General features: G+C 41.0%; 48 protein-coding genes and 7 pseudogenes (2 of these 55 cut by a window edge). 51 read left to right on the top strand and 4 right to left on the bottom strand.

The annotated features are described in order from the left end of the window. From PTE_RS16110 to PTE_RS16045, 14 genes are all read left to right on the top strand, one after another. Positions 1-1513, top strand: the 3' portion of a protein-coding gene (locus tag PTE_RS16110) for a hypothetical protein (RefSeq protein ID WP_036848746.1). Its footprint begins 1415 nt before the window's first position; only the last 1513 of its 2928 coding nucleotides appear in the window; its start codon lies beyond the left edge, outside the window; it ends in the stop codon at positions 1511-1513. Between the two features lie 55 nt (positions 1514-1568). Beyond that, positions 1569-2753, top strand: coding sequence for a tail fiber protein (locus tag PTE_RS16105; protein WP_036848743.1), 1185 nt, complete (start codon positions 1569-1571; stop codon positions 2751-2753). 63 nt (positions 2754-2816) lie between these two features. Continuing rightward, positions 2817-4376: a contractile injection system tape measure protein gene (locus tag PTE_RS16100; protein WP_036848741.1), complete on the top strand. Its 1560-nt coding sequence runs from the start codon at positions 2817-2819 to the stop codon at positions 4374-4376. Positions 4377-4385: 9 nt separating this feature from the next. Then, a complete protein-coding gene (locus PTE_RS16095; protein WP_036848738.1) occupies positions 4386-6485 on the top strand; it encodes an ATP-binding protein in 2100 nt (699 codons plus the stop codon). 24 nt (positions 6486-6509) lie between these two features. Further along, on the top strand, positions 6510-7412 hold the full coding sequence (locus PTE_RS16090) for a Pvc16 family protein (protein WP_036848735.1): 903 nt from the start codon (positions 6510-6512) through the stop codon (positions 7410-7412). 165 nt (positions 7413-7577) lie between these two features. Then, positions 7578-8522: a hypothetical protein gene (locus PTE_RS22935; RefSeq protein ID WP_051477434.1), complete on the top strand. Its 945-nt coding sequence runs from the start codon at positions 7578-7580 to the stop codon at positions 8520-8522. Between the two features lie 651 nt (positions 8523-9173). Continuing rightward, entirely contained in the window at positions 9174-9455 is a 282-nt protein-coding gene (locus tag PTE_RS16080) for a hypothetical protein (RefSeq protein ID WP_036848733.1), read from the top strand. Between the two features lie 190 nt (positions 9456-9645). After that, positions 9646-10218 carry a DUF4765 family protein gene (locus PTE_RS16075; RefSeq protein WP_036848730.1) on the top strand — a complete coding sequence of 191 codons (573 nt, stop codon included), beginning with the start codon at positions 9646-9648 and terminating at the stop codon, positions 10216-10218. 448 nt (positions 10219-10666) lie between these two features. Next, positions 10667-11467 (top strand): hypothetical protein, encoded by an 801-nt coding sequence (locus PTE_RS16070; protein ID WP_036848727.1) that lies wholly within the window; start codon positions 10667-10669, stop codon positions 11465-11467. 327 nt (positions 11468-11794) lie between these two features. Beyond that, entirely contained in the window at positions 11795-12319 is a 525-nt protein-coding gene (locus PTE_RS16065) for an IS630 family transposase (RefSeq protein ID WP_071992995.1), read from the top strand. Between the two features lie 63 nt (positions 12320-12382). Next, complete coding sequence (locus tag PTE_RS16060; RefSeq protein ID WP_131601526.1) at positions 12383-12673, top strand: hypothetical protein; 291 nt, start codon at positions 12383-12385, stop codon at positions 12671-12673. Next, complete coding sequence (locus PTE_RS16055; protein WP_036848722.1) at positions 12646-13179, top strand: hypothetical protein; 534 nt, start codon at positions 12646-12648, stop codon at positions 13177-13179. Before PTE_RS16060 ends, PTE_RS16055 begins: the two co-directional genes overlap by 28 nt. A gap of 188 nt (positions 13180-13367) precedes the next feature. Continuing rightward, positions 13368-13973: a recombinase family protein gene (locus tag PTE_RS16050; RefSeq protein ID WP_241826193.1), complete on the top strand. Its 606-nt coding sequence runs from the start codon at positions 13368-13370 to the stop codon at positions 13971-13973. Positions 13974-13985: 12 nt separating this feature from the next. Next, complete coding sequence (locus PTE_RS16045; protein WP_036848718.1) at positions 13986-14303, top strand: hypothetical protein; 318 nt, start codon at positions 13986-13988, stop codon at positions 14301-14303. Between the two features lie 183 nt (positions 14304-14486). Here the strand turns inward: PTE_RS16045 and PTE_RS16040 are convergent. Further along, positions 14487-15583 (bottom strand): annotated as a pseudogene (locus PTE_RS16040) (ISAs1 family transposase). Between the two features lie 88 nt (positions 15584-15671). Here PTE_RS16040 and PTE_RS16035 point away from each other — a divergent pair. From PTE_RS16035 to PTE_RS16020, 4 genes and pseudogenes are all read left to right on the top strand, one after another. After that, positions 15672-17568: pseudogene (locus PTE_RS16035) on the top strand (ATP-binding protein); the annotation flags it as partial. 24 nt (positions 17569-17592) lie between these two features. After that, complete coding sequence (locus PTE_RS16030; protein WP_036848715.1) at positions 17593-18495, top strand: Pvc16 family protein; 903 nt, start codon at positions 17593-17595, stop codon at positions 18493-18495. 189 nt (positions 18496-18684) lie between these two features. After that, positions 18685-19698 carry a hypothetical protein gene (locus tag PTE_RS16025; protein ID WP_036848712.1) on the top strand — a complete coding sequence of 338 codons (1014 nt, stop codon included), beginning with the start codon at positions 18685-18687 and terminating at the stop codon, positions 19696-19698. Positions 19699-19771: 73 nt separating this feature from the next. Further along, entirely contained in the window at positions 19772-20746 is a 975-nt protein-coding gene (locus PTE_RS16020; RefSeq protein ID WP_036848710.1) for a hypothetical protein, read from the top strand. A gap of 176 nt (positions 20747-20922) precedes the next feature. On the opposite strand, the pseudogene PTE_RS22930 reads toward PTE_RS16020, so the two are convergent. Next, positions 20923-22531: pseudogene (locus PTE_RS22930) on the bottom strand (IS1634 family transposase). 125 nt (positions 22532-22656) lie between these two features. On the opposite strand from PTE_RS22930, the gene PTE_RS15990 reads away from it, so the two are divergent. Further along, positions 22657-23010: a hypothetical protein gene (locus PTE_RS15990; RefSeq protein WP_051477433.1), complete on the top strand. Its 354-nt coding sequence runs from the start codon at positions 22657-22659 to the stop codon at positions 23008-23010. 30 nt (positions 23011-23040) lie between these two features. Here the strand turns inward: PTE_RS15990 and PTE_RS15985 are convergent, their stop codons facing one another. Next, positions 23041-23232: a hypothetical protein gene (locus tag PTE_RS15985; RefSeq protein ID WP_036848700.1), complete on the bottom strand. Its 192-nt coding sequence runs from the start codon at positions 23230-23232 to the stop codon at positions 23041-23043. A 370-nt stretch (positions 23233-23602) separates the two neighbouring features. Between PTE_RS15985 and PTE_RS15980 the strand changes: the two genes are divergently transcribed. From PTE_RS15980 to PTE_RS15945, 8 genes and pseudogenes are all read left to right on the top strand, one after another. Beyond that, on the top strand, positions 23603-23809 hold the full coding sequence (locus PTE_RS15980; protein WP_036848698.1) for a hypothetical protein: 207 nt from the start codon (positions 23603-23605) through the stop codon (positions 23807-23809). A gap of 7 nt (positions 23810-23816) precedes the next feature. Further along, complete coding sequence (locus PTE_RS15975) at positions 23817-24248, top strand: hypothetical protein (RefSeq protein WP_036848695.1); 432 nt, start codon at positions 23817-23819, stop codon at positions 24246-24248. Continuing rightward, on the top strand, positions 24241-24873 hold the full coding sequence (locus PTE_RS15970) for a LeoA/HP0731 family dynamin-like GTPase (protein WP_036848693.1): 633 nt from the start codon (positions 24241-24243) through the stop codon (positions 24871-24873). The genes PTE_RS15975 and PTE_RS15970 overlap by 8 nt, the downstream gene beginning before the upstream one ends. Before the next feature lie 58 nt (positions 24874-24931). Next, positions 24932-25690: pseudogene (locus tag PTE_RS15965) on the top strand (Gp138 family membrane-puncturing spike protein). Then, entirely contained in the window at positions 25687-26040 is a 354-nt protein-coding gene (locus PTE_RS15960) for a contractile injection system sheath initiator (RefSeq protein WP_036848690.1), read from the top strand. Before PTE_RS15965 ends, PTE_RS15960 begins: the two are co-directional and overlap by 4 nt. Continuing rightward, a pseudogene (locus PTE_RS15955) lies at positions 26037-26498 on the top strand (hypothetical protein); the annotation flags it as partial. The gene PTE_RS15960 and the pseudogene PTE_RS15955, both read left to right, overlap by 4 nt. Before the next feature lie 127 nt (positions 26499-26625). Continuing rightward, a complete protein-coding gene (locus tag PTE_RS15950; RefSeq protein WP_036848687.1) occupies positions 26626-27183 on the top strand; it encodes a recombinase family protein in 558 nt (185 codons plus the stop codon). Between the two features lie 137 nt (positions 27184-27320). Further along, positions 27321-27695 (top strand): annotated as a pseudogene (locus PTE_RS15945) (Rpn family recombination-promoting nuclease/putative transposase); the annotation flags it as partial. Between the two features lie 487 nt (positions 27696-28182). On the opposite strand, the pseudogene PTE_RS15940 reads toward PTE_RS15945, so the two are convergent. Next, a pseudogene (locus PTE_RS15940) lies at positions 28183-29169 on the bottom strand (IS630 family transposase); the annotation flags it as partial. Positions 29170-29528: 359 nt separating this feature from the next. Between PTE_RS15940 and PTE_RS15935 the strand changes: the two are divergent. From PTE_RS15935 to PTE_RS15820, 24 genes are all read left to right on the top strand, one after another. Then, a complete protein-coding gene (locus PTE_RS15935; protein ID WP_021326045.1) occupies positions 29529-29978 on the top strand; it encodes a phage tail protein in 450 nt (149 codons plus the stop codon). 54 nt (positions 29979-30032) lie between these two features. Then, a complete protein-coding gene (locus PTE_RS15930) occupies positions 30033-31127 on the top strand; it encodes a phage tail sheath family protein (protein WP_036848684.1) in 1095 nt (364 codons plus the stop codon). An 11-nt stretch (positions 31128-31138) separates the two neighbouring features. Further along, entirely contained in the window at positions 31139-32551 is a 1413-nt protein-coding gene (locus PTE_RS15925; protein ID WP_036848682.1) for a phage tail sheath family protein, read from the top strand. A gap of 54 nt (positions 32552-32605) precedes the next feature. Then, complete coding sequence (locus tag PTE_RS15920; protein ID WP_036848679.1) at positions 32606-33814, top strand: phage tail sheath C-terminal domain-containing protein; 1209 nt, start codon at positions 32606-32608, stop codon at positions 33812-33814. Between the two features lie 18 nt (positions 33815-33832). After that, on the top strand, positions 33833-34291 hold the full coding sequence (locus PTE_RS15915) for a phage tail protein (RefSeq protein ID WP_036848676.1): 459 nt from the start codon (positions 33833-33835) through the stop codon (positions 34289-34291). Further along, positions 34288-34467: a DUF5908 family protein gene (locus PTE_RS15910; RefSeq protein ID WP_036848674.1), complete on the top strand. Its 180-nt coding sequence runs from the start codon at positions 34288-34290 to the stop codon at positions 34465-34467. Before PTE_RS15915 ends, PTE_RS15910 begins: the two co-directional genes overlap by 4 nt. Further along, on the top strand, positions 34454-35137 hold the full coding sequence (locus tag PTE_RS15905; RefSeq protein ID WP_036848671.1) for a CIS tube protein: 684 nt from the start codon (positions 34454-34456) through the stop codon (positions 35135-35137). Before PTE_RS15910 ends, PTE_RS15905 begins: the two co-directional genes overlap by 14 nt. Beyond that, positions 35134-36735 carry a phage baseplate assembly protein V gene (locus PTE_RS15900; RefSeq protein WP_036848669.1) on the top strand — a complete coding sequence of 534 codons (1602 nt, stop codon included), beginning with the start codon at positions 35134-35136 and terminating at the stop codon, positions 36733-36735. The genes PTE_RS15905 and PTE_RS15900 overlap by 4 nt, the downstream gene beginning before the upstream one ends. Before the next feature lie 12 nt (positions 36736-36747). Beyond that, positions 36748-37194 (top strand): GPW/gp25 family protein, encoded by a 447-nt coding sequence (locus PTE_RS15895; RefSeq protein WP_036848665.1) that lies wholly within the window; start codon positions 36748-36750, stop codon positions 37192-37194. Then, positions 37191-37607, top strand: coding sequence for a hypothetical protein (locus PTE_RS15890; protein ID WP_036848661.1), 417 nt, complete (start codon positions 37191-37193; stop codon positions 37605-37607). The genes PTE_RS15895 and PTE_RS15890 overlap by 4 nt, the downstream gene beginning before the upstream one ends. Positions 37608-37690: 83 nt before the next feature. Continuing rightward, entirely contained in the window at positions 37691-39556 is a 1866-nt protein-coding gene (locus PTE_RS15885; protein ID WP_036848659.1) for a hypothetical protein, read from the top strand. Next, the gene (locus PTE_RS15880) at positions 39549-42908 is read left to right on the top strand and encodes a hypothetical protein (RefSeq protein WP_036848656.1); all 3360 of its coding nucleotides are present in this window, start codon (positions 39549-39551) and stop codon (positions 42906-42908) included. Before PTE_RS15885 ends, PTE_RS15880 begins: the two co-directional genes overlap by 8 nt. Positions 42909-43009: 101 nt before the next feature. Continuing rightward, positions 43010-44233, top strand: a complete 1224-nt coding sequence (locus PTE_RS15875) for a tail fiber protein (RefSeq protein ID WP_036848653.1) — start codon at positions 43010-43012, stop codon at positions 44231-44233. Positions 44234-44282: 49 nt separating this feature from the next. Continuing rightward, positions 44283-45938 carry a contractile injection system tape measure protein gene (locus PTE_RS15870; protein ID WP_036848652.1) on the top strand — a complete coding sequence of 552 codons (1656 nt, stop codon included), beginning with the start codon at positions 44283-44285 and terminating at the stop codon, positions 45936-45938. Positions 45939-45947: 9 nt separating this feature from the next. Continuing rightward, a complete protein-coding gene (locus PTE_RS15865; RefSeq protein WP_036848651.1) occupies positions 45948-48032 on the top strand; it encodes an ATP-binding protein in 2085 nt (694 codons plus the stop codon). Between the two features lie 24 nt (positions 48033-48056). Further along, positions 48057-48956 carry a Pvc16 family protein gene (locus tag PTE_RS15860; protein WP_036848649.1) on the top strand — a complete coding sequence of 300 codons (900 nt, stop codon included), beginning with the start codon at positions 48057-48059 and terminating at the stop codon, positions 48954-48956. 131 nt (positions 48957-49087) lie between these two features. After that, positions 49088-50101, top strand: coding sequence for a cytotoxic necrotizing factor Rho-activating domain-containing protein (locus tag PTE_RS15855; protein ID WP_036848647.1), 1014 nt, complete (start codon positions 49088-49090; stop codon positions 50099-50101). A gap of 90 nt (positions 50102-50191) precedes the next feature. After that, complete coding sequence (locus PTE_RS15850; RefSeq protein WP_036848645.1) at positions 50192-51187, top strand: hypothetical protein; 996 nt, start codon at positions 50192-50194, stop codon at positions 51185-51187. Positions 51188-51592: 405 nt separating this feature from the next. Next, the gene (locus tag PTE_RS15845) at positions 51593-52495 is read left to right on the top strand and encodes a hypothetical protein (protein ID WP_036848643.1); all 903 of its coding nucleotides are present in this window, start codon (positions 51593-51595) and stop codon (positions 52493-52495) included. A gap of 634 nt (positions 52496-53129) precedes the next feature. Then, on the top strand, positions 53130-53579 hold the full coding sequence (locus tag PTE_RS15840) for a phage tail protein (RefSeq protein ID WP_036848642.1): 450 nt from the start codon (positions 53130-53132) through the stop codon (positions 53577-53579). A gap of 171 nt (positions 53580-53750) precedes the next feature. Beyond that, complete coding sequence (locus PTE_RS15835) at positions 53751-54833, top strand: phage tail sheath family protein (protein WP_036848640.1); 1083 nt, start codon at positions 53751-53753, stop codon at positions 54831-54833. Positions 54834-54844: 11 nt separating this feature from the next. Continuing rightward, positions 54845-56239, top strand: a complete 1395-nt coding sequence (locus PTE_RS15830; protein ID WP_036848638.1) for a phage tail sheath family protein — start codon at positions 54845-54847, stop codon at positions 56237-56239. Positions 56240-56293: 54 nt separating this feature from the next. After that, the gene (locus PTE_RS15825; protein WP_036848635.1) at positions 56294-57484 is read left to right on the top strand and encodes a phage tail sheath family protein; all 1191 of its coding nucleotides are present in this window, start codon (positions 56294-56296) and stop codon (positions 57482-57484) included. A gap of 18 nt (positions 57485-57502) precedes the next feature. Next, a protein-coding gene (locus tag PTE_RS15820; RefSeq protein WP_036848632.1) for a phage tail protein crosses the window boundary here: on the top strand, positions 57503-57671 show its start. Its footprint extends 290 nt past the window's final position; the window shows 169 of its 459 coding nt (coding positions 1-169); the start codon lies at positions 57503-57505; its stop codon lies beyond the right edge, outside the window.

Genomic DNA, 57671 nt, shown 5'->3' with positions numbered 1-57671 from the left:
ATATGAAGTCTGGGGTGATCAGTGGCCGTTTAAGCCGGGTTCTGTCAATGATGAAGCCCATCAGGATTACGCCCCTGCATTAAAGGCACTGTTAAAACAGATCGCCCTCGATAGCGATCACGAACTGGATATCGTCAATTACCTGCTCGGCTATTTTGGCACTGAACGGGCGCCACATACCTTTACCACCCCCATCGATGATTTTCTCACTGTGCAACAGAGCTATCTGGCTCAACAACCGACATTAACTTATCACCGTGCCAACATTCGAATTGATCAGGTTTCTTCGCTGCAAAAGCGCATTGCTGCCCGTATAGGGTTAGGCGATGATCTGTTTAAACCGAAGCCTGATCTGAATCTGAGCAAACTGCCTTTTTATCTGGTGGAACACCGGGCATTGCTGCCAATCAAGCCCAATAGCCAGTTTGATACAAAGCAGAAGCCGGACTGTGTATATAAGGAAGAGAAAGAGGAAGAAGAAGAGAAAGAGGAAGAGAGCCAGACCAAAAAACCGCCTTATCTGGTGATTAAGCAAGACAGTATTAATGGCAAGCTGAGACAGGGGCAAGTGATCAATTTAATCCTCTGTGAAGGCGAACAGGGCAACACCCAATTTACAGTGCGTGGTCAGATGATAGTCAAAGCCGAGGAAGATCAGTTTTGGCTGGACGTGGGTAATAGTACGCAACTGGAATACAATCTGGAACGGATAATAGCCGCTGACAACGCGGAAAAACTGTTCTGGCAAAACAGCGTGGTCTGGATGGAAGATATGAACTACCGTCTGGCCTACGATAGTGATCAATCCCTGAATGACCAGCCATTGCCTGACAACCAGCGGCGTCTGACCCGCACAGCATACACCCCCTTCCCGTCCCTGATTGCGGTAGGTAATGAAATTACCCTGACCAAACATTTAGGGGTAACAGGAGTTACACAGGAATATGCAGATGAATCAGAAAAGTTGTATGCAAAAGTTGTCAGCTTTGATCGCATCAAGGGTACCTTGATTATTGAACGTCAGAATAGTTCGACATTGAAGTTCCCTGCTCCGAAAGAAGCCCGGCGATACAGTTGGTATTTTTCAGGTAAGGATTATGAAAAAACCGATCGTTTCTCATTTGTTATCAGCGTAGTCGTAAACAGTGATTCAATTAACATGCCCGGTGTTGATCCCTATAAACTAGAAGAATGGGTTAAAGAAACCATTCTTACCGAGTTCCCTGCCCATATTTCTATGATTATTCACTGGATGGATCGGGACGCATTTTTAAATTTCGGCATGACTTATCAACGTTGGCAAAATAATGGTGCACCTTTGGGTGATTCTGCCTATTCGATTCTGGAAAGCCTGACATTAGGTACATTACCTTCTGCTTTAAAAGGCATAGGAACAATGCAAATTGCTACACCGCACCAAAGAGAGGAAGTTGTCGGTGAAAACAACGATGAGTGGAATACCAAAAAGATAATCCAGAATGAATTGTTCTATGTTCCGAAAGAGAACGAATAAGCAAAAATATCTACTAATCACAATTTTAGATTAAACATAGTTTATGGAGTTAGCCATGAAAGAAATTCGTTATTCTGTAAAAACACAAGAGCAACAAACATTAACTGACTCAAAAGGTATTGGGCCTGAGACTGATAAATTAAAAGATAAATTTAAAGACGGCAGTATTCCTTTACAAAAGGATTTTAATGATTTGATTGATATTGCGGATGTTGGTCGTAAAGCAACCGGGCAAGCACCGCAACAAAATGGACCAGGAGTAGGATTGAAGCTGGATGATAATGGTACGCTTAATTTAAAAATGGGCACGCTTGCTAGCCAAGACTTTTCGCCATTAATACTTGAAAAAGATATCTTATCCGTAGAGCTTGGTAGTGGTCTGATTAATAAAGACAACGGAATATGTGTTGGTCAAGGTAATGGTATTACTGTTAGTGGAAATGGAGTAGAAGTTAAGGCCAAGAATAATGGCAGTATTTCCGTTGACTCAGAGGGTATAGCTGTTAAATGTTGGGACGGGGGCGGTATTGTGGTAACTGATAATACTGGTCTTTATTTGAAATTAGAGGGAGGAAATCCAAGTAATGCCTGGAGCGGTGTAAGTGGTTTGAGCCTGAGTAAAAATGGTGTAAAAGTTAAAGCCGGTAACGGTATCACTGTTAATTCAAGCGGTGTCAGTATTGATCCTAACAAAGTACTTCCCAGAGGAATGATTGTGATGTTCTCTGGTAATAGTTCCCCTACAGGTTGGGCATTTTGTGATGGAGGAACTTATAATGGAGTTACAGTTCCAGATTTAAGAAGTCGTTTTGTCATGTGTGGTGAAACTATTTCTGAGACAGGAAAAAGCAGCAGTAAAGCCAGTGGGAGTGGTAATGGAAAAAATTTTTCCAAGAATACAACATCAACTCAAGTTTCTGTCACTGTTAATGTGCAAAATACAACGTTAACAGAATCACAAATACCTAGTCATCAACACATTGGGGGAATGGCTTATTATATGAATGTTGGAATGCAATATGAAACCTCTTTCGGTCCAGAGACATCGACAGACGTAATAAACAACAACCCTTCCTCCGTAGGAATGACTAAAGCCACTTCACCTCGTTACGCATACACATCAAAAACAGGCGAAGGGAAAGGACATAATCACCAAGCAACAGCCTCATCCCCTTCACATAGCCATAGCGTTGATGTAGTTCCGCCCTATTATTTATTAGCCTTTATTATGAAACTTTAATTCTATTTCACAAATACAGTTTTAAATTATTTATTATTTACTCATTACCAAGGATATATTGATATGAATTCGGAGCCAAATCTGTTAAACCGGATTACAATTACTATTGAAGCTAATAATCAACAGGTAGCTAAAAAAGTATTACATGGCTCCCTGCTTAATCAAACCAGTATAAATAAATTACTCAATTCATACTTTAATGAATATAACATTCATCATGATATCTCTTTAGAAACATTAACCCTCAATCTTGGTGAAATAAATTTTCATGATTTTAATTCACTGTTTCCTGCTCGCCTCAAGATGGAACTAAATAAAGCATTCAGCCAATATCAGATAAACAACCATAAGGAAGAAATTCTACTAAATAAAACAATATCAAATCAAATCACCGATAAGCCTTCTATATCTGGCGATAACAATTTAATTAATACAGAGAATTTCATTCACTCTTTATATCAGAAACATTCCCCATTAAACCTAACGGAGTCAATAGAAGATAATAGAAATAACGACATCAAAAAATTAATAAATCAATTAACACAAATAGAAAACAAATCCGCGTTATTATTAGCAAAAAGCTGTTTGTCCGAACAGAGTTTAAAACGACTCTTGGCTATCAGACAACCCGCTTTATTAAGCGCCATCAATCGCAGATTATCGGAAAACACCAACGAACCACAATATCAGGAGGAACCAGTCTCACCCGGGCAACTGATACTCAATGCATTGAGATATATACAACGGCATAATACACAGAACATCCCCAAACCTGATACAAAAGTGATATCTCATATCACAACCGAGCTAAATAAAATTTCACAACATGATGAACCTATTATGACATTATTTCGTCAAGCTGTAACTCACCACTCCCCGTTAAATAAGTGGCTAAAACAGCTCTGGCAAACAATTCCTATTTCACAACTCTGTAAAAAACATCTATCAGTTCAAGAATACCAATATCTATCGGAACACTTTATTTCAAATAAAGCAGATAAAAATAGATCCAATTCAGAATCAGCACCGGATATATCCGTTACAGGAGTCAATAACCGAAGCCAACTTCGAACTATCAACAAGTCACATTCTAAATCCGTTTTATTGCCTGAAAAAACCACCCTATATCAAGTCAGTAACACCGGAATATTAATTTTATGGCCGATGCTACCAGCACTATTTAATCAGCTTGGTTTACTTGAGGAACAAAAATTTATCCATCGTCAGGCCCAGTTTAGTGCCGTCAATTTCCTTGACTACCTGATTTGGGAAACCGAAGAAACACCAACAGAACGAAAAATGTTGAATAACGTTCTATGTGGGTTAATGGCTGATGAAAATAGTGAATCAATCTCTATTGAACCAGAAAAACAATTAATAACCACACAATGGCTGGATGCTATTATCACCCAACTTCCTGCCTGGAAAAAATTAAGCCACAATGACGTCCGCCAATTATTCTTACAACGTCCGGGTGAATTGCGAATCAATGAACAGGAAATCAATATTACAATACAACAACAACCATTCGACGCATTATTGGCCGATTGGCTGTGGCCATTAAATATCGCCAAACTTCCCTGGCTGGATCGCCCTTTACGAATTGACTGGCAAAACATTTAAAAGGTTTATATGGACTATCTACTGACAAATAATCACGGTGAACTTCAACCTATAACCCCTGAATTACGCTGGCTTTATTCCCATCTGGAACGTATTGACCTGCGATTGCAGCACTATTATTACCAGAAAAGAGACAAATACGATTCATTGCCGGAGAGTTTTTTATTTGCCGAAGATGAAATAGAACAACGTCTGGCAGAACCATTCGGCGTTCCTCATTGGCTACCTAAAACAGATAATATTATTCACTGCTCAGAAACAACCGAGGAAAACCCTGCCTTTGATCCATTATCACTATTGGTTGAACGTTTTGAACTCACTGAATTTGAACGTGATGCCTTGTTGCTAGGTTTATTACCCCATTTTGACAGTCGTTATCATGCGTTATTTGCCGCTCTAAATGGTAACAGTAAAAAACAGTGGCCTAGTTTTGCTTTAGCAATTGAATTATTTAGCCAGCGTCAAAGTGATTGGCAATTACTACAAAACAGCTTGTTACCACAAACACCATTAATTAGTAACCACCTATTACGGCTCAATAACTACGAAGAATCGGTCTGGTTACAAACGCAATTTTTAACCCACAGTGCTATCTGGCATTTTTTATCAGGCCAGCGGGTTATTTTACCTCCTCTAACAACCTGCGCTTATTGGAGTATCCCGGTCTCACAAAATTGGTATCCACAAACTCTTTTTCATTCACTTGGAAAAATCTTATTGAATAAAACTGACGAGATTCTTCCACTGGTAATACTTAGAGGAAAACAGGACAGTGCCAGAGAATTAGCAGTAAGCAATATTATGGCTTCTCATGATATCAATACGTTAACTCTTGATTTAGCCCGTCTGCCAGATGATGAAAACCCAACTGAAATAGCTAACTTGCTGGCAAATGCAATACGGGAAGCCCGTCTACACGATGCCTGCTTATTAATCCGCAACTTCTCTTTATTGATACAAGAAAAGAAAACATGGCATAACGAATTATCCACCCTACTCAATCAGCCTAAATTACGCATAATTTGCCTGGCAGAACCACAAGATTCATTAGTATGGATTAAACACCTGCCGATGGTACAAATTAATATGCCAGCACTTACTCTGGCGGATAAAAAAAACATGTTACAAGCAAACTTACCGAATACTGTTGCTCAGAAAATAAATATGACTCAATTATGTCAACGTTTTTCATTTACAGCAGAAACATTACCGCTCATTCTTAAAGAAGCATATCAATACCAAATACTCCGACAACCGGAAGGTCAATTGGAAGAAACCGATCTACGTAAGGCATTAAACTTTCGCGCTCAACAAAATTTCGGTAAATTAGCCCAACGAATCACCCCAAAACGCAATTTTAATGATTTAGTGATTTCAGATACATTGGCACAACAGTTAAAAGAAATCATTGCGGCCATTCATTACCGTGACCAAATTCTAAGCGCTGGATTTCAGGAAAAAATCAGCTACGGCACCGGTATTAGTGCATTATTTTACGGTGAATCAGGTACCGGCAAAACAATGGCCGCAGAAGTGATTGCCGGGTATCTTGGCGTCGATTTAATTAAAGTAGATCTCTCAACCGTAGTGAACAAATATATTGGCGAAACGGAAAAAAATATCTCACGCATTTTCGATTTAGCCGAGGCGGATTCCGGGGTACTATTTTTCGACGAAGCCGATGCCCTATTTGGCAAACGCAGTGAAACCAAAGATGCCCAAGACAGACACGCTAATATTGAAGTTTCTTATTTATTACAACGGCTGGAGGATTATCCAGGGTTAGTCATTTTAGCCACCAATAACCGCAGCCATTTGGACAGCGCGTTTAATCGCCGTTTTACCTTTATCACCCGTTTTACTTATCCCGATGAAGCATTACGTGAAAAAATGTGGCAAAAAATTTGGCCCGAACAACTGATATTATCCAATGAAATTGATTTTGAACATCTGGCTAAACGGTCTGATTTAACCGGAGCAAACATTAGAAATATTGCCTTATTATCATCGATATTAGCCGCGGATGATAACAATGGACAAATCGCAAATAGGCACATAGAGCGAGCAGTGATACTTGAATTAAATAAAACCGGCCGATTGGCTTTCTAAATACTCAGTGGGATTGGAGTCAACATGACAACTATAATTGCTTCTGACAATATCATTATTGAAGTGAATAAAGCATTAAATGCCATTTTATCGCAATATTTACAGATACCAGGTTCACAAATTGATATTCGCTTTGATCTACCGGAAATTAATTCAACCCAATCGGAACCGACGGTGAGTGTATTTCTGTATGATATACACGAAGATCTACAATTACGCACTGCTGAACCAAGGCGTTATAATCCTGCAACCAGCATATTATTACCAGGATGGGTTAATATCAATTGTAACTATTTAATCACCTACTGGGATGCTAATAAACCCTCAAGTGACAGCTCCAGCCCAGATAGCCAACCGGATAATCAGGCGGCACAAGTGATGACACGGGTTTTGAATGCATTAATAAATAATCGCCAATTAACTGGTATTCCCGGTGCCTATACGCGCGTTATTCCACAACAGGAGAATTTAAACAGCCTGGGTAATTTTTGGCAGGCTCTGGGTAATCGCCCACGCATCTCCTTACTCTATTCAATTACTGTGCCAATGAAGCTGAAAAATATTGAAAATAATATCATATCTATTAGCCAAATATCCTCTACTGTAGATCAAAAATCTGGCCTGGACAGTTCACAAATAAATCAAGCCCTGACAGATCAATTATGTGCAGAATTAGGCGGCACAGAAGATGTACGTCTTGCCCTTGCTAAAGTGAATCTGACAACCGAGCCTGATACAGAAAACAATAAAAACCTGGAAAATCAAAATGTTATTGTTGAAGTTTCCGGTATTACCGGTGCAACTTATTTATCACAAATAAAAGATATACTTAAAAAATGGAAAAACAACCAACAGGCTATTATAAAGATAAATGGTATTGGTATTATTGTTTCTAAAGAAAATTCTGATAAGTTAATTGGAATTTAAAATTAATTCTTATATTAAAATAACTACCAATCATTCACCTAACAAATAATCATTCATTAAAAACAATTATTTTTAATATGTTTATTTGAGATTTCCATGTTATAAAACTATTAACTTAATCCACATGTTATTCATTGTCATTCTTCAAACTCTATAGGTGAAATAATGCTAAACGAATATGTTAAAGATCATGGTAAAAAAACAAAAAATAATGCAGAAGATCCCCAAAATAGGGAGATAAACAGCAATTCTTTAGAACTTTCCAGCACACCACCACCACCACTACCAGAATTATTTCCCAACCTTCCTCAGGAAAGGTCACCAAATAATGTAGGAAATAATAATCCGTTCAAACCAAAAGATGAAAATGTACTTTTCACTGAAAGCGGAACAGTAGAATCTGAAGATTGGGAAATATCAGAACAGATAAAAAATTATCTAGGAGAAGGCGGTTTCTCTACAATTTCTAAAGCAATCAAAGAAGTATTGAAAAAAGAAGACATAAAACCATTGGACCCCATAGGCGTTACTATGAAAGGAATAATCGAGGAAATGAAAAAAGCTGATGAAAAATATAGGCAATATAAATACAACGATGAAGATATAACGGATAACCCTATAGCTTGGACGAATCCTGATAATGGAAAAATTTATATAGGAATAAATTCTCCAGAATACTCGCATTTGAATAATAGAGGAGAATCTGAGCTCAATTTGGCAAAAATAATATCTACAATAATTCATGAAAGCCTTCATGCGTCATCACATCAGCATAAAGGCTTACAGTCTCAAACTGATACGAAAGCAGACAACCTAAATTATGATGAATATGTGACAGACTATTTTGCAAGAGAAGTTTATAAACAAATATTACCCGATAAAGACTATGTTACCAATTATTTTACTAAGGGATTAGACGGTAAAGAAATTAAAATATGGGGAGGAAATATTGTTGAATTTATGATTCAATCAAAACATTCTTCTTTGGAAGAAATAAGACAAGCTTATGCAGAAGGTAAACCATTTAATAAACTAGATGGTAAATTACTAGAGGATTGGAAAACATATGCAAAATTGGGGAAAATACCTGACCTACCTAATCAAAATTAATGGGTGAAGTTATCTCAGTCAGATCAATTATAGAGCCTTAATAAATAAAAAAACAATCTCTCATATGAATATTGAAGTACAAAATATCCAGTAAGTTATTTAAAAGAATACCAATCTATTTATTTGCATAGTCATGCATGTTACACTTACCATGCTAAATATTGCAATATATTTATTAAAATAATCATAAGGTGATAACATGTCCAGCACATATTATAATAAAAATGATAACCAAAAAATGTCACTACAGGTACCATTAAGGCAGATACTCTTCTATATAAAACGACCGCTATCCCAGATTTTTTAGACAACGCAGAAAACCTAGGTTTAGCAGAATATAAGAAACGACATGAAGATATACAAGATTACTTAAACCTAGGTAACTTTGAAGATGCTGAAAAATTCAAAAAAGATTCACAGTGGACAGGGCAATATTTCGCCTTAGAAAAAAGTTCTGATGAATATGCAGATGGAGCACCAGATAGCTACAACGGACTACTGGAATACGTAGGAAAGGATCCGCTGAAAAAAGCAGAAGTTTTCTTGTACACGTTTAAAGTAACAAAAGATATCAAAGTTCTCAAACCACACAACAATTCTAATTCTTACTACGTAGGCAATGCATAAGGTTGGGAGAAAGCAAAAGAGATAATGAATGATGTTCAATCTCAATCCGAAAAGAATGACAACCCATTTTCCGAGTTAAAAAACCTAGAAGACAAAAACTTTCTCCTAGAAGAACTTGGAGAAAAAGGATATGCATGGATGGGGCTACTTCATCCAGAAGAAGGAACTGAATTTTCTTATGAGCTCGCAATCAGCCCCAACCTATTACGCCAGCATCTCACTTTGGAATCAGAAGAATTACTTGGTACCTATACCAAGACCTATATAGACAACAATAAGAAATATGCTTGCTGGAAAAAGAAGTGAGATTTTTAACTTCGCAAAAGAGTTTAACTCATTTATCCATGCCTGTTCTTTAAAAATTTATTTAAGATAGTCAATCTCATGCATTCCCATACCTCTTTAATAAACTTTCCCCCCTTAACTAATCAAATCGACAAGGGACAAAAATAACTTACATAAAATAACTTATTTTAGTAGCTATAGAGTGATAATTATGCTTAAATATCCAATTAATGAAGCTGATAAAAAATCCCTAAAAGACAATTCACAGATACTTTTAGCTTATAATCAACTATCTGAAGATGATGATAATTATGATCCAGACGAAGATAAGGATGGTCCATTACCAGATGATATAACTTCCGGTCAATTTAAGACATTAGAATATCACACAGTAGCCAGAGCTATTAAAGAAGCAATAGACCCAGAAGCATCTTTCATTTTATATCGTGGAGTAAGCAGCAAAACAGCCTTGGACATGTATCAAAATAGTAGCGCAGGAGGAGAAACTGCCAATACCAATACCCCACCTCCCACGACAAAAAACGCTCGCCAACAAGTAGGAAAAGGCGCATATTTGCCAGAGTTCTCGGTAGATGAAGAGGTATTTAGTCGTTTCTCAAGGAACAGATATGGGATCATCGTTAAAATAAAGTCAAAATATTTATCTCTAGGTAGCAAAAGTGAGTCAGGTTTTGTTGCAAATAAAGATGCTCCTATTGAAGTTTTAAAAATATATGATAGAACGTTTGGCAAGCTAGAAGAAAACTTACCAAATGCATCGTGAATGACGTATTAAGGATACTATCGTTTCACCAGGCAAGAAAGGAAATACCATTAAAGGATCATCAACTCACTCAAAAAACAGTTGCTATAGCGTTCTTTTGCCGATATAGCGTTGATTTTTTCAATCATTATCAGCTAATGTCTGATAAACCACTAATTATAGATGAGTTTAACTTTTGACGGGTTATATTTTTACTGCTTTCTTGATATGAAAAATAATCTGTGCTAAAAGAAGAATATCTGGCGCGCCAGTAAAAAAGTTCAATAAAAAATAAATGGGAGGATATTTATCAATAAATTCAATGATTCTAATAACCACATTGTATTAATTTACATTCAAAGATTCGAAAATATATCTATATTATATTGACAATCAAATATCAACAACACATTAATAAATATATTATTCATTCCTAATATATTTATTAAAAGAGTCAAAGGATAATAATATGTTTCTCTCAATCAGTAAAAAAGATGACCAAAGAACAAACAACGAAGAATCAGAAAATATAGAAACAGGCAGCCATCTAGAAATAAACCCTGAAACCGAATCAAACGGTGTCATTATAGACACGATTGAAGCAGATACTTTTCTATATAAGACAACAGCTATCGAAGATTATTTAAATACAGCTAAAACACTGGGTATAGCAGAATATCAGCAACGACATTTAAAGCCAGAACTCAAAGAAGAATCACAGTGGGCTGGTCAATACTTAGCATTAGAAAAAAGTCCTGATGAATACAAAGATAATGCTCCAGAAAGCTACAACAAACTACGGGAAAGCGCAGGAGAGAAACCATGGGAAAAAGGAAAAGTACTCACAGTATTCTCATACAAATTTAAAGTAACGAAAAAAATCAAAATTCTCAAACCGGACAGCCATTCTGATGCTTACTATGCAGATGAGTCAACAGCAGGCTGTAAAAAAGCAGACGCAATTAGGAGGTCTGTGCAAACTCAATCCCAAAAAAATCCTCATCTATTTCCCGAATTCACAAACCTAGAGGAACACAATTTTCTCCTACAAGAACTAGGTAAAAAAGGCTATGCATGGAAGGGACCACTTCGTAAAAAGGAAGATAAAGTGAAAGAATATTTATATGAACTTGCAATCAGCCCTGAATTATTAAGCGATAACCTTAGCCTAGTATCGCAAGATCCAATAGGTACTTACAAGCTGAACGAATATGGCTATTGGGAGGAAACCACTTTAAAGAATAAAAACACAGCTATCAATATATCATGATAAGTTAATCAAATAAATTATCTGCATTACTGTTATAATCGATAACACGATAACCCGACTTTCTGCCTGTTCTTATGAAATCGAAGATAATACTTTCTGAGCCTGAACGAATAACATTGCAACAACTCGCTTTGAATCACCCACACCGGGACATTCGTACGCGAGAAACGGGTTTGTTCATGCTTGCCAGAGGAATCAAGCCGTCCCAGATCACCGCTGAAATAGGATGCAGTCTCCGGGTTATCTATACTATAAACGAACCCGCCTGTCGCTTAAAAAAAGCTCAACGAAACGGAGTTTGCTAAAAAATCCGCCTTGCTGAATAAAATGAAGGCCGGAGCACGGTTAGGGCATTACCGTCTGGTCTATTTTGATGAGGCGGGTTTTGCCACGTCTTCTCCGGTGCAATATGGATGGAGTCCACGGGGTAAGCCCCATGAAACTGAGCCTCAAGAGCATGACAGACGGTCAGTTCTGGGGGCGTTAAATTACACGGATAACACGCTGTTTTACCAGACAACGTCAGGCAGTATCACGCGAAATGACGTGATTGATTTTTTAGCGCAGGTCGCCAAACAAGGGGACAACCGCCTGACATTTTTAGTGTTGGATAATGCGCGTATCCATCACGGGATCGAGGAAAAAATCAGAAATGGCGGGTTACGAGAACACAACATGCTTTTACTCTATCTTCCCGCTTACAGCCCAGAGCTGAATCTGATTGAAATCGTCTGGAAACAGGCCAAATACCACTGGCGACGTTTTATCACTTGGACTCAGGATACAATGGAGTATAAGTTAAATACTTTATTGAAAAGTTATGGCGACCAATTTGCAATTAACTTTTCTTGAAAACTTAATAGAGATATCGAACACGCGGTTATATATGGTTTCAGTCATCATCGCATGTCAGAGATGGCAAAAGCATTCTCCGCTAACAAGAACCCTGTTACCATCGATGAATATAACGCCGGACTTAGAATCATGGGAGAATTAAATTTATCTGATTACTTCAGGATTTCCCAAGATCTTAAGGAAAATAAACTCCCTGAATTGAGCGAGAAAAATATAGAAAATCACTCACTAAATTATCTGGTTGCTATGGAGGTAGATACGGAATCGGCTACTCCTGATATTAAAATGAATGCCAAAGAACAACAACATGCTTATACTAAAGCATGGAGTTTTTATATAATAAAAAATTAGACATTCAAAGTAAGATAAATAATCTTATACCAAAGAAGAAAAATTTCTTTAGTAAATTGATCAGTAAAAACGAATACCAAAAATTAGATGAATTTATCTATAAAAATAGTAATGGTAACAATTTAACCATGCAAAGACAGAGAGACATATTAATGACGTTTGCTTCAGCCGAAAATGCTGACGATGCTAAAAAAAACTTATCAGAAACAGAACAATCATGGCTAAAAGATATTATAGCAACTGCATTTTTTAGACAAACAAGTAAACTAGGAATGGATTGGTTTATAGAACAACTTGCTTCACCCGATTTCAGATTCGTTGTCGCCGGATATAACGGAGAAAAATTGACTACCGATCAGATAATATCAGATAAACCATGGAAAAATGGCAATAGAAGGAAAGATGGAAAAGATGGATATGCTGAAGCAATAACTTTCTCTGAAATTCGTCATGCTTATAGGAGAAAATACGATGACAAAATAAAATTTATTAATAAATATTCATAAACAGGATCTTTAGCGGCAATCTGTTATTTTAGCTAGAAAAAAGGCTTTATTTATGATCTGATAATTGTCGCCAAACAAAATACCGAGAGCAGAGAATAAAGCCGATGACAATTATCTCCACAAAACCTTAGTTAATGCCATTCTTCAGTGACGCTTTTCTTGAAAAAACCGCCCGCCGATGTGGCTTTATGGAGCAGCTCTGGAATATTGGGCCACCGTCTCTGGTTCTCAGTCTGATTGCTGCACTGAGCAAAGGAAACTGTACCTCCATCGCTGACCTGCATCGGCAGTTTAACGGCATGTGCCTGAGTGAAAAACAAACTGTTACCAGCAGGTTGGGAAAAAGCAGATGTGGATTGGATCAGGCACTGGCCGCAGTGCGACACGGTAATACGCTGGTTGTCCCAAAATTGGATCGACTGGCACGTTCTGTACCGGATGCGCGTGACATTGCAGATTCATTACAGGCGAGAAGCATCAAATTGGCTCTGGGCCAGAGTATTTATGACCCGACAGACCCACTGGGGAAAATGGTTTTTAATGTGGCGGCCACCTTTGCGGAATTCGAAGGTGATTTGATACGCCTGAGAACGAAAGAAGGCATGGCGATAGCCCGTGCAAAAGGAAAACTGCGGGGAAAACAGCCTAAATTGTCTAACAAGCAACAGAAAGAATTGTGCAGGATGCACAGGACGGGAGAGTATTCGATCAGTAATTTGACCGAGCTTTTTTCAGTATCAAGACCCAAGGTTTATCGGACACTGACCCGCAGCAGAACAGAAAATAATAGCTAACGAGAATTGGTCATGAGGAATCAACAGCTAAAAAAAATCCGGCAAGAACTTGATACATTGGGACTCATTGAAAAAGATCCGGATGTGGTAGGTTATATATTATTTAATAGAACCCGTAATACGCATAGCAACCGATTTGCGACGATGGATGAAAATGAGTTTGGCATGGCGATATATGCCAATGATATTGACGGGACCTATTTAGCACCCTCACGACTTGATGAGTTAATAAATATTGATTTTTTACCGATATCAGATCAGACCAATATTACTGTTATTTCGGTCATTGAGAATCCATTATTTGGATTAATGCTGAAAAAACAAGAGTAAACTTAAGGTGACGGAAATTTCGGCGGTTCCGGCTTACCGATGGTATTCGGTTAGGAAACAACGATGTGATAAAATAGGGTTTAAATGATATTCAGAATACAGGAAGGTAATAGAAATAAAGTGGTTAGAGAATTTTCTGACAGTCATTACGATGACAGGGCGCGAGCATACTTTGTTTGATATTCAGCCAAAGAAAACTTTTGCACGGTAATCATCACACCAGCTGGCTTTTTTAAGCTTATTTCTTTGGCTTGGTGCCCCACAATCACATTGTTTGACCATATTCAAAACAAGACGCCGGAATAAGGCCAGATTCTCAATTGCACCTTCCAAAACAATCCGTGAATCATCTTCTTTAAAAACGACATCAAGAATATAGTGCTGGCTATTTTCAATTCGCCAATGCTGACCAATGTAATACCCCAGAGATTTATGTCGGGGGGAAAGCGAACTCACATAATACGAGGTATCTACTGTTCCTTTACCCTTTTGTGTCCGATGACGCTCAACCGCAATAATGCTACGAATAGTTGGCCATCTCTCGGCCATTTCGGGTGTGAATTTCGGTTTTAACTGGAAGACATAGCGCTCTTCACGTCGGCCATGGGCNTCTTGCTTGATTTCGTCATCACTTGCTCTTTACCGGCATCAAACACGGCCTGAAATTGAGACTGAACGGCTTCCCACAGCTTAGGTTGATTTTTCTTCACCTGCACAACCACATGTGCTTTCTTTTCGCTGATTTTTTCCAGTGTTTCACGCTGGCAATGCAGAGCATCAAGGGTCACGATACTGCCTTTTAGGTTAAGGATATCCAGCATCTGGCGGACGATACTGATTTCCCCATTTTTGGTCGCAGTCGCTTTCTGGCTTAACACCAATCCCGCCTCGGTATCATAGGCAGTGACCAGTTGGACGGCGTTTTTCTTGTCGTTACGATAGGCGCGTCGCAGAACTTTCCCATCAAAAGCGATGACGGGTTTGCTCCCCAATTCACGCTGCTCATTAACCCAGTTGAGTAAGGCTTCCAGCAGGGAATCCAGCTCGATAGCGCGCAGTATTCTGGCAATCGTATGCCGACGGGGTATCCCAGTAGGAAATGGACGATATGTTTGCAGCCACTTAATTTTTGCCCGGCCGTAAGTCTCAATGTCTTGCCAGCCTTCGGCTCCCGCCATGATGGCACTGACGACAAGGAAAATCACATCAATCAGCTCGTACTGACGATTAATATCAGAGCGTGTTTCTTTCACAACGGATAAATGTTCAATCAGGGTCATATGCAAACGATTAGAAGAGAAATAAGGTTCATTAGATCATGCCATTACTTCTCATTCAAGAGGTGTTAAAAAAGTATGCTCGCGCCCTGGTGTTCCTCATTGGCTACCTAAAGCAGATAATATTATTCACTGCTCAGAAACAACCGAGGAAAACCCTGCCTTTGATCCATTATCACTATTGGTTGAACGTTTTGAACTGACTGAATTTGAACGTGATGCTTTACTGTTAGGTTTATTACCCCATTTTGACAGTCGTTATCATGCGTTATTTGCCGCTCTAAATGGTAACAGTAAAAAACAGTGGCCTAGTTTTGCTTTAGCAATTGAATTATTTAGCCAACGCCAAAGTGATTGGCAATTACTGCAAAACAGCTTGTTACCACAAACACCATTAATACGTAATCATCTATTACGACTCAATAACTGTGAAGAATCTGTCTGGTTACAAACGCAATTTTTAACCCACAGCGCCATCTGGCATTTTTTATCAGGCCAGCGGGTTATTTTACCGCCTCTAACAACCTGTGCTTATTGGAGCATTCCTGCCTCGCAAAATTGGTACCCGCCAATTCTTTATGATTCACTGGAAAAAATATTATTGAATGAAACCGACGAGACTCTTCCACTGGTAATACTTAGAGGAAAACAGGACAGTGCCAGAGAATTAGCAGTAAGCAATATTATGGTTTCTCATGATATCAATACGTTAACTCTTGATTTAGCCCGTCTGCCAGATGATGAAAACCCAACTGAAATAGCTAACTTGCTGGCAAATGCAATACGGGAAGCTCGTCTACACGATGCCTGTTTATTAATCCGCAACTTCTCTTTATTGATACAAGAAAACATGGCATAACGAATTATCCACCCTACTCAATCAGCCTAAATTACGCATAATTTGCCTGGCAGAACCACAAGACTCATTAGTATGGATTAAACACCTGCCGATGGTACAAATTAATATGCCAGCACTTACTCTGGCGGATAGAAAAAACATGTTACAAGCAAACTTACCGAATACTGTTGCTCAGAAAATAAATATGACTCAATTATGTCAACGTTTTTCATTTACAGCAGAAACATTACCGTTCATTCTTAAAGAAGCATATCAATACCAAATACTCCGACAACCGGAAGGTCAATTGGAAGAAACCGATCTACGTAAGGCATTAAGCTTTCGCGCTCAACAAAATTTCGGTAAATTAGCCCAACGAATCACCCCAAAACGCAATTTTAATGATTTAGTGATTTCAGATACATTGGCACAACAGTTAAAAGAAATCATTGCGGCCATTCATTACCGTGACCAAATTCTAAGCGCTGGATTTCAGGAAAAAATCAGCTACGGTACCGGTATTAGCGCGCTATTTTACGGTGAATCAGGAACCGGCAAAACAATGGCCGCAGAAGTGATTGCCGGGTATCTTGGCGTTGATTTAATTAAAGTGGATCTCTCTACCGTGGTGAATAAATACATCGGTGAAACGGAAAAAAATATCTCACGCATTTTCGATTTAGCCGAGGCGGATTCCGGGGTACTATTTTTCGACGAAGCCGATGCCCTATTTGGCAAACGCAGTGAAACCAAAGATGCCCAAGACAGACACGCTAATATTGAAGTTTCTTATTTATTACAACGGCTGGAGGATTATCCAGGGTTAGTCATTTTAGCCACCAATAACCGCAGCCATTTGGACAGCGCGTTTAATCGCCGCTTTACCTTTATTACCCGTTTTACTTATCCCGATGAAGCATTACGTAAGAAAATGTGGCAAAAAATTTGGCCTGAACAACTGACATTATCCGATGAAATTGATTTTGAACATCTGGCTAAAATATCTGATTTAACCGGAGCGAATATCAGAAATATCGCCTTATTATCATCCATATTGGCAGCAAATGACAATATTGGACAGATTAAAAATAAATATATAGAACGTGCCGTGATACTTGAATTAAATAAAACTGGCCGCTTGGTATTTTAAAAATTAAGTAGAATTGGAGTCAATATGACAACTATAATTGCTTCTGACAATGCGATTATTGAGATTAATCAAGCATTAAATGATATTCTAATTAAATATTTAGACATTCCCGGTCAAAACATTGATATTCGTTTTGATCTACCCGAAATTAATTCCATTCAATCAGAACCGACAGTCAGTGTATTTCTTTATGAAATACATGAAGATCTACAATTACGCTCTGCCGAATCAAGACGTTATAATCCGGCAACCAATACATTATTACCGGGATGGATAAATATTAACTGCAATTATTTAATGACTTACTGGGAGCCGAATAAACCATCGAACGACAGTGCCAGCCCGGACAGCCAGCCAGATAATCAGGCGGCACAAGTCATGACGCGTGTTTTAAGAGCATTGATTAACAATCGCCAATTAACCGGTATTCCCGGTGCTTATACCCGGGTTATTCCCCAACAGGAGAATTTAAATAGCTTAGGTAATTTTTGGCAGGCTCTTGGTAATCGCCCTCGCCTCTCTTTACTTTATTCCATTACTGTACCTATGAAACTGAAAAATATTGAAGACAATGTAATCCCAGTCAGTAAAATATCCTCTTCTTTGGTTCAAAAACCCAGTCTGGATAATTCACAAATAAACCAGGCTTTAATAGATAAATTATGCGTGGAATTAGGCGGTACAGAAGATGTACGTCTTGCCCTTGCTAAAGTGAATCTGACAATTGAACCTGATACAGAAAATAATCAAAATCAGGAAAATGAAAACATTATTGTTAAAGTTTCGGGTATTACTAGCGTAACTTATTTACCACAAATAAAAGATACACTTACCAAATGGAAAAGCAGTCAAGAGGCTATTGTTAAGATAAATGGTGTCGGCATTGTTGTTTCTAAAGAAAATGCGGATAAGTTAATTGGGATTTAAAATTAATTTTTATACTAAAATAACAAACAATCATTCACCTAATAAACAATTACTTATTAAAATTAATTATTTTTAATATTTTTATTTTATTTTCCCGTGTTAGTGTTAATAAAATTAAAACAGTGAAACACTAATTTAATCCATATATTATTTACTATTAAATCAATCCAACCCATAGGTGGTAATATCATGCCAATAATAAGTGACCTTATAAAAAAATTCGAAATTAGCCCTCAAGCAGCTCAAGCTATTGGTGCTCCTGCAAGATCAAATAGCAGTAAACAAGCTGAGCACCAAACTGAACACCTTGAACTTGATACATCTAAAAATAGAAGAGATAGAAAAGATTTAAATGCACAAGCCACCCCAAATCAACAGCACACCAAAAAACTAGAAATCGAAGTAAAGAACAGTGGCAGTGAAAGTAAAGCACAAGCGCATACACCAGATTTGGTGATGAAAAAAGGAAGCTCAGTAACACCGAACACTCGCAAAAGTCCGAATGAAAAACTCAAAGCTAAAGATATTTTCCATAGGTATAAAGATAGACTTTCGCCTTCCGATAGAAAATTACCATTTGAAATAATGAATGAAATCACCAATAATGAAATAGCATTCTCCTCTGAAAAAGCACCCGAAAGTCATTTAGATAAAGTAAAAGATAAGAAATTCACGCTGAGGCATTATACTTCTGGAAATGGGCAGAAAAAACCTACATTTAATGAGATTGGATCAAATTTTAATTTGGTAAATAAAGGAATAAAAACATTAAAGCGTACTCAAGGAAGCAACACTAATGAAGATGATTGGAACCGTCTAGGAAATACGGCATTTACTTTCTTCTTGTTAGCAATAGATGGAGAAGTATCTGATAGAGAATTCCTGTCTAATAAGACTCACTTTGCAGAAATTGATATAGAAAACCCTGCTGAACTTAAAGAACTTGGGTTAGATGAAACTGAGTTCTTTGCTTCTCCTGATTTGCTTCACGAAAAAAATCTTTCCCAAGCCCCTGCTGTAAAAGGGAAACTATCTGACTTAAAATCATTATTATTAAAACAATCTGGCATAAAACCAGTTCAATTACAGTATTTAGGTGCAAAAGGGATTCTGGAACGTATAGATAGTAAGTTTAATGGCAGTCTTGAAATAAAAATCCCAGGAAACGTGAAAGTGAAGGAATGGAAAAAAGTCGAGAAATAAAAATTTAATCATCGATATTTTATTATCATCTCTTTTCACACATTTTTTCACCAAAATATTAATAGGAGATAATATGTTATCCACAGAAAAACACAATAAAGATACTAAACACCCAAGAAATAGAGAAAGAAAATTCTCAATACAACCAGAAAACTCTACTCAAGATGATGAGGATATAAAAAATAATTCCTTAGGAGTTGGGCTAGATTTAGATCAAATGATAAGAAATACGTCTTCCACCTTAACAAATGCCCCTCAAAAACCCGAAGATGGATATTACTATCATATTTCCAGAGGAAATAATTTACAAAGCTTCCTACAAAACGGATTTAAACCGCAAGGCTCACCTGGCCCAACCTTATCTGAAGAAGATTTTTCACGTAGAAAAATTGGTATCATAAATATTATCTACTCTATTATAGCCACGACTATTAATAAAAACCCTAAAGCAAAGAGAATCTCTAAAGATAATTTCCTTATGCCTCAAGAATTTTGGCATGAGTTCAAAAATTTTTATCAGAACATCCCCACTCAAACAAATATCGATGAACAATTATTAAGAAAATCCATTACGGAAAGTATCGACAAACTTGACCAAAATAAATTTATGGAGAAGCACAGTGCCCGTAAGCAAACTATTATCAACAATGAGAGAGAAGCTATTCTGCAACAAGATGAAAGGATTAACGAAATTATTTCAAGCAGAGCAAAAATGATACAGCAACGAGAAGCTGAAAATACTGAAGGATATATCTATCTTGCCCCACACAAAAACACACTTTTGGAATATATGAAACATTTACAGGAAGAAAAAAATCTATTTCTTATATTAGCAGTCAAAGAGGACATATTCACCGAAAAAGGATTAGAACAAGATCCACAAGAACCTCATGGGGCCGTCAGATATAAGGGAGCATTATCTACAGAAGAACTTAATTTTGTTAATCAAGAAGGTCAAATCTGCGCAATACCTGCATCTATTGGGGAAATGGATTATGGCGATTTTGTTTTAAATCAGCAGCAAGTCATAGATTTTTGTAAGAAATAAAATGAGGGTAAATATAATTTCAAACATAAAATTATATTTACCAGAGATAGAAACCCTACACTTTCGGCTCACATAAAAGGTGGAAAGAAAAATAACTTACGTGAAAAGCTATTTTTTAATGAAGACAAAGATGATAGAAAAGGAAGTTATTATAAAACCGACATTCCGCACCCAATTCAGGAATAAAAAGACTCGTATGGTGGCCCCAATATTTTCAGCAAAGCATTTTGGTACAGTTGCATTCCCGTCACCATCCGGTGTTCTTGAAATTCAAAGGTATTAATACCTTCGAAAGTTAAAAATACCCAACGAGCGGTGGGCGATTGCGTCTGCTGCTGCTTCATATCCGGGTAGAATGCCTTGCTTTGTTTCAGACCCGTGCGAATTTTATGTTCCAGCGCCGCATATACCATTAAACTACACGTCATCACCATCAATAAGGCTTCGATGCGTTCCGGTTTTTTCAGGTACATGGATGAGGTTAAGAACTCGGGACCTTTTAGGAATCGAAAACCTCGCTCACTTTTGCTGGGCTTTGTAATTGGTGAGCAACGTTTCCATATCCAGGGCTTTCTCGTCCGTTTCGTTGGTGGCGAGAATAAACATCCCCACCTTGAGTCTGGCATCGGCGGTTTTATCCAGTTGACTGTAAGCCCGGCCTGATAGCTGGTAATGAATCTGAGCGGGTTTATCTTTCGCCGGGCGTCCACGCCCTTGATACGTCATGATTTCCTTCGCTTGTGGGGCGTCAATCGCGATAAACTGGCATTCGGATTCAAAATCACGCAGGGCGTGTAACGCATCTTCCTTGCAGGCAAACGCTTTTTTGCACAATTTTTCAAACGCTTTCAGCTCTTTTTCCGTTGATTTGAGGGTGTTTTTCGTGAAAGTCTGTGCTTCACGTTGCGGGCAGCCGTACTGCTGAGCAGTAACCAGCGTTGCGGGATCCCGCCATAGTTGGATTCAATCCAGCATCCCGCGTAACCTTCGGTGAAAGGCTGTAGTTGGTGGGTATTCACGTTCCGCAGCTGCTGTTTGGCTTCTTTGAGCGTTAACGGCACGCGGGTAATGAAGTGTTGTTTTTGTTTATGCAGTGAAGTTATTGCCTCTTCACTATACAGGGCGGCATCGGCGACAAAGTAGCGGCTGTTTTGCGCTGCTTTCAGGCAACTAATATGGTGTTTTGTGACTTCTGTGAACGCTTTGGTATCGTTGGTATTTCCGCTCATTGCCTGCATGTAAACGGGTATCCCGGCCTGATTTTCACAAATCAGTTCAAGGATAACCTGGTTGAGGTCGGGGCGGTGGTCGCGGCTGTACCCCCGCGCCAGTTCAATGCGCTGCGTGTCGTCTTCGGGGGAGACTTGTACTCGCCATCCACGTGGAAACTGGTGATGTCGAGATGCACAGACTGGGGTTTTATGCCTAATTTATCAATGACCTGTTCAGCCAGTATCTGATAGACTTCTGATACGCCGGCCTCATATAAAGCATCCAGTGTACGGCCGAGGACGTCGTCATTGAGGTGGTCTGCGTCAATGCCGGGGCCCATCAAGCGTCAATCGGCTTGTGTTGGAAAAAACCGGAAAACATGTGCAGTGTCCGGCTGTGAAACCCCAGCCCGTTAAGGATCATCGCAAGAAAAGCCTCGCCATGAGAAACGGTGTGACCCGAATATTTTGGCATGATGGCATCAATGATACGGGGCAATCCGGCTTCATAGCAGAAAGCCGCGATGAGACCAAGGTGATCAAGACGTTTAATGGCAGGTTCTGACTTGGGCATATTCACTTTCCGGCAAATAAAAGTAATAGATCAAAATGGGCGATCGCCGTCAATCTCATGGGAGCAATAAATATGTAAAATATGCGTAAGATCACACTATTTTTAAATCAGGAATGAGGTGCGGAATGACGGTTGTAAAGGTAAGCCAATTAGCAGTTATGCTTGGGCTTTTGATAAGTGGTTCAGCTTTAGCTGACCTGCAATACGGTGGGTATACGCTCCATGCGGGTAATGATGGTTGGACGCGAGTAAACGGTGAAAAAGTTACTTCTCAGAAAATTACATTTCTGAAAGAAAAAGATGACTGGGATCAGGTAAAAACAGACATGGGCCTCATGCCTGCCCGCGACGGCAACATGTACGGCTTCCAGTTTATCAAGCGTAATGGTAAAGCGTGGCTGAACGTCCAGTTACTGCAAAACGCTATGGATGCGCCTAAAATCATCGGCTCTTTTCCTTGTAAGAAAGTAGCGGATTAAGCTATAAAAGCCCTTTACGGGCTTTGCGTCTCATTTTTCTGTAGAGGACTGGGGTTCCTTGTTTTCCTCCACGGCCAGTTCAATCCCCGGTTCTTGCTCTAATATTTTAGCAAGATCGGCGGATGTTAGGTTTTTAAACTCCATAGTGACACCATTTTTCTTAATTTTTACCTTCTTCCCATGCTTGGCTTTAATCCATGCGCACAGTATCGAGGCGATCATGAGACATGCGGGTTTTGAGTGAATGATCTCAACAATAACCGCTTTGGAGAGTTTTATGGTGAATACCGGTTTGGACAGTAACGTTCAATGGCTCCTATGCCAGTAAATTAAGAGTGATCATTTCTTTGCTGAGAGTTATCAGCATTCTTATTTTCAATGAAAAAGCTACGCTGACTATCGAAGGAACTTTGGTGAAGCATAATGAATATACGTCAGTCAAGTCTTTTGAAAATCCTGATATTTGATCAGCTATGCTGCTTAAATGCGTTGAACTAGCGGTTCAATCGAACTATTATCACACTAGTGATATCGCAATTTGATAACCGCTAAACATCTATTTACTTTAATTTCATAACGTTAGGAGGAAGCTATGACTCGGTTAGCAAGAGCGATGCGTTACTTTACTGCGCCTCCTGATAAAATTCTAATGCGGATCACGAAAGCATCTGTTCATGGAACCGCAATAGGTGAGGGGAAGATAATTGTTGATGAGAACGGCAACTTATCGTTAAACCCAAATAATAAAGAAGTTCAAGAAGCTTTTCTTGCAAATGTAAAAGCGGTAAGTGGGAAGTGAGGTTTGAATGAATTCAGAGAAAATAGCGTTCATTTTTCCGGCGACAAAAGATGCTAAAGGTAGAGAGGCGCCGATCCTCAGTTTTCGGTGTGCCGCATTACCTGCTGAAACAAAAATCACTATTGCTGTCGCTTTTGTTGGGCTGCACCAATCTAAAGACTATCTAATTTCTGTAGATATTACGGACAGCAACGGCACAACAATTCTGCATGGTCGAGCGGAAGAAATACCCGCAAAGATATCAGTAACCGCTGATGACCTTGAAGCAGAACCAACAGATGTGCCTGGGTTTTTGAGTGCTTCGGTTTCAATTAGAATAATAAATACCGGTATTCATATAATAAAATGTTCTATAGCCCGTGCTGATATGCCTGACGAGACTATTCATAAATCAGAAGCCTACTTTAGAATAATCCCACAGGAGGCATATAATGAATAATGAAAATTCTGTCATTGATGGCGTGCGATTTTCTAATGGCCGATGGTCATCTGCCCATACGCCACTAAATGACCATTTGCCTGAAACTGTAAGTCATGGTAGCGGAAACGGTGGAGGTGGAGATATGTTGGAAGCTCGTGTAGCAAGACTTGAGTCTGATGTTGAACACATCAAAAAATCTATTGACGAGATCAAGCTAGATTTCAGGGAAGCGAAAAAAGATATATCTGCAACCTCTAAAAAAATAGCAGAAATGGAGCCTTCTTTGCTTGGGAAGATTCAAGCTACCGAGTTATCGTTAAATAATAAAATTCAGTCAGTTGAATCATCGTTAAGTAATAAAATTCAGTCAGTTGAATCATCGTTAAGTAATAAAATTCAGTCGGTTGAATCATCATTGAACAATAAGATTCAATCCGTTGAATCCACATTAAGCAACAGAATCCAATCCGTTGAAACATCATTAAGCAATAAAGTTCAATCCGTTGAATTATCATTGTCTGAAAAAATTAGTGTTGTAGACAAACGAATAGATGGTGCTAAGGTTTGGTTTCTAAGTATATTAGTATTCTCAATTGCTATGCCTATCATTATGTTTTTGCTTAATCTCTACCTTAAGAAATAATCTATCACAAGCTAACAATTAAGCCGCTTAACTGCGGCTTTTTTATTGGAGTTTTCACATGCCAGTATCAACAGAATCAAGAACCGGCGATTTATCCGAAACCCTGAAAGCCATCAATCATTCTCTCTCTTCTCAGCTTAGAGTAGCGATACCCGGCATTATTCAATCCTTTAACGTTGATGCGGTAACGTGCGTTGTTCAGCCTGCAATTAAAAGCAGTATTGCTGATCAGGAGGGGAAAACTACCTCGGTATCTTTACCCCTGCTTGTAGATGTGCCTGTTATATTTCCAAGAGGCGGAGGAGTGACATTAACCTTCCCGGTAAAAGCCGGTGATGAATGTCTGGTGGTATTTGCCGATCGCTGTATTGATTTCTGGTAGCAATCGGGGGGAGTACAAGAACCGGCAGACGAACGCCAGCACAGTTTATCTGATGCTTTTGCCATCATCGGTCCGCAATCACAGGCAAAGAAAATATCAGGGATTAGCACAAGTACCGCACAACTGAGAAGTGATGATGGCGCGGCGTATATCGAACTTGATCCCGGTAGCCATAACGTCACGGTTATCACACCGGCAAAGCTTATTGCTACTGCAAATGCTGGTACCGAAATTACATCACCTGACATCATCCTGAATGGCAACGTCACCATTAACGGTAACTTATCGCAGGGTATGGGTGCGGGTGGTGGTACGGCAACGATGCAAGGTCCGGTCACCGTGAGTAACGATGTGATAGCAGCAGGGATTAGCCTTAAAAATCATGTGTATGGTGGAGTGCAATCGGGTGGAAGTAAGACGGGAGGTCCCCAGTGAGATATCGACGAGAAGATCCGGATAGTGATTACAGTTTCTGCCAGGGGGATAATACGTTTCTGATTAACTCCCCAGAAGCTGTAGCCCAGGCTGTTAAAACCCGGCTGGCACTATGGCGCGGTGACTGGTTCTTAGATATGAAAGAAGGTACGCCATACGTACAGTCCGTCTTGGGAAAACAACGCTCTGATGTTTATATTCTTGCCGTTCGCAACCGTGTCCTAAAAACTCAGGGTGTCAAATCCATCCTTTCATTTGACACTCGTAATGACGGTACGACACGCCGCCTGACTTTCACCGCCACTATTGACACCCTTTACGGACAAACCACGGTAACAAGCGAGGCATAATGTTAAATCTTGACACTTTGGGGCTGGCCGCAACTGTGACAGCTTCGGGCATCAGTGCGCCTGATTACCAGACCATTTTGAATAAGCTCTCGGAATATTTCCGTCAAATCTATGGTACTGATGCTTATTTAGATCCCGATAGCAAAGACGGTCAAATGATCGCAATTTATGCACTCGCGGTACACGATGCGAACAATGCTGTGATTGCTGCTTATAACTCATTTAGTCCATCAACAGGAACCGGCGCAGCGCTGTCAAATAACGTTAAAATTAACGGGATAGCTCGGCATGCATCAACGTATTCGACGGTAGACGTTAAGCTAACTGGTACCGTTGGTACTGTTGTAAAAAACGGTATTGTGCGGGATAAACAAGGTTACTCCTGGACTCTTCCTGATACTGTTTCCATTGGGTTGCATGGATATGTAATAGCCACTGCTACTTGTCAGACTAAAGGATAGCCGTACCGTTAGATTGCAAGGCCCCCTTAGCTAAATTCACCGTTTCCACCAAACCGAGGTTTTACGGGAACTCGCATCAGCCTCCATTTTTCATATTTTCATCATTTTATGAGGATAAAAAGCAATGAAAATAGGGTACATCCGTGTATCAACAAATGACCAAAACAGCGATTTACAACGAAATGCATTGATGAGTATAAATTGTGAACATATTTTTGAAGATAAAATCAGTGGCAGGACAGCGGACAGACCGGGATTGAAACAAGCATTTGAATGCTTACAAGCGGGGGATACGCTGGTTGTTTGGAAGTTAGATCGGCTGGGGCGTAGTGTTCAGAATCTTATTGCGTTGAATGCGCATTTGAAAGAACGTGGCATTCACTTTCAAAGTCTGACCGATAGCATTGACACCAGTACTGCTATGGGCCGGTTCTTCTTTCATGTGATGAGTGCACTGGCAGAGGAACGTGAATTGATTGTTGAAAGGACGAATGCTGGGTTGATAGCCGCTCGTGCTCAGGGGAGAGTTGGGGGCAGGCCGGTGTCATTTTCATTCGTTGAACAGCAACAAGCTGCAAGATTACTTACGAAAGGTCATAGTCGGAAAGAGTTGGCATTAATTTACAACACATCATTATCTACGATATATAAATATTTTCCGGTAAATAACAAAGCCGGGTGATCGGTTTTATATTAAGAAATCTATCGCTACACTCCATATTAAGTGCTTTTTTGTTTGTACATGCATGTGTACATTCTGGTATTTATTATTGGTGAATTTTTATTTAATTAATTGTTTTATATTAATATTTTAATTATAAGTGTATTTTCTGCCGGGATATGCTGGAATGGGTCCCCCAATTGGTGGAACTCTTGAATGCAGGGTATAATACAGCCGAGCAGCGCAATGTTGTGTTAAGCTATATTTTACTGAATGGACATACGCTGGATCTCTCCCAATTTGTCCATCAACTGATTGAACAATCTCCGGAGCATGAAACGATGTTGATGACTATTGCAGAAGAGCTTGAACAAAGAGGGCGCGAGCAAGGTATTGAGCAAGGCCGAACAGAAGGTAGAGAGGAAGGTAAACTGGAAACGGCCCGTGCCTTATTACGGCATGGCGTGAGTTTGGACATTATTGTCACCAGTACCGGACTGAGCCGGGATAAAATTGAAACATTAAAGCATTAAATTAATCTTCTTTTTCACAGCAAAATGCCGATATTCAAAATCGGCATTTTTGTTCTTATTTATAGGGAGCAAAATGACACCTTAAGAGCATGGGGAACGCGATTAGGTGAGTTGTTTGCGGAAACAAAATCACGGTTTATAAAAAAAATTATAATCTTATAATAAACCAATTATTGTCTTAATGAACAAATATCAATTTTAACTATTTACTGAACTTCGTAGAAAATCGATTAAATCGAATTACTACTAAATCTCATAATCAATAAGTAATCAAAGAAGTACCAATTCCTGAACATAATTAATATTGATTTCAAATTTCAAACTATAATAGACGTATTATCTGTCGCCCTAAAGAAACAATCTAACTTCAAACATGATTTCATTTTATCTATTTATTACTACCGTAAAAAATCCATTTTATTAGCACTGCAATAAGACTATCTTTTTCTTCTCTAATCGGAAGAGATACTTTTCCTCTTATACTCGCTTAACTTGAAGATGCAGGATTCAGAATCTGGAAGTTGTCATTAATACGGCGCGACAGCTTCCCGGCAAGTTCCGGTAATATTTCCGTAAAAAAGCGATGTATCGCCTGCCTGAACAAGGCCGCCGAGGCGAAGTAACGATTATTTCTGACTTGTTCATTCATCACTTTCCACAGCCTTTCTATCGGGTTCAGATTCGGGCTGTAGGGGGGTAAGTAATGAAGCTCGATATTCATCACATAAGCCCAGTCTTTCACCAACTCACTCCGGTGATAACCGGCTCCGTCAAGGATAATATGAACCTTCTGACTGACCGGATAGGTTTCACGCAGGGCAATGAAAAATTCTGCGATGTGATAACTGTCGATACGGTCATACTCGCGTACCACCGTTTTACCGATATCGGCCAGATTCAGGGCCCCCATCAGGTTCAGACGGGTACGGCTTCCTGTGGTTTTCACTACGGTTTTCTGGCCTTTACGCATCCAGCCATAAGCCAGTTTCGTCCCCTGCGTGGGATGGACGCCATCAATGAACAGGATGGGCTCATGGTCTCCGGCTTCCTGCTTGAGCTTCCCGTAGGTTTCTATAAAGGCCCGCTGCTGTTCCGCGTTGAACTTGTGTGGCACGCCGGTCGGTTTTTTATAACTGAATCCCTTGTGGTGCAGCCATTTATTCATGCCGGGAACGGTGTAACTGATATCCCACGCTTCTTTAACAAGGCGGATAACCGCCTGTGTGGTGGGCAGAAGATTCGCGGTCAGATAAGCGATAAGTTCCTGCGTCTGTGTTTCGCTGAGGTGGCTCTGAGAGCCGCCATTGTCGGGCTTGAGTTTGCGGTGATTAAGGTAATCGCTGATATGACGATTAACGGTCGTTTCATGCAGGCGCAGGGCTTGAGCGATCATGACAGAACTCCAACCCTCAGAGGCCAGCAGGACCGCTTTGATGTTATTTTCTTCTCTCTTGTTTTGTCTGGTGTTATTTAGGTGTCGATTTTTTGATCATAAATTAATCAATGAAACAGAAAATAATTCTCCATTCATAATTTCTCTACCCCTAAAACCAAATAAAACAGCACAAATACCTAAAATGGTTAACCTCTGCCATACCAACTAATAATTACCCTTCATTATTAATTAATATTCCCTCCAAAAATTCATTACTTATAATCATGTCGCTTTATTAATGATGACCTGAATAATCATTATAAAAAATTCAGTATGAATAATAACCTCCATAAGTAAGGTTGCTGCGGTAGCTATACCCATAGCTCAGTACCAGCAAAAACAAGGCGATAGCGCTCTGTTTATCTTTCAAACGTAAATAACTAATCAAGGAAAAAATTATGGCTACAACTCCAGAACAAATCGCTGTTGACTATCCGATTCCTGTTTACCGGTTTGTTGTTTCAATCGGTGATGAAAAAATCCCTTTTAACAGCGTTTCAGGGCTCGATATTAATTATGATGTCATCGAATATAAGGACGGCACCGGTAATTACTATAAGATGCCGGGTCAACGTCAGGCGATCAATATTACCCTGCGTAAAGGTGTCTTCTCCGGTGATACGAAACTGTTTGACTGGCTTAATTCCATCCAGCTTAATCAGGTTGAGAAAAAAGATATTTCAATCAGCCTGACTAACGAAGCCGGTACTGAAATTTTAATGACCTGGAATGTAGCAAATGCTTTCCCAACCTCTTTAACCTCCCCTGCTTTTGATGCCACCAGCAATGAAGTTGCCGTTCAGGAAATTAGCCTGACAGCCGATCGAGTAACCATTCAAGCGTCTTAAGACTGACTTTATAAAGCTGTTTACTCAGAATATTGCACAATAATTGGAGGCAACATGCCAACATATTCATATCCCGGCGTTTATATTGAAGAAGATGCCTCACCGTCATTCTCTGTCCGCTCCGGTGCAACAGCAGTGCCTGTTTTTGCTGTTGCCGTCGATGATGATAAAAACAAAAATTCATTTGTATCAGATGATGCACCTACCCGTATTAATAGCTGGTTAGAATATCTGACACTCGCAGGCAGACAATTTGATCCGGCTAATACGCTTGATATTGCTCTACGCGCCTATTTTATTAACGGCGGTGGGTATTGCTATCTCGTTAAAACCACAGATTTAGAAAAACAAGTGCCAAAACTCGATGATGTCACATTGCTGGTTGCCGCCGGAGAAGATATCAATGAGGTGACGGGAAAACTGTGTAAACCAGGCAAAGGCTTATTCGCCATTTTTGATGGTCCAAAAGTTCAAATAACTTCGGATCAAAAACCAGACGATCTCCTCAAATCTTATTCTCCTACTCCTTATGGCGCAGTTTATTACCCTTACCTGACCGCTGAATGGGGAGAAAAGAAAGCCCTCGTTGATATTCCACCCAGCGCCGTGATGGCCGGTATTTATGCCCGTGTCGATAACAGCCGGGGAGTCTGGCAAGCACCGGCTAATGTGGCGATTCAAGGCGGATTGCAACCTAAATACCCGGTAACCGATGACCTGCAAGCACAATATAACCAAGGCAAGGCGCTGAATATGATCCGTACCTTTCCTAAAAGCGGCACGCTGGTTTGGGGAGCCAAAACCCTTGAAGACACAGATAACTGGCGTTATATCCCGGTTCGCCGTCTGTTTAACAGCGCAGAGCGGGATATTAAAAACGCCATGAACTTCGCGGTGTTTGAGCCAAACAGCCAACCCACCTGGAAAGCCGTGCAACAGGCTATCGATAACTATCTCTATGGCCTCTGGCAGCAAGGCGGCTTGATGGGCAACAAAGCCGAACAGGCTTACTTTGTTCAAATCGGTAAAGGCGTCACCATGACCGATGACGATATCAAGCAGGGCAAAATGATCGTCAAAGTAGGTCTGGCCGCTGTTCGCCCAGCCGAGTTTATTATCTTGCAGTTCACTCAGAACATCGCTCAATAATTGGAGGCAATATGCCAATAACACCAACTTATCCTGGCGTCTATATTGAAGAAGATGCCTCACTGGCGCTTTCTGTCAGTCATGGGAACACGGCAATTCCCGTATTTATTGGCCGTTTCTCGCCTAAAAAAACCAGCACCACCCCACAAGTGACACGCGTTAATAGCTGGCTGGATTTCACTCACCTGTTTAATGTGGGTTGTGTTACGTCAATAGCGATTAAATCAACCGCACCGATTCCTCCTGAAAAACCGAAAACCGTCGACGGCGATGTCTCAGCCGAAGACAATAAAGGGGCCGAAAACGATACAGGTACAGAAACAGAAGTTGTTGCCGCAGCAAAGGCCGCTCCCCATACGGAAGATAAAGAACCCGGTTACACCTACGAGGTAACTATCGGTACCTACACAACAAGTAGTGATGCGTTAAAACTTTATTTCCAAAATGGCGGCGGTCCTTGTTATATCCTGCCAATTGCTGATACCAGCGATACCAACACGTTGGCATTAATCCCTGAGTTAATTAAGCAGGCTTTAGACATTACCTTAATCGTCTGCCCTGAACAGGATCCTTCTTATCAGAGTACGATATATGGCAACCTGACCTCTTTATTAAATGCCGGATATTTTCTTATCGCTGACAATCAGGATAAAGCAACCGCCATCAGCGTTAACGTGCAATCACAAACCGCAACTTATTATCCAGCAGTTAAAGTCTCACAACTTATTCAAGCGGCAGATAGTTTGATCGCAGTTTCAGGTTACGAGGATGCAGCATCAAACGAAGTTAAAAATCTGGCGCAACTCAAAGATAAAAATCTAAGTGTCTATCAACAGGCTGTTGATGCAATACAGAACATAAGCAACATCATTCCTGCCAGTGCTGTCATGGCGGGCGTGTATTGCACCACTGATGCCAGCCGTGGCGTCTGGAAAGCACCGGCTAATGTTGTTCTCAGCGGAATTAGTGATGTAGCCGAACGGCTCACTGAAGATGAACAAGGTACCATGAACCAAAAAGGTATCAATGCTATCCGCTATTTCACCAACAAAGGTTTTGTCGTCTGGGGGACACGTACCCTGCAAGACGATGACAACTGGCGCTACATTCCGGTTCGGCGTTTATTTAATAGCGCAGAACGGGATATCAAGCAGGCAATGCGATTTGCTGTCTTTGAACCCAATAGCCAGCCTACTTGGGAACGAGTTCGGTCAGCGATTGACAACTATCTCCATCAACTCTGGCAACAAGGCGCGTTGGCCGGTAATAACCCGCAAGAAGCCTATTTTGTCCAGATTGGTGAGAATATCACCATGTCCGGCGACGACATTAAGCAAGGGAAAATGATCGTCAAAGTGGGTATGGCGGCAGTACGCCCGGCTGAATTTATTATCCTTCAGTTTTCGCAAAATGTAGCACAGTAACCGTACTGAGACGCGGTTGAATACCGCGTCTATTCAGTCGTTGAGGAGATGATAATGGACATAAAACAGCCTGGCGTCACAATAACGGAGAGCCTGATATCCCAGAAACAGGATAATGCATTTATCGGTGTCCCGGTTTTTATTGGTTATACCCAACCCGCCAAAAATAGCCGTATCAGCGATAAAACAACCGTCAAGCTCACCAGTCTGGCCGATTTTACCCTGTCATTTGATGAGTCAGGATTAATATACTATTCAGTACGTCACTTCTTTGAAAACGGCGGCCAGCAAGCCTATGTATTGTCACTGGGAACAGATAAACCACTGAACGATTTTCAATCGTTGACCACCACATTGCAACAGGATTGGGTTAAACAAGCGATTACCGCAGAGAGTGCCATCACGCTGATCGTCGTCCCTGATCTTGTCTATCTTAACCAAATGGATGATCCCGATTCAGACATCGTTCAACACGACAAAATTCAATTCTGGCTACAATCCTGGCAATCGGTACTCGATCTTTGTAAGAGCCGGCGCGGCATGATGGGTTTGCTGGATGCCCCGGATGAGCCGGCACTGGCTGATAAATGCTTAGCGCAATTTTCCTCAAGTGATCGACAGTGGGGTGCCGTATACTGGCCAAGGCTAAACAGTGCCTATCAAGGAAGCGATCAAAAAAATATCGTGCTTTCGCCTACTGCAGCAGTTGCCGCCGTCATCCAGCACAACGATAACCAAATGGCCGTCTGGAATGCACCCGCTAACGTGGCATTAGCTAAAGTGATCAGCCCGGTACGCGCTTATATTGAAGCCGATGCCCTCTTTAATCGAGACGGCACTTCACTGAATCTGATCCGAAGCTTCCCCGGCAAAGGGATTAAAATCTGGGGATGCCGCACCCTGGACAACACACCCGGCTCGCCCTGGCGCTATATTCAAACCCGCCGTCTGGTTTCCTATATCGAAGCCCATATGACCCAACTGGGCCGGGCCTTTGTTTTTGAACCGAATAACGCCATCACCTGGATGAAGTTTAAAGGTCAAGCTTATAACTGGCTGCGTCAGTTATGGTTAAAAGGTGGACTGAGAGGCACCCAGGAAGATCAAGCATTTGAAGTACTACTGGGCATTGATGAATCAATGAGCGAAGCCGATCTGCGAGCCGGGAAAATGATCATGAAAATCAGGCTATCCGTGTTAATTCCAGCGGAATTTATTGAGTTGAGCCTGACATTTGATACCCGCTCCGGGATCACCCGTTAAATTAAGCAGGGGCAAAATATGAACAATTTATACACCCCGTCGGTGTCACACCGTTTTATCGCCAGTTTTCTCTTTAATAATATCCCCAGTCCACTTGATATCGCCTTCCAGCGCATATCGGGCCTTAGCCGTGAACTGCAAACCACCCAACACAGTCAAGGCGGGGAAAACGCCAGAAATACCTGGCTGGCTGAGAAGATCCAGCACGGCAGTCTGGTGCTGGAGCGCGGCGTCATGACAGTCACACCGCTCACTTTGGTGTTTGATCGCGTCCTGCGCGGTGAAAAAGCAGTTTATGCCGATGTCGTCATTATGCTGCTGAATGAAAATTCAATCCCCGTGGCAAGCTGGACGTTAAGCAACGCCCTGCCGGTGCGCTGGTCCACCGGCGACTTTGATGCCAATAGCAATACCGTTTTGGTGAACTCGCTAGAATTACGTTATCAGGATATGCGCTGGTTAGGAGTGAAAGTATGACTGTCGAAATTAAGGAACTAATTATTCAGGCCAAAGTCACCGATTCAACGAATAATCCGGTCTCGCCACGGACACTAGCGCAGGAAACGCTGGATAACGCCCGTCTGATTGAAATGGTGAAACGGGAAGTACTGGACGCATTGCGTGAAACAGGAGGCCATTATGAGTTTAATTGAACGCAGCCTATCCCGACTTACCCTTACCGCCTTCAAAGACCGGGAAGGGAAAACCGCCGTGGGCAGTTTACAGGCGATGTACAACCCCGATGCCATCCAGCTTGATTATCAAACTCGCTATCACCAGGATGAAAGCGTTAACAGTGCCAGCCAGAGCAGCCGTTATGTGTTATCCCAACCCGCAGGCCTGTCGTTAATCCTGCTGTTTGATGCCACGATGCCCGGCAACAACACCCCGGTAGAAAAACAACTGGCGACGTTGAAAGCCCTGTGTGCGGTGGATGCCAGCACTAAAGTGCCCCACTTTCTGAAAATCAAATGGGGCAAAATGCGCTGGGAAAATAAAGGCTATTTCGCCGGCCGAGCCAGCGGCCTCAGCATTGATTACACTCTATTTGACCGGGATGCCACCCCACTGCGGGCCAGCGCGACCTTATCTCTGGTGGCGGACGAAAGCTTTGTTATTCAGGCCACCGAGCAGCAATTAAAATCACCACCGGTTACCGCGGTCAGCGTAACCGATATGCTCTCTCTGCCGTTGATTGCCCTGGGTGCCGGCGCTTCTCTGGCGGGCGGTATTGATTATCTCTCTCTGGCCTGGCAAAACGGACTGGATAATCTTGACGATTTCACCCCCGGACAAACGCTGCAAGCCAAGGGGGATGCATGAAAATACCTGCGATAACCATCAAAATAGGTGGCAAAACGCTCAATCAATTTACCGTTATCAATCTGACAATCAATCACGCTATCAATAGCATTCCTTCTGCTAGCATCACGCTAGGCATCGCCGGCGATGCCAGCCATATTTTTGACGCTAAAGCTCAAGCTGAACTCACAAGCTGTCGGCCAAATCATGAACTGATCGTACAGATGCAAAAAACTGTGCTGTTTCAGGGGATCATCGTTCGGCAAATGCTTGGGCTTAAAGGTCAGGACAGCATTATTACCCTGACAGCCAGACATCCGTTGCAAAAATTGACTCACAGCTTCCACTCGCAGCTATTCAGTAAACAAAGTGATGAAGCGATTATTAGAAAGCTATTCAGCCAAGCCGGTATACCTGTCACGATAAAATCAGCGCCTCAGCTTAAAACGGTGCATGAGCAAATGGTGCAGTTCCGCTGTAGTGACTGGACGTTTCTCAAAAGCCGGCTTATCACCACCCATACCTGGCTGCTGCCCGGCAATGATACCGTGACGCTGGTCACACCTGCATCGCTGAATCAGTCAACCGTCCATACGATCCACCTGCGAGCCAACGTTCAGGATGTGGTGCTATTTGAGGCAAATCTGCAATGGGATAACCAGCGCAGCCCTAAAACGGTGAGTGTGCAGTCCTGGGATATCACCCAACAAAAATTATCTCAGGTAAATCAGGCAAAAAGCAGCGGGCTTGGCCGCAATCAGCTTGCCACAGACAATTTGCAACCACTGACAGGTCAAGAATGGCAATGGGTTCTCAGCTATCCGCTGGATAACGAGCAAGCCAAACACCTTGCTCAGGGCATCCTGGATAACCGGCGAAATCATAACGTCTCCGGCAGTTTCGAAGTCGAAGGCAATGATCGTTATCAACCGGGCCATATCCTGGCGTTAAACGGCTTTGGTCAGGGGATGGATGGTCAGGCGATTATCAGCGGTGTGAGTCAGACAATTGATCAGCGGCAAGGCTGGCGCACCCGGCTAACACTGGGCTTGCTGCCGGAAACCGAGCAGGTTGTACCGCAGGTTAAAGAGCTGCATGTCGGTATCGTGGAAAAATACCAAAAAGATAACCCGTCACTGGGGCGTATTCCCGTTAGGATCCCCGCCTTAAGCTTAACCAACGGTGTGCTTTTTGCCCGCTTAGGTAAACCTTATGCCAGCCATGACAGCGGATTCTGCTTTTATCCTGAACCGGGGGATGAGGTGATTATCGGTTTCTTTGAATGCGACCCCCGTTTCCCGGTGATATTAGGTTCCATGCACAACCCGAAAAATAAAGCCCCAATAGAACCCAGTGAAAAAAATCAAACGAAAGCCTTGGTCATCAAACAAGGAGATAACCAGCAGGAATTAATCTTCGACAATAAAGATAAAACGCTCGCACTCAATAGTGGAAAAAATACGTTATCGCTGCAACAGGATAAAGATATCACGCTTAATTCCAGCAAGAATCTCATCATTAATGCCCAGGAAATTAACCTACAGGCCGAAAAATCCCTGTCAGCCACTGGAAAATCCGGGGTCGATATTAAAGGTGCGAAAATCAACTTAACACAATAATAAGGCAGTACCATGACAGACAAAATATTAGCCGATATTTATGGCCGGGGCTGGGCATTTCCGCCACAGTTTTCGATAAAAGATGATTCTCACCCTGAAATACCCACCGGCGTCACCATAGCGGAAGGCGCAGAGAATGTTCGCCAGAATATGAAAATCCTTTTTCTGACTGAACCCGGCGAACGAATTATGCGTGAAAATTACGGCTGCGGCCTGAATGATTATCTGTTTGCCAATATCAGTGACGAATTGATGGCAGAGATTCAAACCCGGATTGAAGAGCGGGTACTGCGCTATGAACCGCGCGCAAATATTACCGAGATTCACGTGAACCAGAGAACGGACTTACCCAATACCCTGCATATTCAGGTCACTTACGCCCTGAGAGGCAGCGAAATCAGCCAGCAACTTGAAGGTGTCCTTGAAGTTAGCGAGGGCCAGTTACGGGTGAACCTATGAGCAAACAACTGGTGGTTGATGGCGACAATTTGCTGTTCGAACCGTTATTCGGCAACCGGCAGGTCACCATTCTGGGGCCGGCAACCATCCGAGGCAGCGGACACGCCCACATTCAGGGCAAAAAAATCGCGATTGTCGGCGATGAAAAAAAGGTCCAACTCCAGGCGCAATATATTACCCCCAGCCACCCGGTACCCGGCATGGGAATGGTCACCATTGCTCAATTGGATGCCAGCCAGCAGGCAAACTTTTGCCGCAGCCCTGCCACAGTCATTGTGGTCGGCCAGCAATTTATCGCCCGTTTTACCCCATCACAACCGGCGAATAATCCATCAAGCGGACCGGATGTCACAACGCCAAGTATGGGCAAAGGCCGTTTTATTGCCAGTCAATATGTTGTCAATGCCGGATAAATAATTCCCTTTAATCTTATTGTTAAATAACAACGCTCTCCTGAAAATCTATCAGGAATATTCGAATAACAGGTGGTATAAATATGGGACAAGCCGAGTTAGATCATAAACTCTCTGCTATTGTGCCGGATACTGCGTTTAAACTTGATGAAAGAAGTACGCTGGATATTTTAAACTGGCTTAAAGCTTACGCTGAAAACATTCCTTTCGATCAAGATAAAAATCAGTTCTGGGACAATTTCTATTTTATTCAGGAAAATCATCCTCAACAATTAGCGGATATTTACCAAAACATTAATCAAGCAGATGGATATTTACCGGCACATCAAGCTTTTGTCTTGGCTTTTTTAACGCTATTAGAAACAACCAACCGACTATTAAATACATTCCCGGCACGGCACCGTGATCTTTATTACCGGGAATTATTGGGATTGGAACCCAAAAAAGCTCAAGCAGATAAAGTTGCTATCGAAATTACGCTGAACACGGAAAACCCAGAATTTCTGATAACCCAGGGAACGCTGTTTGATGCGGGGCAAGACAACGCAGGTCATCCGTTACAATATGCATCTGATACGGATTTACTGGCGAATCAGGGAAAGTTAACCGATCTGCGTTGGCATCGGAAAGTTGGCAATGTCTGGAAATCAGCAATACTATTAAGCGACTCAGATAACATTGAATTCCCCAAAAACGGTATTCAACTTTTTAGCGAAACATCCCATGATCTCGAAGTTCAATCTGACCACCTGAATTGGGGCGAAGCAGATATATCGTCATTAACCCATGACACATTCTACTTAGGCTTTACCCATGTATTACCGGGACAAACTTTATCTTTATACTGGCAGTCAGAAGGCGTTAAAGCCCTCAATTTATCTTGGTCTTATCTAAATCAGAAAAATATCTGGCAGCCAATCAATCAACTGGTCCACGACCAAACCGGTAACCTGCTTGACCGGGGGATCTGGCGTACCTTATTGCCAAAGGATGCATCAAATCAAGCCGCCCAAATGCCGACAGGACGGTATTGGCTGAAAGCAGAGATAACCAATAAGGTTGAAGCCCAAGATTACCCACGGATTAAAGGCATACTGTATAACGCCACCACCGCCAAGTTAGTCAACGCAGAAACCATTGAGCAGGATCACTTTATCAACGGATTAGCCGCAGAAAGCATTAAACAGCCGGTCAACACATCCGTTGCCATCAGTGGTGTGACTCAACCCTGGGTATCTTGGGATGGTCACCCAAAAGAAACAGCACAAACTTTCCTGACGCGGATCCCGGCCCGGTTATCTCACCGTAACCGGGTATTGAGCTGGGGAAACATTGTCACCTTACTAAAAGAGCAGTTTGTCAGCCTATTTGATGTCAAATACCCTTCTGCCAGTGAGTTAACTAAAATCCCGGCACCGGAAGAACAGCAACTGATTGTGATCCCCGACAGTCGCTACAAAGATAACGATGATGTACTGCGTCCAGAATTGAACCCGGCCCGGCTGGCAGAAATGGTCAAGTGGGTAAGCCAATTAAGCAGCCCCTGGACAACGATTAAGATCAATAATCCAAAATACATTAACGTCAATGTCAATTACCAAGTGGCATTTATCTCAGGTATTAACCCCGCCTATGGTCATCATCAGCTACAGCAAGAACTTAGCCGAAAATATATGCCGTGGGGAGAAAATAGCGCTATCGGCGTAACGACAGGTAATCACATTGATTATTACTCGTTATTAGCCACCATCCAACAATCCCCTCTGGTTGAACGGGTCATGGATTTAACTTTGGAAAAAGTTATCCCGCCGGTGAACAATATCAGTGCAAGTAAAGATGCCCCATCCACACCTACCGTAGGTAACAGTATCGAGGCCGCCGATGATGAAGTGCTAATTTTAGTCTGGTCAGAGAAGAGTTCCTCAAGCCAAGGAGTTAACAATGAATAATCAGGATGCCCTGTTTCCCATCGTCAAAGACGATATTACCTTTGATGCTTTACTCACTCAGGCCAAAACGGTTATTGAGCAGCAATCCGGCCAACACTGGAGCAATACCAGTGAAAATGATCCCGGTATCACCTTATTAGAAGCTTGTTGTTATGGAGCCTCCGATCTGGCTTACCGCCACTCATTACCACTCAAAGATCTGCTTACGCCTAAAAAAGAAGAACAGACGCCCGGTGACGGTATTTTCCCTAAAGAGTTCGGTCCACAACAAATATTGACTTGTGGCCCCATCACTGCGGAAGATTATCGTCGGGCTTTGCTGGATTTACATAGCAGCGACACCGTGAGTGAAACCAGTGAAGATTATTTTTTCTTTAACGATGTACAACTCGTTCGTGAACCTGACAATCAACGCTATAAGTATTGGTATAACAAAAAGAAACGTGAATATACCTTTAACGATTTAGGCTCAGATGGCGAATTAACCCTGAGAGGAAACTACTGGCTTTATTTACTTCCCAGCAGGGAAACTCAAGCTAATAATAAGTTAGCTCAGGAAAAGCTAGAGGCTTTTCTGAAAGACAACCGTAATCTGGGAGAATCCATCAGTCATATTATCTGGTTGCAACCCACCGATCTCTCTTTACAGATTGATATTGAACTGAATGATGATGTCAAAGATATTGCCGACATCTTCGCCAAAGTTTATATGACAGCGGAACAAATGGTACTCGCAAGGCCTGTACGTTATACCACTCAGGTCATGAAAGATCAGGGTTACAGTAATGAAGAGATATTTTCCGGCCCTTATTTACATCACGGCTGGATACCGGAATTACCTCAGGCTAAAGATTACACCGGCGCTACCGTATTAAATTTAAGCCATCTGGTTAACCGATTATTAGCTATCCCAGGGATACAAAGTATTACCCAGCTGGCATTAGCTAATCACAATAAAACCATTACTCAAATACCGGGCGATAATTGGTCCTGGGAAATCGCTCAGGGATATTACCCCAAACTCTGGGGCAGCGATCCACTAAAATTGATCACCTCACCAACCAGTCCGCTCACCATTACTGCCAAAGGTGGGGTTAAAGTTATTGTTTCTAAACAACAGATAGAAGAAAAAATAATTGCAAATCCCCTGATTGATACACAACCTGAATTATTAGGTTGGGGTAAATATCGTAAAATCCGGGATTACTACCCGGTGAGCAATAAATTACCCACCTGCTATGGATTGCAAGCTTACGCCAGTACCCAACAGCAAATACAGTTGCACCAATTTATGCTGCCTTTTGAACAAATGCTGGCTAACGGCTGCGCCGAACTCGCTCTGTTGCCGAAACTATTGGCCTTTAAACAACGGGGAGAAGCAGTATACGGTGTGCAATGGCCTTTTAAAGATAATACCGTCAGCCATAACGTTCATCAAAATATCATGCCTGATTTAATGACCAGGCTAACTCATGATTCACAAATCTATATTGATGATATTCAACAACAAGATTATACAAACTATGCAAAAGAGCTGACAATTCTAAATTATCTGTTGGGCTATTTTGGTACTCAACGGGCAGCCAGACCCCTGACACTCGATCCACAGGATTTTTTATCTACCCAACGCGGCTATCTGGCTCAACAGCCTGAACTCACCTATCAACGTAATAATATTCGTATTGATAAAGTATCGGCACTGCAAAAACGGATTGCTGCCCGACTAGGGCTGGGCGGAGAATGTTTCAGTGAAACGCCCGATCTGGCTGAATTGCCTTTCTATTTGATTGAACATCGCCAGTTATTGCCGGTAAAACCCGACACAACATTCGATAAAGAGCAAAAGCCCGATTCTCTGGAAATTGAAGATGATCAATTAAAGATCACACAGAAAAATTCAGCGGGTCGGTTATTGCAAGGCCAAGTAATTAACCTGATTATCATTGAAGATGACCGAGAATTTCCGTTACGGGGCCAAATGATCACCGAGGTGACAGGAGATACATTCTCTCTTGGCATTCGAAACAGCACGGATCTGGAGCACAATCTGCACAGAATACAACAGGCATTTGATGAGGATAAGCTGCGTTGGCAAAATAGTCCGGTGTGGCTGGAAGATATGGATTATCAACTGGTTTATGCCAATGAGACGTATCAAAATGCTGACGAAGATGAACGTTGGATTACCTCCAGCGCTCAAAGCCCTTTCCCTGCAATGATCAAAGTCAATGACGAAATCACCCTGAAATATGTCATTACACCTTCTGGACCATCCCAGAAAATATCAGCTCGAGCCGTTCGTACTGCACCTCGATCCGAATATGAACTCAAAGCGCGCGTCATTAAATTTGATCGCATTAAGGGTAAAATATTAATTAGACGCAACAACGACTCACTGAATATCTTCCCATTAGAAGCAGAAGCCTGGCGTTATCGCTGGTATTTCTCCAGCGAAGAATATGCTTCGGCTGATCGCTTTTCATTTATAGTGAGTGTCGTAATTGACCGCCAACTCATTGAGAATGAACGTGTTGATCCTTACAAATTGGAATCTTGGGTGAAAACGGAGATTCTAGCTGAATTCCCCGCTCATATTTCGATGATTATTCATTGGCTTTCAGAGGAACATTTTGAAGATTTTGCCAGCACCTATAAACGCTGGCAAAACAATGACGCGCCTTTAGGGGATGAGGCATACCATATATTAGAGACCTTAACCCTGGGACGTTTGCCTTCTGCCGCAACAGGTATTGGCAGTATGCGAATTGCCACCGAACAGCAGCGTATTGAGGTGGTTGGTGAATCTGAAGATAAATGGCACGAAGAAGTCATAAAATCCAATCAGCTATTGTATGTGCCTTATACTAAAAGGGTAGTACGGGTAGATATTGACCTTAATAAAGAGAATGATAAATACACGGTTGTCTCAGAATTTCTGTATCAACCTGTAGATAATAAAGGAAAACTGGTTTTCTTAACCGATGATAATAAAATAGGACCTGAATATGCAGTACTGGAATCAGCTAATGCATGGACAGATTATTATGTCAAAGTTAAGAAAAACAAAAATGGTATTATTACCGATGAGATATTGCATATTAAAGGAAGAAAAAAAGTAGGGCTTAACTTATCATGGAAATCAATGAATTTATATGATCTCCCGGCAGGAAATAGCTGGTCATTCTATTATGGATTTGTATTAGGCGATAATCAGGATCTTTCTGGCGCATCATTCTATACCGAAAAACCCCTGATTTTATCACTGAATTACCTATCTGACCCTAAAGACCTTAAAGGAGAAACACGGACAAAATTTGGCTTTCATTTTATTTATGATGGAAATAAACTTTAAAAATAAATATCTCATTTATTCCCATATCATAATACTTTAAAAACTCTCTATTATTTAAATATATTTTAGTATAATAGCACACATAATATAAGGTGATAAAAATGGTAAAAAAATATAATCTATACAGTGCAGAACTCAATCTGGAAGATATTAATCTCAAATCAAGTTCCCCATCAGCAGATGATTTAAAAAAGCGTTTTAAAGAGGGCAGTATTCCACTACAAACCGATTATGCCGACTTGATTAATATTGCTGATATCGGTCGCAAAGCCTGTGGCCTGGCACCACAACAAAATGGACCAGGAGAAGGATTAAAACTGGCTGATAACGGTACGCTCAATTTGAAAATGGGCACTCTTTCCAGCCAGGACTTTTCTCCATTAATACTCGAAAAGGATATTTTATCCGTAGATCTTGGCAGTGGCCTGGTTAATAAAACCAACGGAATATGTGTTGGTCCAGGCAATGGCATTGTTGTCAATAATGATAATGTGGCTGTCAAAGCTGACAACGGTATCACCGTTAATAGTAGTGGTGTTGCAGTCAAAGCCAATAATGGCATCAATGTTGATACTAATGGTGTCTCTGTAAAATCCAAAGATAAAACAATTAACGTCGAATCTACAGGGATATCTGTAAGACTTGGTTGGGGGATAAAAATAGGTGATGGATTAGATGTTAAGGCCAGTAATGGTATTAACGTTGATAGTAATGGTGTTTCAGTCAAAGCCGGTAACGGTATCACGGTTAATTCAAGCGGCGTCAGTATTGATCCCAATAAAGTACTCCCAAAAGGAATGATTGTGATGTTTTCTGGTAGTAGTGTTCCTACAGGTTGGGCACTGTGCGACGGTAATAATAATACACCCAATTTAATCGATCGATTTATTCTAGGAGGCAAACTCTCCGATATTAATGGAAAGAGTAATGATAAAGCTTCAGGTAGTATTAATGCTAAAGAATTCAGAATAAGTACGACGAATAAAAAACTCACCATCACAATAAAAGGCACAAAGCTTTCCTCGAGTCAAATGCCAAAACATAATCATAAAGGAGGAATGAGTTACTTTAGTGACTCAGGTTCAATATATGGAAATTCTACTTTGAATAATAAAAGAAAGCTTGATAACAATCCTGGCACTCAAGATTTTCAGAGTATTTGGGGAAAAGGCAGAAACCTTTTTGTCGAAACGGGATATGACACCACATCCTATTATTTTCACACATCTGACACTGGGAATGGAGAAGAACACACCCATGCTGTTGATGCTAACGCTAATATTATTCCTCCTTATTATATTCTTGCTTTCATTATGAAAACATAATATTTATTAAAAATTCAAATCATCCATTAATCATAAAGAGAATATTAGCATGACTTCGGAGCCAAATCTGTTAAATCGGATTACCATTACTATTGAAGCTAATAATCAACAGGTAGCTAAAAAAGTATTGCATGGCTCCCTGCTTAATCAAATCAATATAAACAACTTATTTAATACATTTTTCATTCAACATCCCATTCATCAGGGTATCTATTTAGAAACATTAACTCTGGATCTTGGCGAAATAAGCTTGCATGATTTTAATTCATTGTTTCCAATCCGGATGAATTCTGCTTTAAATAAAGCACTAAGACAATACCAGATAAATCATAAGAAAGAAATTCACCTAAATGCACCAATGCAAAATAAAATCACCCATAATCCTTCTTTATCTGGCAATAATAATTTCATTGATGCAGAAAATTTCATTCATTTTTTATATCAAAAAGATTCCCAACAAAATACAATGGAGGAAATAACTAATAATAAAAACAGTGACATAAAGACTAAGCAATTAATAAATCAATTAATACGGATAGAAAACAAATCCGCATTATTATTAGCAAAAGGCTGTTTATCTGAACATGGCCTGCAACGGCTTTCCGCTATCAGACAACCCGCTTTATTGAGCGCCATCAACCGCAGATTATCCAAAAGAGTAAACAAACCACAACATCAGGAGGAGCTTGCCTCCTCCGGACAACTGATACTCAATGCACTGGAATATATACAACGACATAATGCACAGGAAATGCTTAAACCCGATGCGCAAGTCATCTCGCGTATTACCACTGAACTCAATAACGGTGTACTTAATGCCGCGCCTGTTATTAGATTATTTCGCCAGGCTATGACCCACAATACGCCATTAAATGGTTGGCTAAAACAACTCTGGCAAACAGTTTCTATTTCACAGCTTTGCAAAAATCACCTGTCGGTTGAAGAATACCAATATCTATTGGAATGCTTTATGCCAAACCACATAGATGAAAATGCATCCGGTAAAGAATCAACCATGACTCATGTTGATATTTCAAATATTCAGCAATATCAACATTCGACAAATCAAAAGATAATCGCCGAAAATCGGCAAACATTATCAACATCGGATAATACATCGATTATAAGAGGAAATAACCATAACCCACTTCAAACTATCAACAAACCCAACTCTGAGCGGGTTTTACTACCTGAACAACCCCTTCCAAGCAAAATCAATAATGCCGGGATATTAATTCTGTGGCCGATGCTACCCGCGCTGTTTAATCAACTTGGCCTGCTTGAAACACAGAAATTTATTCATCGTCAGGCTCAGTTGAATGCCGTTGATTTACTTGACTACCTGATTTGGGGAACCGAAGAGAGACCAGCAGAAAGAAAAGCACTGAATTACGTTCTGTGTGGGCTAATGGCCGATAAAAATATTACATCACTCCCTATCGAGCCGGAAAAACAATTGATAGCAGATCAATGGCTGGATGCAGTTATTGCCCAACTTCCTGCCTGGAAAAAATTAAGCCGTAATGATGTCCGCCAACTGTTTTTACAACGACCGGGGGAATTACTGGCAGACGAGCAAGAAATCAAAATCACCATCCAGCATCAGCCATTTGATGCGCTGTTGGCTGATTGGCCGTGGCCATTAAATATCGCCAAACTTCCCTGGCTGGATCGCCCTTTACGCATCGACTGGCAAAATATTTAGAAGGTTTATATGGATTACCCGCTGACAAATAACCACGATATAGTGGCAAAATCACATTGGATTTATCCCCATTTGGAACGTATCGATCTGCGGCTACAATATTATTATTACCAAAAGAGTGACAGATACGATTCCTTACCAGAAAGTTTTTTACTTACCGAAGATGAATTAGAACAGCATCTGGCAAAACCACAGGGCATTCCCCATTGGCTAACTAAACCCGATGATATTATTAGCCATCCAGTAACAAAGGAAAATACTGCCCCTGATGCATTGTCATTATTAGTCGAACGTTTTGAGCTCACTGAATTTGAACGGGATGCTTTGCTATTAGGTTTATTTCCGCATTTTGACAGCCGTTATCATGCACTATTTGCTGCTCTCAATGGTAACAGTAAAAAACAGTGGCCGAGTTTTGAGTTAGCGATTGAACTATTCAGCCAACGCCAAAGTGATCGGCAATTACTGCAAAACAGCTTTTTACCGCAAACACCATTAATCAGTAACCAACTATTACGAATCAATCAACACGAAGAACCTATCTGGCTACAGACACAATTTTTAACTCACAGCGCTGTCTGGCATTTTCTATCAGGACAACAGGTTATTTTGCCGCCTCTAACAACCTGTGTTTATTGGAGTACTCCAAACTCAGAGAGTTGGTATCCACAAACCCTTTATCATTCACTTGAAAACATATTACTGAATAAAACAGACGATATTCACCCATTGGTCATACTCAGAGGAAAACCGGGCAGCGCCAGAGAAATAGCGATCAGTCATATTATGGCGTCTCATAATATTAATACTTTAATTCTCGATTTAGCTCTCCTGCCTGACGACGAGAGCCAAACCACAATATCTAATTTACTGACAAATGTAGTACGGGAAGCCCGGCTACACGATGCCTGCTTATTAATCCGTAACTTTTCTTTACTCACAGATGAAAAGAAAATATTGCACAGCGAATTATCCACTTTACTGAATCAACCAAAATTAAAAACAATTTGTCTGGTAGAACCGGGAGATGAGTTAGTCTGGATTAAACACCTGCCAATGGTGCAAATTGATATGCCGGCCCTCACGCTAGCAGATAAAAAAACGATGCTGGAAGCAAACTTGCCGGATAATATAATTCAGGAAATGAGCGTCACTCAATTGTGTCAGCGTTTTTCATTTACACCAGAAACATTACCACTGATTATTAAAGAAGCATCCCAATATCAAATACTACGAAAACCAGAAGGCCAATTAGAAGAAACCGATCTGCGTAAAGCATTAAGTTTCCGCGCTCAACAAAATTTCGGTAAATTAGCTCAACGAATAACCCCCAAACGCGGCTTTACTGATTTGGTGATTTCCGATGCATTAGCGCAACAATTAAAAGAAATCATTGCCGCTATTCATTATCGTGATCAAATTCTGGCTACCGGCTTTCGGGAAAAAATCGGTTATGGCACCGGCGTTAGTGCACTATTTTACGGCGAATCCGGAACCGGAAAAACCATGGCCGCAGAAGTCATTGCCGGGTATCTCGGTGTTGATCTAATTAAAGTCGATCTCTCTACAGTGGTGAATAAATATATTGGTGAAACGGAGAAAAATATCTCCCGTATTTTCGATTTAGCCGAAGCGGATTCTGGAGTGTTGTTTTTCGATGAAGCCGATGCTCTATTTGGCAAACGCAGTGAAACCAAAGACGCACAAGACAGACACGCCAATATTGAAGTTTCTTATTTGTTACAACGATTGGAAAATTATCCGGGATTAGTGATTTTAGCCACTAATAACCGCAATCATTTAGACAGTGCATTTAACCGCCGTTTCACCTTTATTACTCGTTTCACTTATCCTGATGAAGCGTTACGTAAAAAAATGTGGCAAATCATTTGGCCTGAACAACTTAAACTATCTGATGAACTTGATCTTGAATATCTGGCTAAACGGGCTGATTTGACCGGCGCTAATATCAGAAATATTGCTTTATTAGCATCCATGTTAGCAAAGCATGATCACAGTGAACAAATCGAAAATAAACATATCGATCGTGCCGTTACACTTGAATTAAACAAAACGGGCCGACTGGTTTTTTAATAAATTAATAAGATTGGAGTCAATATGACAAGTATCATTGCTTCTGACAATGCGATTGTTGAGGTTAATACAGCATTAAATAATGTTTTATCCAAGTATTTAAATACTAATGGGAATAAAATTGATATACGTTTTGATCTACCAGAAATTAATTCCATTCAATCGGAGCCGACGGTAAGTGTATTTCTTTATGATATCAATGAAGATTTACAATTACGCTCTGCGGAACCAAGACGTTATAACCCGATGACCAGCACATTATTACCGGGGTGGATAAATATCAATTGCAACTATTTAATTACTTATTGGGATGCCAGTAAACCCTCAAGCGACAGTTCCAGCCCGGATAGTCAGCCCGATAATCAAGCCGCACAAGTGATGACACGGGTTTTAAATGCATTAATTAATCATCGCCAATTAACCGGCATTCCCGGAGCCTACACCCGGATTATTCCGCAACAGGAAAATTTAAACAGCCTGGGTAATTTTTGGCAAGCTCTTGGTAATCGCCCGCGTCTCTCTTTAATGTATTCCATTACCGTACCAATGAAACTGCAAAATATTGAAGACAGTGTAATCCCAGTCGGCAAAATCTCCGCTTCTGTGATTCAAAAACCCCATCTGGACAGTTCACAAATAAATCAAGCTCTGAAAGACAAATTGTGTGCCGATTTAGGTGGTACCGAAGATATCCATCTTGCCCTGACTAAAGTCAATCTGACAACCAAACTTACCAAGGAAAATCAGGAAAATAAAAACATGATCCTTGAACTTGATGTTTCTGGCATTACCCAATCAACTTATTTATCACAAATAAAAAATATCCTTCTAAAATGGCAAAATAGCCAAGAAGCTATTATTAAAATAAACAGTACTAACATTATTATTTCCGAAGCAACATCTTATAAATTAATTGTAATTTAAAACTATTATTTAATGAGTAACAACGAAACAAGCCGGTGATGATTTCTCAGCTTGCCATAGTTATTCTGGAATATTGTCATCACCAGTTAAAACTGTATTTGATTAACTAATTAACTTAATAGGACTTATTCATGTTCAAACGTGCTAATTCTCAGACAACGTCCAGACGACGTTCTAAAAATACCGCCAGGATATCACCATTATCAGACTTTTCTGATGGAAATGAACCTCTTACCCTCCAGCCTGTGAAGAAAGACCATGAAAGCAGGCCAACCAAAGGATTAAAACAACTTCTCGCGGATAGAGAGCTTAACAAAGGACATATTTCCCCGCTGAAAAATAAAGGGCTATTGGTCGGCAGCGAAGATGCACCCATTAACATACCGGTCATCGCTCATCGCTATGACAGTAATCATAAGCTTGCACAGGCGATGCCTCTGAAAGATAGCCACTCCAATCATAAAAATCCTTTTCATGGTGTTATTGCCGGATTTAGTGGCGACCAGGTCACCTCTTCCGAATCAGGTTCAGCAACCATAGGCGTGCATTGGGGCGAAAATACGTTGGACCCCAATATTATCGGTATAAATGTGGTCAATGGCGCATCGGGAACCGTAGGGATAAAAATTGATTTAGCGGATATACAGCCTGAATATCCGGTCATTATTACGTCCGGCGCATTGAGCGGTTGTACCATGATGTATGCCGTGAAGGGTAACTATTTCTTTGCCTATCATACGGGGCAAAAGCCGGGTGATGATGAGTGGAAAACGGGACGGCAAGGTGTTGTCACAACCAATCAGAGCCATCAAGCCCTTTTACCGGATAGCGAGCCGGTTACGGCTGGTGAACAAAACAACGATTTAGTGAATATTTTTGCCAAATATGATCAGAGTGTTATTACTTATATGGGAAAACCGGGAGCGGTGATTGATAACACAGCAGAAAATGTCAGCGTTTTTAACTATGACGAAATCAAGCCTGAAAAACTGGCTATCAGGGCTGGTTACAGCTATGCGCTGCTGGCCAAGGATGATAAAGGCAAGGTGAACGTCAAAGTATTATCGGAGGATGCTATTGTTTCGCCTGGCAAGAAAGGCAATACGATTAAGGTTATCAATTCACTCAAAAAACGGTTGTTATAGTCCGCCTGAAATCGTAGTACTGGGAAAATTTCACACGCCAATCATATCTTAATTTATGGACTTGCCTTGGATAAATAAAAAGAGGGTAATATGCCAAACAAAAAACACAGTGAAAATACTAAACATTTAGAGAATAGCGTTAAAAGACCTTCAATACAGACTGAACATGATGAGAGTCATATAGGCAGCACATCATTAGGTATGGGATTAGATTTAAATCACATGAGGGGAAATAGTGCTGTTAGTTTAGACCAAATTAATGAATATACATTTTGGAAAGAAAACATTTCCGAATATTACAAATGGATGGTTGTGGTTAAAGGTCAATTAAAACAATTAGACTGGACCTTAAAATCAATGGACTCCCCTGAATCTGCTGGAAGTAATATGGCTAAAAATATAGGGACGACTGCATTACAAACCCTATTAAATACAGGAGGCAGTATAGCCGGCGGCGCTATTGGCGGGGCCATAGGAAGTGCTATAGCACCCGGTATTGGCACTCTGGCTGGCATAGGTATTGGCGCATTAGCCGGAACAGGATTAAATTATCTTAATGATACAGCGATTGAAAAATTAAATGAGAAATTGGAAATCGCACACCCTTACCCTAAAACAAGAAATATGATATTCGATATCAATAATTACGATAAAAACCCTATCTTAAAAGCAATAAAGAAAAAACTTGGTAATAAAGATAATCTAAAAGTGACTGCCGGCGGTTTAATCACATCACAAATTGTAAGCAAAATATCTCCGGCAAGAATTCCTGCCTATCAACTTGCTGAACTGGCCGTATCGCACCATAAAGCATTAGCAGGATTGAGTGATGATAAAGCCAGACATATATTAGATTTCACCAACAGTATCCGTGAAGTTCTCAATGAAAGCCATTCTGATGCAGTCACATTTATGCGTAGAAACTATGGCGATGATGCAATGAGCCTTTCCGGATTTTCCTCTAAAGTAAAGGGAGAAAAATTAACCTTAGATACATTAGCAAGGACAAGAAATAAAATAGAAATCAGAATTAATAGCATTAACAAACAAGTATTAAAACTTTCATCAGGGAATAGAGAAAATTAATTATACAAAGATAATTAAAATCGCTTAAAATACAAAAACACCACCATTCAACCACAATCATTTCATCCTACCAAATCAGGGAAAATATCTGGGACACAGCAATGCTGAACCCTATTTTCCCATTCCCCATAATAATTAATCTTTTAAATCCATCTATTTTATTATTTTTCTGATTAGTCAGTTTTTATTGCAACAAAACATTCATTAAAAAATAAGACAAGTCTGAAAATTAATTTTAATTAAATCATCTATCTTGTGATTCCATCATAAAATACAAACAGTTAAATGAAAAAATTAAAACATACAGAATTATGCTGTGAGGCAAGGCTATTGAATTAAACATAAACTCTTAATATGATTATTTATCCTATATATACTTCTTACTCAAAACTAATAGGTGATAATATGGAAAACGAATCTAACAAAGATGAAAAGCAAAAAGAAAGCTCATCACAAACTGATATTTTGGCTCCTACTGAGCGTACATTGACAATAAGTGAACGTATAAAGGCATTGAATGAACAAGGATTCTCCGACACCCCAAAATCCTCTTCCCAATTTGCGATGCCCTCTTCATCAAGCAGTTCTTCTGTAACTACTAATAAACCAAAGCCAAAACCAAAGCCAGCATTTTTGCAGGGAAAAAAACTTCCAGATATTACAACTGCGGAAAGTTCAACATCAGCAGCTAATCGATCAACGTCTTCCACTGTAGATTCTGAGACATTATTAACATCAAGTTTTAATGACATAACATCTTCAACTTTACCCGTTGGCAAACATGAATTAGAACTGACAGATCAAAAAGATGTCATTATTTTTAGAGGAGATAATCGGGACCCTGAAAAAATCGTAGCAGCAGGTGGATTTTATCCATGGTCAAAAAAACACGTTACCGAGATTAAGAATGCATTGACGGATGCATTTATTAGTGATGGACCATCAGCGCATATGGTAGGACATGTCAGGAGTCCAAATCAGAACTATGTATCCACAGGAATAAATACCGATTGTGGTGGATATGGGGGACACGCTGCCTACCTGTACAAGATGGAAATTCCTGGACTAAGACCGCAGGAGATGAGTAGAGAAACTATTGGTCAGGAAATTAAACAAGATAAAAGAGGAATTAATTATCCCGCATTTTTGATGAGCCATCAGACTCTTCAACAATCAGAATTCGTCGCAATGATGCCCGCGCGTACAGAAGAGCTGACATTTATTACCCCGATTCCCCTGAATTTTATTACTGAATACAAAAAGAAAGGCACAAACATCTGGCATAAAATGCCTGGTCCAAAGGAATAAAGGAGATTAACCCGTCTTTATATGTCGTATTTCGTATAATATTTTTTTCGTATCAATAACACCCAAACAATGGGTAGCCAATAAAAATACAATATCAAGCCAGATCAAATAAATTTTGCGCCATTTATGGCGCACTCTCTTTTATTTTCTCTACCCTAGAATAAAGCTCATTCCCTTGTACTCCAATAAGCATTATAACCTATTCCATTAATAATCATCAGAGTGATTAATTTTTTCCTGATTATTAGTTTATCAGCAAAACCATTCCACCATGACAATAAAACATTCCTTAAACATACAATATTATTAAAAATTAAATATCACAAATGTAATTTATCACCCTGTTTATAGAAACAATAGGGAAATGTTGACATATGAAATAATTAACACCTACCATATTAATTAACAATTACCATTATTATTAATTGATATTCCTCATGAGAATTCATTCTCTATAATTATTTTGTTTTATCAAAGGTGATTTAAATAATCATTGAACAATTTTTTAAATACGAACAATAACCGATATAAACCAGGTTATTGCGGTAGCTATACCCAATAGTCAAGTACTAGGAAAAACAACATAATAGACGTTTTTCTTATATTTCAAATGTAAATAATAAAGGAAGAAACCATGGCTACAACTCCAGCACAAATCGCTGTTGACTATCCCATTCCTACTTATCGGTTTGTTGTCTCGGTTGGTGACGAACAAATCCCCTTTAACAACGTTTCCGGGCTAGATATTTCTCATGAAGTCATCGAATATAAAGATGGTACCGGTAATTACTACAAAATGCCGGGCCAACGTCAATCAATCAATATCACCCTGCGTAAAGGGGTATTCCCTGGAGACACTAAACTTTTTGACTGGATTAACTCTATTCAACTTAATCAGGTTGAAAAGAAAGATATTGCAATTAGCCTGACCAATGAAGCCGGCACCGAAATTTTAATGACCTGGAATGTGGCAAATGCTTTCCCAACGTCATTCACCTCCCCCTCTTTTGATGCCACCAGCAATGATATTGCCGTTCAAGAAATCGCACTGGTCGCAGATCGGGTTACCATTCAAGCACCTTAATAGATCCACAATAACAATCTATCCCGATGTTTATATTGCAGAAGATAATCGTCTGACATAGCCAATTATCCATGCGCTAACACATGATGATCAATATTGGCATGGCTCATCACGACCGAATTCATCATCCTACTGTTTGCGCAAAATATCGCACAATAACTTGGAGGCAATATGCCAATAACCCCAACTTATCCCGGCGTTTATATTGAAGAGGACGCTTCACCGTCCCTCTCTGTTCGTTCCGGTGCAACGGCAGTGCCTGTTTTTGCCGTCGCAAATAATAATTCATTAATATCAGGTAAGCCCTATATTCGCGTCAGTAGCTGGCTGGAGTATTTAACACTAAAAAGTGGGCAATTTAATCCTTCCGATAAACTGGATATCGCACTGCGAGCCTATTTTATTAACGGCGGTGGATATGGTTATCTCGTCAAAACGCAAGATTTAGAAAAGCAAGTACCGGTACTTGATGATGTCACGCTATTGGTTGCCACCGGAGAAGAGATCACAACCGCCGTCGGAACACTTTGTCAATTAGGCAAAGGAGTATTCGCCATTTTTGACGGCCCTAAAACTCAAATAAGCTCAACCCAAACACCAGATGATGTCCTTAAGCCTTATTCAGCAACTCAATACGGCGCAGTTTACTACCCCTGGCTGACCGCCGAATGGGGAGAAAAGAGAGCCCTGGTTGATATCCCACCTAGTGCCGTCATGGCCGGTATCTATGCCAGTGTCGATAACAGCCGGGGCGTCTGGCAAGCTCCCGCCAATGTCCCTGTTCAGGGCGGATTACAACCTAAATATCCGATGACCGACGACCTGCAAGGGAAATATAACCAAGGTAAGGCACTGAATATGATCCGTACCTTTCCTAAGAGCGGTACGTTGGTCTGGGGAGCCAGAACCCTTGAGGACAGCGATAACTGGCGTTATATCCCGGTTCGCCGCCTGTTTAACAGCGCGGAACGGGACATTAAAAATGCCATGAGTTTCGCGGTGTTTGAGCCTAACAGCCAACCCACCTGGGAAGCTGTACGCCGGGCCATTGATAACTATCTCCATTCCCTCTGGCAGCAAGGCGGGTTGATGGGCGACAAGGCCGATCAGGCTTATTTTGTTCAAATCGGTAAAGGCGTCACCATGACTGATGACGATATCAAGCAAGGCAAAATGATCGTCAAAATCGGTATGGCCGCTGTCCGTCCAGCCGAATTCATTATCTTGCAGTTCACGCAGAATATCGCTCAATAATGGGAGGCAGCATGCCAACAACACCGACCTATCCCGGCGTCTATATTGAAGAAGATGCGTCATTATCGCTCTCTATCAGCCACGGGAACACCGCAATACCTGTTTTTATTGGCCGCTTCCAGCCTAAAGAAACCCGTGCAACCCTAAAAGCGATACGTGTTAGTAGCTGGCTGGATTTTATGAATCTATTTAATGTCGGTTGTATTACGTCAATCGCCATCACATCGACAAAACCAACACCACCGCCTCCCTCTCCTCCTTCCGGGAACGTTGAAAACGATACAGCGGTTGTTGCCACTACCAATATCGCTGTTAACGCGGGTGATACAGGCTCCAGTTACACTTACGCTGTCACTGTCGGTACTTACACAACAAGTAGTGATGCGGTAAAACTTTATTTTCAAAATGGCGGTGGACCTTGTTATATCCTGCCGGTTGCTAATCCCCAAGAGACTGCCACTTTGGCATTAATCCCCGAGTTAATTGAGCAAGCTCTGGAGATTACCTTAATCGTCTGCCCTGAACAGGATTCTTCTTACCAGAGTGCAATATACGGCAGCTTAACACCCGCATTATTGAATGCCGGGCATTTCCTGATCGCTGACAGCCAAACTAAAACCAGCATACCTGGCGTTAATGTGCAATCGCAAACCGCAACTTACTATCCGGCGGTGAAAGTCTCACAACTTATTCCAGTGGAAGATAGCCTGATCGTAGTTTCAGGTTATGAAGATGCAGAAACAAAACCCGATGCAATCACAAATCTGGCGCAACTCAAACAGAAAAACCTCGCTGTCTACCAACAAGTTGTTAAAGCAATACAGGACAAAATAACCGCCAACGGCAACACTATTCCTGCCAGTGCAGTGATGGCGGGAGTCTACTGCGCCACGGACGCCAGCCGTGGTGTCTGGAAAGCCCCGGCGAATGTCGTGCTAAGCGGAATTGGTGATGTCACTGAACGACTCAATGACGATGAACAAGGCACCATGAATCAACAGGGCATCAATGCCATCCGCTACTTCAACCATCGGGGATTTGTGGTGTGGGGCGCACGTACTCTGCAAAATGATGACAACTGGCGTTACATTCCGGTACGGCGTCTCTTTAATAGCGCAGAGCGAGATATCAAACAAGCTATGCAATCCGTCGTCTTTGAATTCAACAGCCAACCCACCTGGGAACGAGTGAAGTCAGCCATTGACAACTATCTCTATTCCTTATGGCAACAAGGGGCATTAGCAGGCAATAAACCGCAAGAAGCCTATTTTGTTCAGATTGGTAAAGGCATCACCATGTCTGACGACGACATTAAACAAGGGAAAATGATTGTCAAAGTGGGCATGGCTGCGGTACGTCCGGCTGAATTTATTATCCTTCAGTTTTCACAAAATGTAGCACAGTAATCGTACTGAGACGCGGTTAAACACCGCGTCTATTCAGTCGTTAAGGAGACGATAATGGAGATAACACGGCCGAGCGTCACCGTCACAGAAAATCTGATATCCCCAAAACAGGATGACTCGTTTATCGGTATACCGGTTTTTATTGGTTATACCCAACCTGCTGAAAATAGCCATGTCAGTGATAAAACCACCATCAAACTAAATAGCTTAGCCGATTTTACCCTGTCGTTTAAAAAAACAGGGTTAATGTACTATGCCGTGCGCCATTTCTTTGAAAACGGCGGTCAACAAGCTTATGTGCTGTCACTGGGTACTGATAAACAATTAAGCGATTTTCCGTCATTGATCACTGCACTACAACAAGAGTGGCTGACTCAAACGATTGCCGCAGAGAACGACATTACCCTGATTATCACCCCAGATGTTATCCGCTTTAATCAGACAGATATTTCCTATATTCAAAGAGATCTTTGGTTACAATTTTGGCAATCGGTGCTCAATCTTTGCAAGAGCCGACGCGGTATCATGGGATTATTGGATGCCCCAGACAATCCCACATTAGCTGCTGAGTGTTTAAAACGGTTTTCTTCCGCTGATCAACAATGGGGTGCCGTATACTGGCCGCGGCTAAAAAGCGCCTATCAGGATAATACGCAAAACCCTATCGTACTTTCACCGACCGCCGCAGTAGCTGCCGTCATCCAGCGTAACGATAACCAACAAGGCGTATGGACCGCTCCGGCCAACATTGCCTTAGCCAAAGTCATTAGCCCGGTACACTCTTATATTGAAGCGAATGCACTCTTTAACCCAGATGGCACCTCGCTGAATCTAGTCCGCAGCTTTCCCGGCAAAGGCATTAGGATCTGGGGATGCCGAACCTTGGACAATACCCCCGGTTCCCTCTGGCGTTATATCCAGATCCGTCGTCTGGTTTCTTATATCGAAGCCCATATGACTCAACTAGGCCGGGCCTTCGTCTTTGAACCCAATAACGCCATCACCTGGATGAAGTTTAAAGGGCAAACCTATAACTGGTTACGCCAGTTATGGTTAAACGGCGGGCTACGAGGAACCCAAGAAGATCAAGCTTTCAAGGTGTTGCTCGGTGTTGGTGAATCAATGAATGAAGCCGATATACGGGCCGGAAAAATGATCATAAAAATCAGCCTCGCGGTCTTAATTCCAGCCGAATTTATTGAGTTAAGCCTGACATTCGATACCCGTACCGGTACCACCCGCTAAGTTAAACAGAGGCAACATATGAACAACCTCTACACCCCGGCAGTGTCACACCGTTTTATCACCAGTTTTCTTTTTAACAACATTCCCAGTCCACTGGATATCGCCTTTCAACGGATATCGGGCCTGAGCCGTGAGTTACAAACTAGCCAACACAGCCAAGGCGGGGAAAACGCCAGAAATACCTGGC

Source organism: Photorhabdus khanii NC19, assembly GCF_000517265.1.
Lineage (GTDB): Bacteria > Pseudomonadota > Gammaproteobacteria > Enterobacterales > Enterobacteriaceae > Photorhabdus > Photorhabdus khanii.
This window is presented reverse-complemented; position numbering and strand designations above follow the sequence as displayed.

What these genes read in the sequence shown, in the direction of transcription:
- PTE_RS16105 (WP_036848743.1), top strand. Translation starts at nt 1,569, where the DNA reads ATGAAAGAAATTCGTTATTCTGTAAAAACACAAGAGCAACAAACATTA.
- PTE_RS22935 (WP_051477434.1), top strand. Translation starts at nt 7,578, where the DNA reads ATGCTAAACGAATATGTTAAAGATCATGGTAAAAAAACAAAAAATAAT.
- PTE_RS15990 (WP_051477433.1), top strand. Translation starts at nt 22,657, where the DNA reads ATGACGGTTGTAAAGGTAAGCCAATTAGCAGTTATGCTTGGGCTTTTG.
- PTE_RS15910 (WP_036848674.1), top strand. Translation starts at nt 34,288, where the DNA reads ATGACTGTCGAAATTAAGGAACTAATTATTCAGGCCAAAGTCACCGAT.
- PTE_RS15920 (WP_036848679.1), top strand. Translation starts at nt 32,606, where the DNA reads ATGGACATAAAACAGCCTGGCGTCACAATAACGGAGAGCCTGATATCC.
- PTE_RS15905 (WP_036848671.1), top strand. Translation starts at nt 34,454, where the DNA reads ATGAGTTTAATTGAACGCAGCCTATCCCGACTTACCCTTACCGCCTTC.
- PTE_RS15930 (WP_036848684.1), top strand. Translation starts at nt 30,033, where the DNA reads ATGCCAACATATTCATATCCCGGCGTTTATATTGAAGAAGATGCCTCA.
- PTE_RS15915 (WP_036848676.1), top strand. Translation starts at nt 33,833, where the DNA reads ATGAACAATTTATACACCCCGTCGGTGTCACACCGTTTTATCGCCAGT.
- PTE_RS16075 (WP_036848730.1), top strand. Translation starts at nt 9,646, where the DNA reads ATGCTTAAATATCCAATTAATGAAGCTGATAAAAAATCCCTAAAAGAC.
- PTE_RS15825 (WP_036848635.1), top strand. Translation starts at nt 56,294, where the DNA reads ATGGAGATAACACGGCCGAGCGTCACCGTCACAGAAAATCTGATATCC.
- PTE_RS15875 (WP_036848653.1), top strand. Translation starts at nt 43,010, where the DNA reads ATGGTAAAAAAATATAATCTATACAGTGCAGAACTCAATCTGGAAGAT.
- PTE_RS15870 (WP_036848652.1), top strand. Translation starts at nt 44,283, where the DNA reads ATGACTTCGGAGCCAAATCTGTTAAATCGGATTACCATTACTATTGAA.
- PTE_RS15830 (WP_036848638.1), top strand. Translation starts at nt 54,845, where the DNA reads ATGCCAACAACACCGACCTATCCCGGCGTCTATATTGAAGAAGATGCG.
- PTE_RS15890 (WP_036848661.1), top strand. Translation starts at nt 37,191, where the DNA reads ATGAGCAAACAACTGGTGGTTGATGGCGACAATTTGCTGTTCGAACCG.
- PTE_RS15835 (WP_036848640.1), top strand. Translation starts at nt 53,751, where the DNA reads ATGCCAATAACCCCAACTTATCCCGGCGTTTATATTGAAGAGGACGCT.
- PTE_RS15925 (WP_036848682.1), top strand. Translation starts at nt 31,139, where the DNA reads ATGCCAATAACACCAACTTATCCTGGCGTCTATATTGAAGAAGATGCC.
- PTE_RS15860 (WP_036848649.1), top strand. Translation starts at nt 48,057, where the DNA reads ATGACAAGTATCATTGCTTCTGACAATGCGATTGTTGAGGTTAATACA.
- PTE_RS16065 (WP_071992995.1), top strand. Translation starts at nt 11,795, where the DNA reads ATGAAGGCCGGAGCACGGTTAGGGCATTACCGTCTGGTCTATTTTGAT.
- PTE_RS16060 (WP_131601526.1), top strand. Translation starts at nt 12,383, where the DNA reads ATGGCAAAAGCATTCTCCGCTAACAAGAACCCTGTTACCATCGATGAA.
- PTE_RS15895 (WP_036848665.1), top strand. Translation starts at nt 36,748, where the DNA reads ATGACAGACAAAATATTAGCCGATATTTATGGCCGGGGCTGGGCATTT.
- PTE_RS16100 (WP_036848741.1), top strand. Translation starts at nt 2,817, where the DNA reads ATGAATTCGGAGCCAAATCTGTTAAACCGGATTACAATTACTATTGAA.
- PTE_RS15845 (WP_036848643.1), top strand. Translation starts at nt 51,593, where the DNA reads ATGGAAAACGAATCTAACAAAGATGAAAAGCAAAAAGAAAGCTCATCA.
- PTE_RS15900 (WP_036848669.1), top strand. Translation starts at nt 35,134, where the DNA reads ATGAAAATACCTGCGATAACCATCAAAATAGGTGGCAAAACGCTCAAT.
- PTE_RS15950 (WP_036848687.1), top strand. Translation starts at nt 26,626, where the DNA reads ATGAAAATAGGGTACATCCGTGTATCAACAAATGACCAAAACAGCGAT.
- PTE_RS15935 (WP_021326045.1), top strand. Translation starts at nt 29,529, where the DNA reads ATGGCTACAACTCCAGAACAAATCGCTGTTGACTATCCGATTCCTGTT.
- PTE_RS15840 (WP_036848642.1), top strand. Translation starts at nt 53,130, where the DNA reads ATGGCTACAACTCCAGCACAAATCGCTGTTGACTATCCCATTCCTACT.
- PTE_RS16030 (WP_036848715.1), top strand. Translation starts at nt 17,593, where the DNA reads ATGACAACTATAATTGCTTCTGACAATGCGATTATTGAGATTAATCAA.
- PTE_RS15980 (WP_036848698.1), top strand. Translation starts at nt 23,603, where the DNA reads ATGACTCGGTTAGCAAGAGCGATGCGTTACTTTACTGCGCCTCCTGAT.
- PTE_RS16095 (WP_036848738.1), top strand. Translation starts at nt 4,386, where the DNA reads ATGGACTATCTACTGACAAATAATCACGGTGAACTTCAACCTATAACC.
- PTE_RS15850 (WP_036848645.1), top strand. Translation starts at nt 50,192, where the DNA reads ATGCCAAACAAAAAACACAGTGAAAATACTAAACATTTAGAGAATAGC.
- PTE_RS16090 (WP_036848735.1), top strand. Translation starts at nt 6,510, where the DNA reads ATGACAACTATAATTGCTTCTGACAATATCATTATTGAAGTGAATAAA.
- PTE_RS15985 (WP_036848700.1), bottom strand. Translation starts at nt 23,232, where the DNA reads ATGATCGCCTCGATACTGTGCGCATGGATTAAAGCCAAGCATGGGAAG.
- PTE_RS16025 (WP_036848712.1), top strand. Translation starts at nt 18,685, where the DNA reads ATGCCAATAATAAGTGACCTTATAAAAAAATTCGAAATTAGCCCTCAA.
- PTE_RS16055 (WP_036848722.1), top strand. Translation starts at nt 12,646, where the DNA reads ATGGAGTTTTTATATAATAAAAAATTAGACATTCAAAGTAAGATAAAT.
- PTE_RS16045 (WP_036848718.1), top strand. Translation starts at nt 13,986, where the DNA reads ATGAGGAATCAACAGCTAAAAAAAATCCGGCAAGAACTTGATACATTG.
- PTE_RS15975 (WP_036848695.1), top strand. Translation starts at nt 23,817, where the DNA reads ATGAATTCAGAGAAAATAGCGTTCATTTTTCCGGCGACAAAAGATGCT.
- PTE_RS16020 (WP_036848710.1), top strand. Translation starts at nt 19,772, where the DNA reads ATGTTATCCACAGAAAAACACAATAAAGATACTAAACACCCAAGAAAT.
- PTE_RS16050 (WP_241826193.1), top strand. Translation starts at nt 13,368, where the DNA reads ATGGAGCAGCTCTGGAATATTGGGCCACCGTCTCTGGTTCTCAGTCTG.
- PTE_RS16080 (WP_036848733.1), top strand. Translation starts at nt 9,174, where the DNA reads ATGAATGATGTTCAATCTCAATCCGAAAAGAATGACAACCCATTTTCC.
- PTE_RS15880 (WP_036848656.1), top strand. Translation starts at nt 39,549, where the DNA reads ATGAATAATCAGGATGCCCTGTTTCCCATCGTCAAAGACGATATTACC.
- PTE_RS15885 (WP_036848659.1), top strand. Translation starts at nt 37,691, where the DNA reads ATGGGACAAGCCGAGTTAGATCATAAACTCTCTGCTATTGTGCCGGAT.
- PTE_RS15970 (WP_036848693.1), top strand. Translation starts at nt 24,241, where the DNA reads ATGAATAATGAAAATTCTGTCATTGATGGCGTGCGATTTTCTAATGGC.
- PTE_RS15855 (WP_036848647.1), top strand. Translation starts at nt 49,088, where the DNA reads ATGTTCAAACGTGCTAATTCTCAGACAACGTCCAGACGACGTTCTAAA.
- PTE_RS15865 (WP_036848651.1), top strand. Translation starts at nt 45,948, where the DNA reads ATGGATTACCCGCTGACAAATAACCACGATATAGTGGCAAAATCACAT.
- PTE_RS16070 (WP_036848727.1), top strand. Translation starts at nt 10,667, where the DNA reads ATGTTTCTCTCAATCAGTAAAAAAGATGACCAAAGAACAAACAACGAA.